General features: G+C 36.4%; 45 protein-coding genes and 2 pseudogenes (2 of these 47 running past the window's edge). 38 read left to right on the top strand and 9 right to left on the bottom strand.

Annotation, left to right across the window (positions count from 1 at the left end; genetic code table 11):
• The 7 genes from C1724_RS08580 to C1724_RS08550 form a co-directional block, all read left to right on the top strand.
• Positions 1-867, top strand: the 3' portion of a protein-coding gene (locus tag C1724_RS08580; protein ID WP_102346262.1) for a CaiB/BaiF CoA transferase family protein. It extends 354 nt beyond the left edge of the window; only the last 867 of its 1,221 coding nucleotides appear in the window; its start codon lies beyond the left edge, outside the window; it ends in the stop codon at positions 865-867.
• 95 nt (positions 868-962) lie between these two features.
• The gene (locus C1724_RS08575) at positions 963-2,585 is read left to right on the top strand and encodes an ABC transporter substrate-binding protein (RefSeq protein WP_102346261.1); all 1,623 of its coding nucleotides are present in this window, start codon (positions 963-965) and stop codon (positions 2,583-2,585) included.
• A gap of 76 nt (positions 2,586-2,661) precedes the next feature.
• On the top strand, positions 2,662-3,771 hold the full coding sequence (locus tag C1724_RS08570; protein WP_102346260.1) for a CapA family protein: 1,110 nt from the start codon (positions 2,662-2,664) through the stop codon (positions 3,769-3,771).
• Positions 3,772-3,783: 12 nt separating this feature from the next.
• On the top strand, positions 3,784-4,890 hold the full coding sequence (locus C1724_RS08565; protein WP_102346259.1) for a CapA family protein: 1,107 nt from the start codon (positions 3,784-3,786) through the stop codon (positions 4,888-4,890).
• Between the two features lie 47 nt (positions 4,891-4,937).
• The gene (locus C1724_RS08560; protein WP_102346258.1) at positions 4,938-6,665 is read left to right on the top strand and encodes a CocE/NonD family hydrolase; all 1,728 of its coding nucleotides are present in this window, start codon (positions 4,938-4,940) and stop codon (positions 6,663-6,665) included.
• A gap of 75 nt (positions 6,666-6,740) precedes the next feature.
• Positions 6,741-7,562 carry an alpha/beta fold hydrolase gene (locus C1724_RS08555; protein ID WP_102346257.1) on the top strand — a complete coding sequence of 274 codons (822 nt, stop codon included), beginning with the start codon at positions 6,741-6,743 and terminating at the stop codon, positions 7,560-7,562.
• A 131-nt stretch (positions 7,563-7,693) separates the two neighbouring features.
• Positions 7,694-9,307: an MDR family MFS transporter gene (locus C1724_RS08550; RefSeq protein ID WP_102346256.1), complete on the top strand. Its 1,614-nt coding sequence runs from the start codon at positions 7,694-7,696 to the stop codon at positions 9,305-9,307.
• A gap of 271 nt (positions 9,308-9,578) precedes the next feature.
• Here the strand turns inward: C1724_RS08550 and C1724_RS08545 are convergent, their stop codons facing one another.
• On the bottom strand, positions 9,579-10,277 hold the full coding sequence (locus C1724_RS08545) for a helix-turn-helix transcriptional regulator (RefSeq protein ID WP_102346255.1): 699 nt from the start codon (positions 10,275-10,277) through the stop codon (positions 9,579-9,581).
• Between the two features lie 128 nt (positions 10,278-10,405).
• Complete coding sequence (locus C1724_RS08540; protein ID WP_102346254.1) at positions 10,406-11,437, bottom strand: LacI family DNA-binding transcriptional regulator; 1,032 nt, start codon at positions 11,435-11,437, stop codon at positions 10,406-10,408.
• Positions 11,438-11,843: 406 nt separating this feature from the next.
• Here C1724_RS08540 and C1724_RS08535 point away from each other — a divergent pair, with 406 nt between their 5' ends.
• The 7 genes from C1724_RS08535 to C1724_RS08505 all read left to right on the top strand — a co-directional run bounded on the left by C1724_RS08535 (position 11,844) and on the right by C1724_RS08505 (position 18,833).
• Positions 11,844-12,290 carry a MarR family winged helix-turn-helix transcriptional regulator gene (locus C1724_RS08535; protein WP_102346253.1) on the top strand — a complete coding sequence of 149 codons (447 nt, stop codon included), beginning with the start codon at positions 11,844-11,846 and terminating at the stop codon, positions 12,288-12,290.
• A gap of 151 nt (positions 12,291-12,441) precedes the next feature.
• Positions 12,442-13,719, top strand: a complete 1,278-nt coding sequence (locus C1724_RS08530; protein WP_102346252.1) for a cytochrome P450 — start codon at positions 12,442-12,444, stop codon at positions 13,717-13,719.
• Positions 13,720-13,838: 119 nt separating this feature from the next.
• Positions 13,839-14,348 (top strand): TRAP transporter small permease, encoded by a 510-nt coding sequence (locus C1724_RS08525; protein ID WP_102346251.1) that lies wholly within the window; start codon positions 13,839-13,841, stop codon positions 14,346-14,348.
• Positions 14,348-15,652, top strand: a complete 1,305-nt coding sequence (locus C1724_RS08520; protein WP_102346250.1) for a TRAP transporter large permease — start codon at positions 14,348-14,350, stop codon at positions 15,650-15,652. The genes C1724_RS08525 and C1724_RS08520 overlap by 1 nt, the downstream gene beginning before the upstream one ends.
• A gap of 153 nt (positions 15,653-15,805) precedes the next feature.
• On the top strand, positions 15,806-16,906 hold the full coding sequence (locus tag C1724_RS08515) for a TRAP transporter substrate-binding protein (protein ID WP_102346249.1): 1,101 nt from the start codon (positions 15,806-15,808) through the stop codon (positions 16,904-16,906).
• Positions 16,907-17,025: 119 nt separating this feature from the next.
• Positions 17,026-18,306, top strand: a complete 1,281-nt coding sequence (locus tag C1724_RS08510; RefSeq protein WP_258000319.1) for a cytochrome P450 — start codon at positions 17,026-17,028, stop codon at positions 18,304-18,306.
• Positions 18,307-18,407: 101 nt separating this feature from the next.
• Entirely contained in the window at positions 18,408-18,833 is a 426-nt protein-coding gene (locus C1724_RS08505; protein WP_102346248.1) for a hypothetical protein, read from the top strand.
• Positions 18,834-18,942: 109 nt separating this feature from the next.
• On the opposite strand, the gene C1724_RS08500 is transcribed toward C1724_RS08505, so the two are convergent.
• Positions 18,943-20,349, bottom strand: coding sequence for a stalk domain-containing protein (locus C1724_RS08500; protein ID WP_102346247.1), 1,407 nt, complete (start codon positions 20,347-20,349; stop codon positions 18,943-18,945).
• A 303-nt stretch (positions 20,350-20,652) separates the two neighbouring features.
• Between C1724_RS08500 and C1724_RS08495 the strand changes: the two genes are divergently transcribed.
• From C1724_RS08495 to C1724_RS08450, 10 genes are all read left to right on the top strand, one after another.
• A complete protein-coding gene (locus C1724_RS08495) occupies positions 20,653-21,414 on the top strand; it encodes a D-alanyl-D-alanine carboxypeptidase family protein (protein ID WP_102346246.1) in 762 nt (253 codons plus the stop codon).
• Positions 21,415-21,496: 82 nt separating this feature from the next.
• Positions 21,497-22,003, top strand: a complete 507-nt coding sequence (locus tag C1724_RS08490) for a peptidoglycan recognition protein family protein (RefSeq protein ID WP_102346245.1) — start codon at positions 21,497-21,499, stop codon at positions 22,001-22,003.
• A gap of 261 nt (positions 22,004-22,264) precedes the next feature.
• Positions 22,265-23,428: a YheC/YheD family endospore coat-associated protein gene (locus C1724_RS08485; RefSeq protein WP_102346244.1), complete on the top strand. Its 1,164-nt coding sequence runs from the start codon at positions 22,265-22,267 to the stop codon at positions 23,426-23,428.
• Positions 23,429-23,576: 148 nt separating this feature from the next.
• Positions 23,577-24,905, top strand: coding sequence for a MurT ligase domain-containing protein (locus C1724_RS08480; RefSeq protein WP_180994185.1), 1,329 nt, complete (start codon positions 23,577-23,579; stop codon positions 24,903-24,905).
• 2 nt (positions 24,906-24,907) lie between these two features.
• Positions 24,908-25,630: a type 1 glutamine amidotransferase gene (locus tag C1724_RS08475; RefSeq protein WP_102346242.1), complete on the top strand. Its 723-nt coding sequence runs from the start codon at positions 24,908-24,910 to the stop codon at positions 25,628-25,630.
• Positions 25,631-25,818: 188 nt separating this feature from the next.
• Entirely contained in the window at positions 25,819-27,120 is a 1,302-nt protein-coding gene (locus C1724_RS08470) for a DEAD/DEAH box helicase (RefSeq protein ID WP_102346241.1), read from the top strand.
• Between the two features lie 323 nt (positions 27,121-27,443).
• Positions 27,444-28,928, top strand: a complete 1,485-nt coding sequence (locus C1724_RS08465; protein ID WP_102346240.1) for an aldehyde dehydrogenase — start codon at positions 27,444-27,446, stop codon at positions 28,926-28,928.
• A 958-nt stretch (positions 28,929-29,886) separates the two neighbouring features.
• Positions 29,887-31,440: a long-chain-fatty-acid--CoA ligase gene (locus C1724_RS08460; RefSeq protein WP_258000318.1), complete on the top strand. Its 1,554-nt coding sequence runs from the start codon at positions 29,887-29,889 to the stop codon at positions 31,438-31,440.
• A gap of 60 nt (positions 31,441-31,500) precedes the next feature.
• Positions 31,501-33,561: a 3-hydroxyacyl-CoA dehydrogenase/enoyl-CoA hydratase family protein gene (locus C1724_RS08455; RefSeq protein WP_102346238.1), complete on the top strand. Its 2,061-nt coding sequence runs from the start codon at positions 31,501-31,503 to the stop codon at positions 33,559-33,561.
• A 5-nt stretch (positions 33,562-33,566) separates the two neighbouring features.
• Positions 33,567-34,766 carry a thiolase family protein gene (locus C1724_RS08450; protein WP_258000317.1) on the top strand — a complete coding sequence of 400 codons (1,200 nt, stop codon included), beginning with the start codon at positions 33,567-33,569 and terminating at the stop codon, positions 34,764-34,766.
• Between the two features lie 110 nt (positions 34,767-34,876).
• Here the strand turns inward: C1724_RS08450 and yppF are convergent, their stop codons facing one another.
• The gene (yppF, locus tag C1724_RS08445; RefSeq protein ID WP_102346237.1) at positions 34,877-35,089 is read right to left on the bottom strand and encodes a YppF family protein; all 213 of its coding nucleotides are present in this window, start codon (positions 35,087-35,089) and stop codon (positions 34,877-34,879) included.
• 334 nt (positions 35,090-35,423) lie between these two features.
• Here yppF and C1724_RS08440 point away from each other — a divergent pair, with 334 nt between their 5' ends.
• Entirely contained in the window at positions 35,424-36,356 is a 933-nt protein-coding gene (locus C1724_RS08440) for a D-2-hydroxyacid dehydrogenase (RefSeq protein WP_102346236.1), read from the top strand.
• Positions 36,357-36,681: 325 nt separating this feature from the next.
• A complete protein-coding gene (locus C1724_RS08435) occupies positions 36,682-37,365 on the top strand; it encodes an NAD(P)-binding domain-containing protein (RefSeq protein ID WP_102346235.1) in 684 nt (227 codons plus the stop codon).
• 81 nt (positions 37,366-37,446) lie between these two features.
• On the opposite strand, the gene C1724_RS08430 is transcribed toward C1724_RS08435, so the two are convergent.
• Positions 37,447-38,580 (bottom strand): histidine kinase N-terminal domain-containing protein, encoded by a 1,134-nt coding sequence (locus C1724_RS08430; RefSeq protein ID WP_258000316.1) that lies wholly within the window; start codon positions 38,578-38,580, stop codon positions 37,447-37,449.
• Positions 38,581-38,994: 414 nt separating this feature from the next.
• On the opposite strand from C1724_RS08430, the gene ppc reads away from it, so the two are divergent.
• The 7 genes and pseudogenes from ppc (at position 38,995) to C1724_RS08395 (ending at position 48,397) form a co-directional block, all read left to right on the top strand.
• Positions 38,995-41,751, top strand: a complete 2,757-nt coding sequence (gene ppc / locus C1724_RS08425; RefSeq protein ID WP_102346233.1) for a phosphoenolpyruvate carboxylase — start codon at positions 38,995-38,997, stop codon at positions 41,749-41,751.
• Between the two features lie 295 nt (positions 41,752-42,046).
• On the top strand, positions 42,047-42,925 hold the full coding sequence (locus tag C1724_RS08420; RefSeq protein WP_102346232.1) for a hypothetical protein: 879 nt from the start codon (positions 42,047-42,049) through the stop codon (positions 42,923-42,925).
• Positions 42,926-43,247: 322 nt separating this feature from the next.
• Positions 43,248-43,814, top strand: a complete 567-nt coding sequence (locus C1724_RS08415; RefSeq protein WP_102346231.1) for a DoxX family membrane protein — start codon at positions 43,248-43,250, stop codon at positions 43,812-43,814.
• A 213-nt stretch (positions 43,815-44,027) separates the two neighbouring features.
• A pseudogene (locus C1724_RS08410) lies at positions 44,028-45,506 on the top strand (IS1182 family transposase); the annotation flags it as partial.
• Between the two features lie 257 nt (positions 45,507-45,763).
• Positions 45,764-46,675: a 1,4-dihydroxy-2-naphthoate polyprenyltransferase gene (locus C1724_RS08405; protein WP_102346229.1), complete on the top strand. Its 912-nt coding sequence runs from the start codon at positions 45,764-45,766 to the stop codon at positions 46,673-46,675.
• 310 nt (positions 46,676-46,985) lie between these two features.
• Positions 46,986-47,741 (top strand): 3-hydroxybutyrate dehydrogenase, encoded by a 756-nt coding sequence (locus C1724_RS08400; RefSeq protein WP_102346228.1) that lies wholly within the window; start codon positions 46,986-46,988, stop codon positions 47,739-47,741.
• Between the two features lie 200 nt (positions 47,742-47,941).
• Positions 47,942-48,397, top strand: a complete 456-nt coding sequence (locus C1724_RS08395; protein WP_102346227.1) for an SRPBCC family protein — start codon at positions 47,942-47,944, stop codon at positions 48,395-48,397.
• A 97-nt stretch (positions 48,398-48,494) separates the two neighbouring features.
• Here C1724_RS08395 and C1724_RS08390 read toward each other — a convergent pair whose 3' ends face one another.
• Positions 48,495-49,403, bottom strand: coding sequence for a DUF2935 domain-containing protein (locus tag C1724_RS08390; RefSeq protein WP_102346226.1), 909 nt, complete (start codon positions 49,401-49,403; stop codon positions 48,495-48,497).
• Positions 49,404-49,688: 285 nt separating this feature from the next.
• Between C1724_RS08390 and yiaA the strand changes: the two genes are divergently transcribed.
• The gene (yiaA, locus tag C1724_RS08385; protein WP_102346225.1) at positions 49,689-50,159 is read left to right on the top strand and encodes an inner membrane protein YiaA; all 471 of its coding nucleotides are present in this window, start codon (positions 49,689-49,691) and stop codon (positions 50,157-50,159) included.
• A 242-nt stretch (positions 50,160-50,401) separates the two neighbouring features.
• Here yiaA and C1724_RS08380 read toward each other — a convergent pair.
• Positions 50,402-50,916: pseudogene (locus C1724_RS08380) on the bottom strand (MBL fold metallo-hydrolase); the annotation flags it as partial.
• 259 nt (positions 50,917-51,175) lie between these two features.
• Here C1724_RS08380 and C1724_RS08375 point away from each other — a divergent pair.
• Positions 51,176-51,898, top strand: coding sequence for an MBL fold metallo-hydrolase (locus tag C1724_RS08375; RefSeq protein WP_102346224.1), 723 nt, complete (start codon positions 51,176-51,178; stop codon positions 51,896-51,898).
• Between the two features lie 177 nt (positions 51,899-52,075).
• On the opposite strand, the gene C1724_RS08370 is transcribed toward C1724_RS08375, so the two are convergent.
• Both C1724_RS08370 and C1724_RS08360 read right to left on the bottom strand, forming a co-directional pair.
• The gene (locus tag C1724_RS08370) at positions 52,076-52,696 is read right to left on the bottom strand and encodes an NAD(P)-dependent oxidoreductase (RefSeq protein WP_102346223.1); all 621 of its coding nucleotides are present in this window, start codon (positions 52,694-52,696) and stop codon (positions 52,076-52,078) included.
• 316 nt (positions 52,697-53,012) lie between these two features.
• The gene (locus C1724_RS08360) at positions 53,013-53,969 is read right to left on the bottom strand and encodes a sugar-binding transcriptional regulator (RefSeq protein ID WP_102346221.1); all 957 of its coding nucleotides are present in this window, start codon (positions 53,967-53,969) and stop codon (positions 53,013-53,015) included.
• A 353-nt stretch (positions 53,970-54,322) separates the two neighbouring features.
• Here C1724_RS08360 and C1724_RS08355 point away from each other — a divergent pair, with 353 nt between their 5' ends.
• From C1724_RS08355 to C1724_RS08345, 3 genes are all read left to right on the top strand, one after another.
• Complete coding sequence (locus C1724_RS08355; protein WP_102346220.1) at positions 54,323-55,435, top strand: sugar ABC transporter substrate-binding protein; 1,113 nt, start codon at positions 54,323-54,325, stop codon at positions 55,433-55,435.
• 96 nt (positions 55,436-55,531) lie between these two features.
• Positions 55,532-57,058, top strand: coding sequence for a sugar ABC transporter ATP-binding protein (locus C1724_RS08350; RefSeq protein ID WP_102346219.1), 1,527 nt, complete (start codon positions 55,532-55,534; stop codon positions 57,056-57,058).
• A protein-coding gene (locus tag C1724_RS08345) for an ABC transporter permease (RefSeq protein WP_102346218.1) crosses the window boundary here: on the top strand, positions 57,033-57,671 show its 5' portion. 342 nt of this gene lie beyond the right edge of the window; only the first 639 of its 981 coding nucleotides appear in the window; the start codon lies at positions 57,033-57,035; the stop codon falls past the right edge of the window. Before C1724_RS08350 ends, C1724_RS08345 begins: the two co-directional genes overlap by 26 nt.

Raw genomic sequence — 57,671 nt, 5'->3', positions numbered from 1 at the left:
CCTAGAGTGATTTACGCCCAAATTAAAGGGTTTGGTACGGATGGACCTTATGCCAATTTTCCAGCTTTTGATGCAATTGGTCAAGCCGCGGGTGGTGTAATGAGTATAACGGGTGAACAGGATGGTCCACCTATGCATGCAGGAGCGAATATTGCTGATAGTGGAGCAGGGTATCATTGTGCAATAGCTGTTCTTGCAGCTCTATTTCAACGTACTGTAACAGGTGAGGGACAAAAAGTTGAAGTTACCATGCAAGATGTGATGATAAATTTCAGCCGTTCTGCCTGGGCGAGACAATTACTAACTGGAAAGGAAGCACCACGTGTAGGAAATGAAATGCCAATGGCAGGAGTAGCTCCATGTAATGTCTATCCTTGTCAGCCAGGTGGTCAGAATGATTATGTCTTTGTCTACACGTCTAGATGGCCAGGTAGCCCCCAATGGAGAAATCTTCTAAAAGTTATTGGTCGTGAAGATTTAATCGAGGACCCACGGTTTGCGACACCAGAAAGTCGTTATGAACACCGACATGAAGTGGATCAATTAATTAGCACATGGACCAGTCAGAGAACGAAATATGAAGCTATGGAAGCTCTTGGTAATGCAAGTGTGCCAGCAAGTGCTGTTTTATCGACAACAGATTTAAGTGTGGATGAATATTTAAGAGAGCGCGGTATGATTATTGAAGTCGATCATCCAATTAGAGGAAAACTAGTAATGCCTGGTAACTCTATAAGATTATCAGATTCTAATGTTCAAATAGAACCATCACCTCTTCTTGGTCAACATAATGAAGAGGTTTATGAGAAATTATTTGAATTTTCAGAAGGTGAATTAAACGAATTAAAGAACAAGGGGGTGATTTAGTTTAATCATCCTTTTGAAAGCATTTTGTAAAAAATATGAGTTTAAGGTGCCGAGATTTGTTTTAAGTAAATTAAGATTTATTAAAGGGGGATATTATGAAGAATAGGAAAATTAACAGCCTACCATTCACGATCTTACTATTGTCATTGATTTTGCTATTAACTGTAACAGCTTGTAGCAATAAAACGAATTCTCCTCAAGAATCAACAGATCCAACAAATAGCCCAGACTCAACTGAACAAACTACTAGTAATAATGGTGGAGATTTAAAACTTGCGATATCAGGTGGAGGGCAAGCTCTAGCACCAGCATCGGAGCTAAGGGCTATTTCGGATGTTATTATTTCAGGTACTGCATTGGAGAAATTGGGAAAGTATGACTCTGAAGGTAAAATGCAACCACTTTTAGCTAAGAGCTGGGAAGAAAATTCAGATGAATTAACGATTACATTTGAGCTTAATCAAGGAATCCAGTTTCATGATGGAACTGATTTTAATGCAGAGACAGTCAAGTGGAATATTGAACAGTTTATGGAAGCTGGACGCGGAGAATTGAATGGTATTAAAGCTGTTGAAGTATTGGGAGATTATACTGTTCAAGTTCAATTAGAAGAATGGAATAGTAGTATGTTAAATAACATTTGTCATTTTATTCCGATATCCTCTCCAACTGCCTATGAAACGAACGGGAAAGATTGGGTGAAGGATAATCCAATCGGTACTGGACCTTTCAAATTTGTAAGTTGGACAAAAGACCAATCAGTTGTTTTTGAGAAGAACCCCAATTATTGGCAGGAAGGGAAACCTTACCTTGATAGTGTCACATTTTATTTTATGGTAGATGATACAACGGCGACTGCAGCATTACAAGCTGGCGAGGTTCAAGGTATTGTTGGCGCAGAGCCGCTTTCAGCTAATACTATGAAAAATGTAGATGGTTTTAACGTGAAAATTTTAACAACAGGTTTAGGTGCCCTTGGGAGAGGAATCATTAGTGATAGTGCCGATCCGCAATCACCATTTGCTGATCCACTAGTTCGAAAAGCGGTTTCATATGCAATCGATCGAGAAGCAATTGTTGAGATGTTGTATTATGGCAATGCGATCGCCTCTAACCAATGGGGGGTACCTGGATCACCAAGCTATAATAATGATGTTGCTATCACCTATGATCCTGAGAAAGCAAAGGAACTGCTTAAAGAAGCAGGATATCCAAATGGATTTAACACAAAATTAACTGTAAGCAATGGACCTTCGGATGTTAACTTAGCAACGGCTATTCAAGGCTTTTTAGGGGAAGTCGGCATAAATGTTGAACTGAACACAGTAGATAATGCTTTCTTCAGAGAATTAACAACATCTGCTAATAACCAACCTTGGGATGGTCTTGTTCAGTACAATCATCGTGGTGATTACGATTTGGGAACATATATGCCAAGAAATTTCTCACCACAAGCTACAACATATGGTCATCACCTAAAGCATGAAGATGAAATCGTATCTCTATTTGCAGAAGCAAGAAAAGCAAAAGATTCGGAACAGTTATCAGAAATCTCAAATAATATTCAAAAGCTAGTCTCTGAAGACTATGCATTGGCTACATTTATTTTAGTAGAAGGTGTACCTTTTATTGTTCATGATTCTGTTAAGGATACTGGAATAAATGTTGGGCATGGTTCAGAGTGGACTCCTGAAAACGCAAAACTAGAAGATAAGTAGATTTATAAAAAATGGGGCAAAGTTCTGGCCCCATTTTAATATCAATTTATGAAAACTATTAAGAGAGGTAATAATCATGGATAAAATCAGCTTATTAAATGTAGCAGATATCATCCTTGCATCTAACTCAGAGCCGTTATTTTCTGATGTTAAACCGACTCTATTAAATGGGGATGTTGTTGTTGGTCAGTTAGAGGTTCCTTACACAACCCGCCACCAAAATGCAATTAAGTTAGATCGTCCTCCAGAAAGTCTTCAACCACTTGTAAGTTGTGGTTTTGACTTGGTAACACTAGCAGGCAATCATTTAATGGACGCTGGTGTTGAAGGTGTTGAGGATACGACTCAATGGCTTCGTGATCATGGCATTCATTATGTTGGTGCGGGAATGAATATAAAAGAAGCAAGACAATCGGTGATCATTGACCATAAGGGTACAAGAATTGGTTATCTTAACTACAATTGTGTTGGGCCAGAGGAAACATGGGCTGGTACGGATAAGCCTGGCTGTGCATATGTGAAAATTATTACCCATTATGAACTTGATCATGCAACCCCGGGTGGCCCTCCTAGTGTTTATACATGGGCGGAGCGGAGTTCACTAGAGACAATGAAAGCAGACATACAAGCCTTAAGAGAACAATGTGATGTACTTGTTGTAGCCTTACATAAAGGGCTAGGCCATACTCCGGTCAAAATAGCAGATTATGAGAAAGAAGTTTCGTACGCAGCAGTCGACGCTGGTGCCGATTTAATTGTGGGGCACCATGCACATATTTTAAGAGGAATAGAGTTTTATAAGGGTAAACCTATTTTCCACGGTTTATGTAATTTTGTAGCATATGCTCCAATTTTAGCAGCAAACTCTGGAGATGCGTGGGCTAAACGACGCAGAGAATTATTTGGATTTGAACCTGACCCAGACTATCCGACTTATCCATTTCACCCAGAAGCCATTTATACGATGATCGCCCAATGCGTGATTGAAGATGGAAAAATAATAGAAACAAGTTATATACCGCTAATCATTGATAAAGAATCCAGACCATTGGTGATGAAAAATGATAGTGATGGTCAACGTGTGTTTAATTATGTCGAAAAGATTACAGCTGAAGCAGGACTAAATGCAGGCTATGCATGGCTTGATGATAGAATTATAGTTTATGAAAAGAATAGGGAAGAATAGGAGGAGGATTTGGTGACAAAAGAAACGATTAATATTTCAATTGTTGGAGATATTATTGTCGGGAAAAATGCAGATTCGTATTTCGAACATGTTCAAGAGGAGCTTAATACGACAGATCTATTAATAGGGCAGTTAGAAGTACCGTACTCCAATAATCATCCAGATTCTATTGAATTAGAAAGAGACCCAGTATATTTGGAATCATTAGTTTCAGCTGGCTTTGATATTCTATCATTGGCAGGCAATCACCTTGCTGATTTTGGAGATCAAGGAATTGCGGATACGATTTCTTGGTTGAAAGAGCATAACATTGCATATGTAGGAGCCGGACAAAACTTAGAAGAAGCGAGACGCCCTGTTATTACTATGCGTCATGGAATAAAAATTGGTGTACTTAAATACAACTGCGTTGGTCCAAAAGAAACATCAGCTGCCGCTAATAAGCCGGGTTGTGCGTACGTAAATATTCTAACTCATTATGAATTAGAACATGCTAATCCTGGAGGACCTCCTAGCATTTACACTCGGGCAGAACCAACTTCATTACAATTGATGAAGGAGGATATAAAGGCTTTACGTCCACATTGTGACATTTTGATTGTCTCTTTTCATAAAGGACTAGTTCATCAACCTGTGAAAATTGCTGATTATGAACAAGAGATATCATATGCAGCCATTGATGCTGGCGCAGATTTAATAGTTGGAGAACATGCTCATTTATTAAAAGGGATTGAAATTTATAAAGGAAAAACAATCTTCCATGGCTTATGTAACTTCGTCGCCTATGTTCCTAGTTTGTTTCCTAAACCCGGTCAGGATGAACAAGCGTGGTCCAATAAAAGAATGGAGTTATTTGGTTTTGTCCCAGACAAAGAGTACCCAACCTATCCATTCCATCCTGAGGCCATTTATACAATTATCGCTAAAGTAAAAGTAGAAGATGGAGAAATTATAAGAACGAGCTTTGTTCCATGTATTGTCAATAAAAAAGGCCAGCCAGTTGTAATGAAACAAGACGATGAAGGTCAAAAAGTTTTTGATTATATGGAACAAATAACTAGTAAAGCTAAGTTAAATGCGAAGTATCAGTGGGATGGAAATGAAATTGTAATTGAATAATTACTCTCTTGGTTTCAACTATAATTTTTGGTTAGGTGGTGTTCTGTTTGGAAAGGTCAATTCGAATGGACCGAAATGTACCGATGAAAATGAGCGATGGGACAATATTAAGGGCTGATATATATCGTCCAGATGATAATGGTCAACACCCAGCAATCTTAATTCGAACACCTTATAGTAAACAACAATTCCGACAAGGATTTTTATATCCTGTTGAGGCTGCCTTTGAAGGATTTAGCGTTGTGATTCAAGATATACGAGGCAGGTATGAATCTGAAGGCGAGTGGAACCGCTTAAAGATGTTCGAAATTGAAGCAATCGATGGGTATGATTCAGTCGAATGGATTGCAGACCAGGAATGGTGTAACGGTAATGTTGGATTAGCGGGTGGCTCTTATCTTGCGGCCATGACTTGGATTGGGGCGATGGCAAACCCACCTCATCTGAAAGCTATATCACCTTGGATTGGGGATATAGCACCTAATATGCAGCCACCGCCACAAACTGGGGTCGTTAATTTTGTAACAGCTGCAAATGCCATTCCAATAACTTCACTTGATTTGATTGACAAACTTGAACAACAAGGCGAGGACGTTTCAGCTTTACGTCAGGATCTAAATCGAATTTTAAAAAATCCAGATGAATTACTGCAATTTTTACCACTTAAAAACATCCCATTAGCTAATAACCAAATTATTCGAGATATGTGGGAAGCTCGTTTGAAACCAGGATCACTAGAAGATCAATATAGTAGAAAAAAGTATGAAAATGTAAAAGTTCCGTGTTTTCATATCGGGGGATGGTTTGATCAATTGGAATGGTCAACATTTGAGAATTTCCAAAACATGCAGGAACGTGGAGGGTCTTCACTTGCTCGTGTTAATCAAATGTTGTTAGTTGGTCCGTGGATGCACGGAGCTCCTAGTAATTTTTTAGGTGAAATATCATTTGGTTTATCAGCTGGTGGTAAAGGTTCGGAAATTCATGAACGTCTACTCAATTTCTTTCGGAAATATTTAATGGAAACGGATGTCGATATTCCGACAGTAAGGTATTTTCGAATGGGGGATAACGAATGGAAGGACGGGGAGTCTTGGCCGCTTCCTGAAACAAGCTGGCAACGATTTTTTCTTCATAGTAATGGGAATGCAAATACGATGTCAGGAGATGGGGAACTAGATCTTCGTGCGCCAGATAATGAAACTCCAGACACTTATATTTATGATCCACATCACCCAGTTCCAACTGTTGGAGGTAAGACGATGGCTACAACGGGTCTACTACCAGGACCTTTCGATCAGGTGCGTATTGCTCAGCGCAATGATGTATTATGTTATACTTCTCACAAACTTGAGGAGGAAGTAGAGGTAACTGGTCCAATCAAGCTACACTTATTTGCATCGACAACAGCAGTTGATACTGATTTTACAGCAAAAATCATTGATGTACACCCAGACGGACGTGCCTTTAATATAGCAGATGGCATACAACGTGCCCGTTTTCGAAATTGGAGCTCTAAACCAGTTTTAGTGGAACCAAGTAAAATCTATGAATATGTGATAGACATGGGTAACACGAGCATTATGTTTAAAAAAGGTCATCGGATTCGTATCGATATATCAAGTAGTAATTTTCCTTGGTATGACCGTAATATGAATACGGGTAATCCAATCGGGGAAGATGAGGTTGGAATAAAGGCAACGCAAACTATTTATCACCAAAAAGATTATGCTTCCTATATTGACTTACCAGTTATACCGAAGTTTATAAGGTAACGCTTCTAAAAAGTAGAGGGTAAAACTAGCAATAATGATGTTTATAAAATTATTTATGTAGAAAGGGGAATAACCATGCCAATCGCAAATGTAAATGGAATCGAGCTTTATTATGAAGAATTTGGGAGTGGAGATAACGTCATTATTTCAGCTCAACAAGATTTTTCTAAAGGTGGCTACCAAGAGATATTAGCTGATAAAGGGTACCATGTTTATACTATTACGTTACGTGGTTATGGAAAGTCTACGCATGTGTTTGAAGATCTTGGTTTTGGGTGGTACCCAACCTGGTCGAATGATATTCGGGAATTTGCTAAATCTCTAGGAATAAGTCAATTTATTTATACAGGTGTTTCTCACGGTGCTGGCGTGGGCTGGCAAATTGCACAAGACGAACCAGAGGTGTTAAAAGCATTTATCTCGGTTGTAGGTGCACCGAATGATCGTGCGGGAGGAGACGTTTCTGAAGCGAGAAGAAAAATGATCGAGGCAGCAGATGCAAATGACCCTACCTACCGACCTCCAGGTATTTACTTGGTGCCGACGAGTGATCCGAAAAGGCTTGCTCGCAGAGAAATTATGAAGAAGGAGAAGGAAGAGCGCTTTATTAGCATGACCAGGGAAGAAAAACTAATCAACCCGCGAAAACCGTTTCCACATGCTAAAACAAATGAAGAACTAGCATTGGAACTAAGTAAGATTCAAGTTCCAACATTATTATTATGTGGATGTCAGGACGATATTTCAAGTGCTGAAATGGGTTTACTCGCGGCTAAGGCAGTTCCAGGAGCAAAAGCAATCTTCTATCAAGACCATAGTCATACTTTATCGAGGGAAATTCCAGAGGAAATCGTCGAAGAAGTCGTACTGTATTTGAACCATCTAGAAAAAAGATAGATTCCCCTTTAAGGTAGCGGGCAAGTGATCAGAAATGAATGATGACATCTAAATATTGATGATGAAATGAATTAAGACTATTTAATGTAAAGGTCATTCGGTTTCTTGGTTTTTCATGAGGAGTGATGTTAATGGAACATTTAAATACGAAACAAAAAGTCATCATTATGCTTTCGATCGTGTCCGCGATGTATTTTGCAGCAGTCAATCAAACCATAGTTGGAACAGCCTTACCTCGAATTGTAGGGGAATTAGGCGGTGTAGAGTACTTCAACTGGGTTTACACCATGTTTATGCTCGCATCAGCAATTTCAGGAATTCTTGTTGGTAAGCTTTCCGATGTATATGGGAGAAAAGTGTTTTTATTAACGGGAATTTCTATATTTTTAGTCGCATCTTTTTTATGTGGATTATCGCAATCTATCATACAATTAATTATTTTTAGAGGGATCCAGGGGTTAGGTGGGGGAATTATTTTATCTACCTCTCATGCAGCTGTAGGAGATCTTTTTCCGCCACGAGAAAGGGGGAAATGGCAGGGATTATTAGTTTCTGGCTTTGGATTGGCTAGTGTTTCCGGACCAACATTAGGAGGTTTTATAGCAGATAGCTTTAATTGGAATTGGATTTTTTGGGCATTTCTTCCGTTCGGAGCTATAGCTTTTATATTAATTTTCTTGTTATTACCAAATACGGGACAAAAGGAAAAAGAACCGGTTGATTACCTTGGTTCGGGAACACTTACAATTTCGTTGATAAGCTTGCTACTTGCTTTTTCTTTGGGAGGAGTTCACTATGCATGGACTTCCTTCCAAACGATAGGTTTGCTAGCAATAGCCTGTATCACCTTTTTTATTTTTATTAAAATAGAATGTAAAGTTAAAAGTCCAGTTGTTCCTCTAAGCTTGTTTAAAAATAAAGTGTTTACATTAGCAAATTTAGCATCATTTTTCACTGCAGCAGGAATGTTTGGAGCGATGATGTATATACCGTTTTTTCTCCAAGGAGTACTAGGAATGTCTGCAACAGTTTCAGGTTTTACAATAATGCCGAAGATGTTGTCGATGGTGATTTCTAGTACTATTTGTGGAATTATCATTAGTAAGTATGGAAAGTATAAATTAATTTCATTGACTGGTATTTTAGCTATTATATTTGGGTTGATATCAATGGCAATAATGGGTCCAGAGACTCCTTACTTCATGATTATCGCCAGTTTAATTATTATGGGCATTGGAATGGGAGCAGCTTTTCCAGTATTTACATTAATAGTCCAAAATGCTGTGGTTCATAAGATGTTAGGTGTGGCAACGTCTACTTCTCAGCTAGCAAGACATTTAGGTTCGACAATCGGTGTTTCGATAATTGGTATTATAATGAATGCCCGTCTTTTGAAAAGTTTTGAACAAGAAAGTAGCACACAACTATTGTTAAATATCCCTAATATGGATGGGCATATTGAACAACAAATAACAAAACTAAAAGACCTCCAAACTTTAGTTGATCCTAAATCGGTAGCCGAAATAAAATCAACAGTACCATCAGAATTTCATGGGTTATTCGCAACAATTGTTGGGGATTTAAGAGGAATGTTAGGATACTCCATTACCGGTGCGCTGTTTGGTTGTGCAGTGCTTGTACTAAGTGGGTTTTTTATTGCCGTTTTTCTTAAAGACGAGCCGCTTCGGACAACTAACGATGAGATAACTGAACAGGAAAAAATTATGATGAAGATGGATCTTTAAGTTAATTCACTTAAAGAAAATGGTATGCGAAATGCCAAGTGTTTCTTTAGAAACACTTGGCAAACCGATGCTTAAAATAAAGGTCTGAAAGCTTAATGTTGATTATAAACCATGTTGATTGGGGCGAAAGCTGCGAGACTCCTGTTTGGAGCAGCGGGATATCCCATGAGACAAATAGGGGCAAAGCGCTGAAGGGACTCACAGCCCGCCGAGCTGATTTTCCGTAAATATCCTAGAGCGGAAATCAACATAGATGTTTAACAGCAACAAATTAAAAAATAATACCTTTCCGCAATAATATGATAGTTGCATGTAATCTATTCATTGCTTTCGTTTTCTTTACAGCAGACTTAATATAATCTTTAACCGTATGTTCACTAATGTTCATTCTTTCTGACATTTCTTTAATACTATTGCCATGGGCGAGTCTTTGCATAACCTCAATCTCACGCTTGCTTAAAGCAACGATAGGGTAATATTGAAACTCACTTTCTAGAACTTTACCAAACATTTTTCCGAATACTGTTAGAGTGGATAGTAAACTCTCGAGTTGTGGTTCAATATCTTTAGTAAATTTAGTAGATACAGTATAACCTACTACATTAGCACTTAAACAAATTGGTATAATCAACATCGAAGAAACTAATGTTGGCACAGCAGAACTGGAGGAATGTGTTAGATAAGTTTCTTTTGAGATGAACTCTGCTTGACGGTTTATAATGGCTGACTGAATGATTGGTAATGTTCTTAAATCATCGCGAACATCTTCTATCGTGTTTAATTCACCATTTTCATCAAGTTGGATGACGCCTTCAGCTGTAAATCCAATTGGAGAAAATCTGAAAAGGAATACATTTTTAATTGGAAACATTTCAATTAAACCACGTATATATAAGATGTGTTTTTCTTCATTAGTGGTGGCTTTATCAATTTTTTTTACGTACTCTTGAAGAGTAATATTATCAATCATTGTTTCCTCACCTTCGTCAAAAAAATTTGAATGTTCAAAAAATAATTATAATAAATTATAAACTAGATTTATAATATAGTGAAGTTTTGAGTGATTTTTATCATGTAACTAATAAAAATAAAGGCTAATCATTCTTTTAGGATTTTACAAGATTCTCTAATAATGAATTCAGTAGAAATAATATTAGAGGGGAGCTGTCCGTAAAGATCAGGTTGTTGAATATACTTTAATAAAGTCTCTGCGGCTTTTTTACCCATATCAAATAGTGGACGTTTAATGACAGTGATAGATGGATCTAAAAGCTTGGTTAATTCATAGTCTTCTACAGCAATTAGTGATACATCATCAGGGTAGCGGATTTTAGCGTCTTTCATCACTTGTAAAAGCTGAGGTAAAAAGGCAGTATGCATACATAGTATCGCGGATATTTCCTTTCTTCTAATTTGTGGCATAAGCAATGAAAGTTCATTTACAATTATTTTATTAGATGATGCATTTGAACGAATAATCAGTTCTTCTTGTAATTCTATATTATGATTAGCAAAGGCTTCACGGAAACCGCCGATAATACCGATATTAGTTGGGATATTTGTTGAACCACATAAAAGAGCGATGTTTCTATGATTAAGTGAAAATAAATAATTCGCTGCTTGCATAACTGCACTATGATAATCAACGGTAATACCTGTAGCGAGACCTGGTATGCTTAATTCGAAAGTTACAACAGGGACGTCTAGAGATTGTAAGTACTCATTTAATTCTTTATCAACTTCAATTGGCGTAGCAAGAATCACGCCATCAAAATGTTGGTAGCTAGTATAGGATTTAATTTTATCTAGAATATTACTTTCACCAATATTACAGAGGCTAAGCATGTACCCATGGTACTCAAATTGGGTGTACATACCATTTAGTATTCTAGAAAATGTAGTAACTTCAAGGTTTACAAAGAATACGATGTTTTTATACTCTTGGGATCTCAAACTTTGTGCAAGCCTATTCGGGATATAACCCAGTTCGTTTATACTGTCCATAATTTTTTGTTTAGTTTTCGGTGAGATGCTACCAGTATTATTAATAGCTCTTGAAACTGTACCTACTCCCACACCAGCATGGTTTGCAACATCAATAATACTAATTTTACTTTTGTTTTTGTGCATTGCATTTCACCACCAAGAAAAATATTGTGTTATCAAGATTTTTAGTATATCAAGGTTGATTTTACTGATAAAAGTAATGACCTTCAAGCAACAATCCATTTTAATTAACAAAATATAGTAAACTGAAAAGTTAACAGAATACTAGTTTTTATAAAAAGAATATAATATTTTAACTAATATGGCAAAGATTCACTTGAAAGTATTCCGAAAATTATGTATTATAAAAATTATTAGAAATAAATTAGGAACCTAAATAACTTGTTAATAGTTCTTATGATTATATGGTTAGGATCCTAAATATATTATTCTATCCATAAGACAATAGTGAAGATGATATAAAAACAATAAAAGAATAAGATAAACTAAGTTTCTTAGATAACTTTTTATTGGCTGTGGAGGAAATTGTATGGAAATTATAAGGGATCGACGTAATTGGTTTGGATCATTATTTAGAAGAATATCACTTAACTTGACAAATATGGCTGATCATAAGATGGCAATTCATGGATTGACTAGTTCTGATTATTGGATTTTGAAACTGCTATGGGAAAAGGATGGCATGACTCAAAAAGAGTTAGTAAATCAGTTAAGTGTGAAACCAGCATCCTTAACAGGTATGATTGACAAACTGGTTGATAAGGGTTGGATTATACGATCTGCAGACTCAAAGGATGCTAGAATTAAAAGGATTTTCCTTACAAAAGAAGGAAAGGAATTAGAATATACAGCTGCTGATATGATTGTGGAATGTGAGGAGACTATTACCATGGGGTTATCTGATTCTGAAAAAAGGATACTGAAAATAGCACTAAAAAAAGTATTGGATAATTTGGAGATGGCACAAAAAAATTAATTATTTCTTTTGCTTTGCTATTATAAGGATTGCTCTATTTTAAATGTAAGCGCTTTGATCGTGGAGCGGAATCAATTATGAAGTATTCAGGATTTTAATCCCTTGGTGTTTATTAATGGTATCTAAAAAAGTGGGAAAGGGAGATTGAAGTATGAGTAATCAAAATGAAATAGGTAAATGTCCTTTTAATTACGGTGATTTAGAAAGTTATGAAAACGAGTTATTTAAAGAAATCACAATGGATAAGCGGGGCGATCATGATTTTGATCCAAAAGCACCTGAAACATTCACAAGTGCTCATGAACTATATAAAGAAATGAGAAGTAAATGTCCAGTTGCACATAGCAATGAATGGGGAGGGTTTTGGGCACTATCCAAATATGAAGATGTTGTGGGGGTGTTAAAAGATTATCATACATATACGACATCTGTTCAAAATGTAGTACCTAAAGTCGCATTTACTGGAAGACGTCCACCTTTGCATTTTGATCCACCAGAGCATACAGTTTACCGCCGTTTGATTAATCAATTTTTTACGAAAGAGAAGATAGCAAAGCTTGAACCCATTATTCAACGAGATACTGAAGAATTGGTCAAACCATTAATTGAACAAGGTGAAGTAGAGATTGCGGCTGATTATTCTCATAAGCTACCATCCTTAGTATTTGCCGAGTTTTTTAATCTGCCAAAATCCCTTTCTGCCAAAATTAAAGAAGTAAGTACTGCATATGTAAAAGCAATTATGGCGTTTGATAACCAAGAAAAGGTAAAAGGGTTAAGTCTTCAACTATATGATATTGCTCGAACCGTTATAGAAACAAGGAAGGAAAATCCGATGGATCCTGAAGAGGATTTTACAAGTGCATTGCTTGAGACAAAATACGAAGGTGAGTACTTGCCGGATGAAATGATATTAGGTTGTGTTCGTGCAATGCTGGTGGCTGGTATGATTGCTCCAAGTGTTCTAATAGCTAGTATATTTGTACATCTTGCTAAACATAAAGATGTTCAAGAGCAACTACGAAATGACTTGAGTTTAGTTCCTGCAGCAACAGAGGAATATCTTAGACTACTGACACCATATCGTGGGATGGCAAGGACAGCGAAACGTGATGTTGTTATTGGAGGACAATTAATAAAGAAAGATGAGCCCATTGCTTTGAATTATGCGTCAGCAAACCGAGATGACGATGTTTTTCCAGAGGGTGATAAATTCATCTTAAATCGTCCTAATATTCATCAACATATCGTATTTGGTGAAGGGCCACATAAATGTCCGGCAGCTCCTTTGGCACGTATGATGATCCGTATTGCAATAGAGGAAGTGTTGAAAAGTACAAAAGACATTGAATTAGTTGGAGACGTTCAGATGACAGTATGGGCTGAGTGGGGTGTACTAACAGCACCAATGAAACTAACACCAGCATAACACAACAACGTTTCTATTTATCTCCCATTCTATCAAGAATGGGAGTATATGAAAGTTCAGCATCCCAAAAACATTGATTCTGGTTGAAAAACAATCGCAGATTGTAGGTAGGTGAACTTATGGAGAAAAGTGGAAATAAAACGAATGATTTTCGTTCATCCTTTTCAAATGTATTGGATAACGTAAGTGAAACACTCGGGAAAATCGGGGGAATAGCCATTTTACTGATGGTCATATTGGTTACATTAAATGTAATCAGTCGGAAACTATTCAATTGGTCATTTCCTGGGTTTTATGAAATTTTAGGCTTAATTGGAGCTATATTCTATTCTTTTGGGATTGTATATGGGGCGACAAAGGGTCAGCATATTGTGATGGATATGGTTGTCAATCGTCTTCCTGAACGATTTAGTAAAGTCTGTGAGATCCTAACACGAGTGATTATTTTGCTTTTTTGTGGCTTATTAGCATATGCAGGAGTAGAAGTCACCATGGGGATGTTAGATGAAACAACTGATGACCTTAAAATTCCGGTCGCTCCATTTCGTTTTATTGTAGTCATTGTGTTTATTTTACTAGCCCTTTTAATAGTAGCAGGGAAGAATATTAGTAAAGGAGGCGAGGAATAGTGGAACCATTTACAGTTGGTATCATATGTATGGTCGCCTTCTTTTTAATGATTATCATTGGTGTACCTGTGGGGATTGGAATGGCTTTGACCGGTTTTGCAGGGTTTGCATATATCGTCTCAACGACTGCGTCAATTGGGAAGATTGCTTTAATTCCATTTACTACCATAACAGATTATAACTTTGCGGTTATACCAGCTTTTATTTTAATGGCGCAGATCTTTGGAGTATCTGGATTTGGTGCTAAGTTGTATGATCTTTGTGAAAAGTTATTAGGATATCACCGTGGAGGATTAGCGTTAGCAACTGTTGTAGCATCAGCTGTGTTTGCAGCGATCAGCTCTTCAACAATTGCTACAGTTGTGACGATTGGGGTTATCGCTATTCCTGAGATGATGAGGCGTAATTACGACCCCGGTTTAGCCGGTGCATCAGTTGCGGCTGCCGGGGGACTTGGTATTTTAATCCCACCAAGTGCAATTCTTATTCTTTACGCACTTATGACAGAACAATCCATTCGTGCATTGTTTGTTGCTGGAATTGTTCCAGGGATGATACTAGCTATTGCATATGTAATTACGATAGCAATCATATGCCGTATAAATCCTGACTTAGCCCCAGGTACAGGAGAACGCTATTCGTTTAAAGAAAAAATGAAAGCGTTAGCAGCTACGTGGGAAGTAATCGCCATCATCATTTTATCAATCGGTGGTTTATCGTGGGGATGGTTCACCCCAACAGAAGCTGGAGCCGTCGGTGCTGCAGGTGCAATCATAATTGCAATGGCTAGAAAAAAACTTACCTGGGAGAAACTAATGACATCACTTAAAGGGACAGCAGCAAATAGTGGTATGGTAGGGCTTATTATGATTGGTGCATTTACATTTAATTATTTTGTTGCCGTCACGACCATCCCACAAAAAATAGTCTCAACAATAAGTGGAATTGATGCATCACCCATATTGGTAATGTTAGTTGTAACTTTTATGTACTTGATTTTGGGAATGTTTATGGATTCATTATCGATGCTTTTATTAACAGTTCCATTTATGTTTCCAGTCGTTATAGCTTTGGGGTTTGATCCGCTTTGGTTTGGTATCTATGTTGTACTAGTTATGGAAATGGCTGTTATTACTCCTCCAGTTGGAATCAACGTATATGCTACAGCCGGGCTATTTAATTGGCTTACTTTGGAAAAAGTATTTAGAAGAGTAACGCCATTTGTAGTAGCTCAAATTGTCGTTATTCTGGTATTGTTGCTATTCCCAGATATAGTTACCTTTTTACCTGAATTACTAGATTAAATTTAAAGGGAAACCGTATTGTATATTAATACTAGTGGTCTTTATTTAAGTCATATAGAGGTATTTTGCGATAATAAATATCGGGATATTTTAGATAATGATTAAATATTCCGATAAGTATTATAAAGAAACCAATTTCAGGGAGGAAAAAAAATGTTTAACATGAAAAAAAGAGCAGTTTCCCTATCAATTGCAGCCTTAATAGGGATTTCAGTACTTCTTACAGGATGCGGAAATTCATCCAATCCAACGACTAGCGAGACGAGTACTTCAGATTCTAACACTGCAGTAGAAGAAAAGGTAGATCCGGTCAATCTTAAATATGCGACATACGTATCTTCTAACCATTATCAAGGTCAAATAGATGAAGAGATGTTTAATCGAATCGAAGAACAATCAAATGGCTCAATTAAAGTTGATAGATTCTATGATGGAACATTAGTTGATGCGAAGGAATGGTACCAGGAAGTTCTGCGAGGATCGGCCGAGATTGCTCAAGCCGCAGTAGGATCAGAAAGAGACCGTTTTACTTTAGAATATTCTGTGGCAATGTTCAATTATGGAATTACTGATATGAAAACATTATTAGATTTTACTAGGGAACTTGCTGCTAATACACCAGAGATGGGAGCTGAGTATGAAGAAGTGGTTCCGCTTACTAGAATGTCTGCAGGTCAATCGTGGATTCATACAGTAAATAAGCCAATTCGTTCTGCTGCTGACTTTAAAGGTTTAAATCTTAAAGTTGCTGATGATGCTTCTGTGGCCTTAGTTAAGGCGTTAGGTGCAAATCCAATTAAATTACCAATCTCCGAAACTTATAGTGCACTAGAAAAAGGTACGATTGACGGCGTTATCACAGGAGCTGATCCGCTTAAAACATTTAAATTTGCAGAAGTAACTAAATATAACACTCGCTTACCTTATGCTACACCATGGATGAATTCAAAAATGATGAATAAAGAAGTGTTTGCTGGTTTAACTCCTGAACAGCAACAGGTCATAACAGAAAATGCCAAATGGTGGGAAGACCAGTTAATGGTTGGTCTTGAAAAAGAAGTACAGGCAGGTGTAGACCTAGCAATTGAAGAGGGAAATGAAATTATTGATTTATCACCCGAGGCAACAGCTGAAATCTTAGCAATTATGGAAGAAAATGCGAAAGCAGTGGCCGAAGAACTGGATGCAAAAGGTTTAAATGGAACTGAATTATTTAACAATGCAAGAAAAATTGCTGAGGAAATGAGTAAATAAATTCTTAATGTCTTAAATAGTAAAATATCTTAACGGTAGTGGGAATATGGAAAAGTCATTTAGAAAGTTTTCCATATTCCCTTATCTACCATATAAGATGAAGAAAGGAAGTTATTCAGTTGGATAATCAAAACGATAAACAGCTTGTAGATGGAACCTCAAGCCAGTCTAAGTGTCCGTTTAATCACGGGGATTTAGATTCATTGCTTGGACATAGGGATAATCGATTAACACATGATTTTGACCCGACGAGACCAGAAACTTTTACAAGTGCACATGAAGAGTATAAAGAACTAAGACAAAAATGTCCCGTTGCACATAGTGAAGCTTACGAAGGCTTTTGGGCACTTTTTAAACATAATGATGTAGTTAATATCTTAAAAAAGCCTGATACCTATGTCACTTCTGTTCAGAATGTTGTACCTAAGGTTTCTACCACAGGAAGAAGACCTCCACTACATTTGGACCCACCTGAACATACTCCATATCGAAGAACGTTAGATCCGTTCTTTACAGAAGAAAAGATGAAGGAGCTTGAACCTTTAGTTAGAAAGACAACAATTGACCTATTACAGCCGTATATCAATTCTGGTGGTGGGGATATTTGCGCTGAGTTTTCCCATCACTTACCGGGGTATGTATTTGCTAAGTTTTTTAATTTATCAACTGAATTGTCAATGAAAATTCGGGAGGTTACAAAGCTATATGTAAAAGCTTTGAACGAAGTAAATAAGCCTATGATTCAGGAAAAAAGCTTAGAGCTCTATGATATCGCACGAACCATTATTCAAAGTAGAAAAGATGAACCGATGGATCCAGCAGAAGATGTGACAAGTGCCTTTCTAGCGAGAAGGTACAAAGGTGAACCACTGCCTGATGAATTAATATTAGGTACGATCCGACAATTGATTGTAGTAGGAATGATTGCACCGGTTGTTTTTATTGGAAGTATGTCGGTTCATCTTGCACAAAATCCTGCTATTCAGGACAAATTACGTAATAATCTTTCACTTATTCCAGCTGCAATTGAAGAATACTTAAGGCTTTTTACACCTTATCGAGGATTTGCTAGAACACCTAATAAAGATGTCGTAATCGGTGGCCGTCTCATAAAAAAAGATGAACCAATTGCCGTTGTATTTGCCTCAGCAAATCGAGATGAAGAGGTCTTTCCAAATGGTGATGAATTTATCTTAAATCGTCCCAACATAAAAGAACATGTAGCATTTGGTATGGGACCACATCAATGTCCAGGCGCACCTCTTGCCCGAATGATGCTAAGTACAACTCTTAGAGAATTGTTAGTTCGAACAAAGAAAATAGAATTAGATGGTGAGGCTGTAATGACTCGTTTTCCGGAGTGGGGACCTGTTTCAGTACCATTAAAAATTGTTACCTGAGTTAAGTAGATTTTTAAAAAAAGTGTGACAAAGAGTAATAAAATAACACTTTGCTAGAGACGGTTAATATAATCGTTTCTAAATAAGAAGGAGGAACTTCGATGGGTAAACTATTAAAAGAATTGTCATTTATAAGTGGTTCATGGTCAGGTGAAGGGTTTGTAGTTGATTTTACTGAACCTGTATATTCTATGGTTTTTGGAAGTATACAAGCAGCAACCCCTCAAGGTGTGGTTGTTCATTGGGAAACTTTCAGATTTGAAGAGAAGGATCAGAATGTATTTTTGTATCCTGCTCAAATGGGAAGAGAAAGTGGTACTTATCTATTAAATAAATCTCCTGAGCTAGAGCGATTTGTATTTGAACCTTTTATAAGTACACAAATCCCAATTAAAGAAATCTACTTTCAAAAAGTAAACGAGGAACTAATCTTCGGTATTAAAGGTGAGATGGATAATCAGTCTTTCGACAAAGAATGGCAATTAAAAAAGCGTGCTACCTTGACAGAAGATGTGAGTATCGGATAAATAAAATAATGGAAAAAAGTATTGATGTCGATTTAATATCGACACCAATACTTTTTTTATTTCACAATAATGAAAGTAATTCAAAAATTTTATGAAGTGTGTTTTTTATCTATTTTAGGATGTTTGTTAAGGTACGGGCGATTCCTCTGCTAAGTTCAGCATAGTGATCGGAAATATAAACCGCTCCGTTATTATAGGAGACATTCTTGTTAAAAAGTGTCTCTGAGATAGGGCGCATAGGTACCATCAGTTGTCCATCCATTAGCACTACCTTTTGTTCTAAAGTTTCGATTCGGTTATTTACCGTTATCGCTGCATTTCCTTGTGAGAATGCAATGTTTGCCCCTTCAGGTGTAGTTACAATAGCTTGTTTCCCTTCACTTCGCAATTCTACTGCAGCTCCAAATGCGTGATTAAGGAATTGAACTGGTACATATATGCTATTATCAATGAGTGTAGGTCCACCATTTTGAAGAGGCACCACTTTATTATCTATAAATGCCTTATCCGCACCTACCACAATAGCTGTAGCATTTTTGTCGCCACTTGGGGAATCAATGGGTTCACTCGGAATAATTTCACCGTTTGGCCCACGTGAATAACCGCTTAATAACTCACTCCACATTGAATCCGCAGCATATACTTCTTGTCCATGTGGTGCATCTTTTACTTCGTTATATAAAAAGAGAGCACTTCCACCACGGTAGATCTCGAGATTATCCTTCCCATCAATGCGTATTTCTGGAATTAAATCATTTCCATTAACGTCCAACCAAAGTTTTTTATTAAAAGCATTCACTTCATCACGGCCGGCGGGGTCAAAAGAAACTTCTCTAGGAGGTGCAAGCACTATAATATCATCTTCACCACGCCATTGATGTACAGGTAATGGATTCGTAGGCTTGTCTATCTCTCCTTTTTCAAAAAATCCCCAGTGAGTAGGACCGATCGAGCTAGCAAGGCCTGCTAACATATCGCCATGCTTAACTGCAAACTGCAATGACATCATATCTCCGTTTGAAACACCATGCATATAAATACGAGAAGTATCAATATTGTACTCGGAAATAGCATAATCAATTAATTCTTTCAAATATTCTATATCTATTCCGTCCTTCTTGTTATCCCAACGATTCACAGAGTCTCTAACGTCAATATTAGATGATGAATTAGGGAAAATTACTATAAATCCATCACGCTCAGCTACAAGATGCCATCCGGTGCTTCTGGCTTGGTCATGCCCTGTACCTGATGCCCCGTGTAGTGAAACAACGAGCGGGACAGCTTGTTCACCTGTATAAGAGCTTGGCAGGTATTCGTACCATGTATGTGTCATACCTTCCAAAAATGTTCCTGTCTTTCTTTCCAAAGATTGTGGAAGTGCAAGATCATTAATGGACTCTCTTTGTTCTGTAGTTGGATCTGGAATAATGATCTGCGCTGAAGCACCAAGGGGGAAGGTTACCAAGCAGGCACCTATTAAAAACCCTTGTACAATACGATTTCGTTTCTTCATTATTTTACCTCCGTTCCTAAGGTTTTATTTTTTTGTATATTCTAAAAAATCATACAATTACTAAGTGAATTGGTACATACCCAAAAAGGGAGGTACACCCCCCTTTATAAGGGGGCGAGGGGAACCTATTGGTTTTAGTTAGGTTTTTAAGAGTGATAAAATAGTCCCGTGTTCCCGTAAAGCCTACACTATTTATCAACTTTTCCATACTTTACATTATAGAAGAAATATAAGAATACCTATTATTGCTAACTGTATTGAGGGGTAATTCAATAACAATCTTGTCGTTGAAGAGGGGTGTATATGAGTATTAATCCGAATGATTTGGTGATGAATGCAAAGTCAGCAATTTTGATCGAATGTAAGTCACGAGAAGTTTTATTTGAAAAAAATGTCCATATAAGATATCCGATGGCCAGTTTAACTAAATTGATGACTTTGTTATTAATTTTAAGGGAAATCGATAACGGAGGATTAAACTGGTCAGAGCCTGTTCGAGTAACAGAAAGGGCAACTCAAACCAGAGGGTCGAGATTATATTTAAAAGCCGGAGATGTACTTTCTGTTGAAGATATGTTTAAGGCGATTTTAATAAGCTCTGCAAATGATGCGGCTGAAGCTATGGCTGAACATATTTGTGGCTCAACTAAAATGTTTGTTCGAAAAATGAATAAATATGCTAAAAAGTATAAATTACGCAACACTCATTATATGAATCCTCATGGGTTACCCCGTAAAAATCACTTTTCCACTGCATTCGATGTCGCTCAACTTGCAATTAGATTAGTAAGTCGACAGGAGATTTTAACATACTCTCATCGAAAACATGATTATATTTATCAAGGAGAAATTAAGAAAATATATAACACCAATCAGTTGTTAACTAGAATGGTAGAAGTTGATGGTTTGAAAACCGGATATACACCTCAGGCCGGCTACTGCTTAGCTGCTAGTGCAAGAAAAAACGGAATCCATCTCGTTGCCGTTATCTTAGGTGAACCAAGTATGGAAAAGCGAGATGAAGAAATGATGGAGTTATTAAACTACGGCTTTGCACTATTTTAGTAATGAAGAAAACAGTATAACGGCTCCAACAGGTAGGATATATGTAAAATAAAAAAATTAATGAAAGAGGGAAAAATTTTAGATGTTTAATTTTCAAAAGCTACCACAGGTGGTTGATGTTCGGCACAAACTTGAAAGAGCCAGGAAATACAATGATTATGGAGTTGAATCAAAAACTGATATTGCCATTCATCACAGTTCAACACCTGGTGGAGACGCCATAAACTTCTCAAAATACCACCTGGAACATAATGGTTGGTATGGAGGTTTGGGCTATCATTTCGTCATCACAAAATCGGGTGAAATTCAGTGGGGCAATGATTTAGGTGCAAGAAGTTATCATGTGGGAAAGGCTAACAAATATTCTCTTGGAATTTGTGTAGTGGGGGATTTCTTAATAGAAGAACCTACGGATGCTCAGAAGAAATCCTTAGTTGAATTACACGCTGCCCTCGTCAAAGATTTGCCAAATTATAAACGAACATTGGGGCATTCAGATTATAAACAATATAACTGGAAAGAATGTCCTGTTTTTGATTGGAGAGCAATTATTTTTGGTGGGAACAATCTGAACATAAAAGATCGATGAAATTCGTGAACAAAGAAGTGGTCAATTTTTACTAAAAGGGGTCACATCTCAATAAAAAAACATATATTAATGTAATTCAACATCTATGCTCATATTTAGTAACGGGAATGATTTCGTATTATACTTTTCTAGGAATAATATGCGCTTAGATATCATATTTGAGACTATGATTTTATATTCAAACAAAAACTTAATCTAAGTTTTATAGAACGATAAAATGTTGCTCATTTGGATAATTAGTAAAATGGAAAGGTGTGTATAATGAGTAACTCAGAACATAACAATCGCTTAATAGATTCAACAATTCATAACGATAATAGGTTGTTCGACGACAAGAAAAAAAAAGAATTGGTGGTAGGAATCTTAATAAATACTCCAATCCCTAATACAGTAGAGAAATTAATGTATTCCTATATGAAAAAGCCGTTAGTGGTGTATGCATTTACCCATAATGATATTGATTGGAACCAAAATACTGTAAACGGTTATTTCATTTCCTATTCTGAAAGCACTTCAAAAAATGAAATGGGGCATACATGGTCTCGTGGGACATTTCCATTACCAGATGTTATTTATAATAGGGTTACATCCAAAAGAATATATCATCGTAAGGACTTCAAATTATTTCTTGAGACAATCATAGAATGTAAAAAACCGCCAATCATTAATCCTTACTTTTTCGATAAAGCAACGATTCATCGTTATTTATTGAAAAATGAATCACTAGAACCGTATATCCCCAAAACATATATTTCTCCACGGCCGAAAGATGTCAAAAGATTGATAACTTCCTACAAAACTGTATTTCTTAAACCATCTCACGGGACTTATGGTATCGGAATCTATAAGATTACCCAACTAGAGAATGGCAGCTATTTATGTGAATCACGTTTTAATAATGAATACAAGTCTATACAATTCGCGTCCATTACTTCATTATTCAAAAGAATACTACCTAAAAGAAAAAGACTAAGATATATTGCTCAGCAGGGTATTCATTTAGCTAACCTTAACAATTCATTTTTCGACTTTCGAATTCACATGAATAAGAACGGAGAGAATCAATGGCATGCTAGCGCAATTGGAGCGAATGTGGTGGACCTATCTAACGTAACTACACATGGAGGGTGGATAAAACCATATAATGAAGTATTAGAACCAGTGTTTGGTCATTTAAGTTCAGATATTACTGAAAAAATAAAACTAGTATCCTTACAGTGTGCTGAAACGATTGAACGAAATTTAACCTATAATTTAGGTGAATTGGGTTTGGATATAGGTGTTGATCATAAAGGTCATATATGGATATTGGAAGTGAATGCAAGGCCAGGTGTCCATATTTTTGAGCACTCTAAATTGAAGGAGAACTTTGATCAAAGTATTCAATCTATGATTGATTATTTTTCATACTTAGCCCAACTTTGAACTTTCGCAGCACAAACAAAGGTTGGTAAGAACCTAAATGCAGCAAAGTACAGTGTAAGGCTGATCCAACAGTAAGTTGGGATACAGCCTTTTCTTTTTTCTATCAATGGTAAAAGGAATTTATAAAAGTAGGAAGGGGGGGAGAGTCATGCAGTTAAATCTCAAAACTATTAGAGCCATTATCACAGGAAAGCTTGAAAGAATGATAAATATATGGAAGGGTAAAGGCGGAACGGCAAAACCTGGAATTGTAGCACGAAGGATAAATAATAACATTTTACGAGAGTTAGCGAAAAAAGTTAATACGATTATTTTTATAACTGGAACAAATGGAAAAACAACCATTTCTAATTTACTAGTTTCAATTTTGAATGAAAGTGGAAAAAAAGTGTTCTCGAACTATGAAGGGGCGAATTTAATATCTGGAATTACAACAACATTTATTAGAGCAGCTAAAATTACAGGAAAGTTAGATTATGAATATGCTGTTATAGAAGTCGATGAAGCGACAATGTCAAAATTGGTCAAGGAAATAAATGACCCATCATTTATCATAGTCAATAATTTTTTTCGTGATCAATTAGATCGGTATGGAGAAATTGACGTATTGGTGCAGAAAGTCGCGGATGCAATAAAGGAAACTAACGCAAGACTTGTTTTAAATGGGGATGATCCCTTAACAGTTAGACTTAATCAGCTTTCTAATCCCAAAGTATTTTTTGGTTTAAGCAAACATGCCCATCAATTTGAGTTGCAGCAAATAACCGAATCAAAATACTGTCCGTCCTGTAAAAGAGAACTTAACTATACGCACATTCATTACGGACAGCTAGGTTATTTTGAATGTAAGTGTGGATTTAAACGTCCGGATATCTTATATGAAGCTGTTTCTATTAATGGACAAAAATTCACGGTTTCTACAGTCGAATATGAGCTTGGTATTAAAGGCATACACAATATTTATAATGCTTTGGCAGTCATTTCGGTGGCAAAGGAGTTAGGAATTAGCGAAGAATGTATTAAAAAAGGACTACGTTCTTATAAAGCAATAAATGGTAGAATGCAAACTATTTCCTTAAATGGAATTGAGCATATATTAAATCTTGTTAAAAACCCTGTTGGTTTGAATATTTCTTTATCTGAGGTTTTGGAAACAAAGGAACCCAAACAAGTCTGTCTCTATCTAAATGATTTAGATTTAGACGGGACGGATATTTCATGGATTTGGGATGCTGATTTGGAGCGATTATGCCGTGAAGATATAGTGGGAGTGTGGTGTTCAGGGACGAGAGCTTACGATATGGCCCTACGAATGAAGTATGCAGGTATTGATGATGTTAAAATAACAATTAGGAGCTCTACAGAAGAAACTGTACGTTTATCTGTGGAGAAAGGTATAAAAACATATCATTTACCTAACTACACAGCACTAGAACCTGTAAGGAAAAGTTTAACGATGATAAGAGGGAGTTATTAAAAATGGAATTAACCTTACTCCACTTTTTTCCGGATAGATTAAATCTTTATGGTGATCGAGGAAATATTCTTGTATTGAAAAAAAGATGTGAATGGAGGAATATTAAGCTTAACATAAAAAAAATAACGGGAGTAGACGGCATTCAAAGTCACTTAAACGGTGCAGACATTCTTTTTATAGGCGGTGGGAGCGATCGCGAGCAAAGTATTGTCACATTACAACTTCATAAAATAAAAAAAGAGTTCCAAGCAATGGTCGAAGATGGAGTCGCAGCATTGACCATTTGTGGTGGCTATCAATTTTTAGGTAGTTATTATGAACTTTCAAATGGATTGAAATTAAAAGGGCTAGAGGTTTTGGATTTCTATACCCTGTCAAAGCCAACTAGATTAATAGGAAATTTACTGATGGAAACAAAGGATATGGGGACTATTGTAGGTTTCGAAAACCATGTTGGACGGACATATCATGAATATGAATCATTTGGCACAGTAATTTCAGGATTCGGAAACAATGGAGAAGATGCTAAAGAAGGTTTACGTTATAAAAATCTGATCGGAACATACTTACATGGACCACTCCTTCCCAAAAATCCGACTGTTGCAGATTGGCTTTTGGAAGTGGCATTAAAACGAAAATACGGTAGTATTGCATTAGAACCGCTCAATGATAATCTGGAAAACTTAGCAAAACAATTTATCTGGGAGCACAGACAAAGAAACTGATATAACCAAATTTAATGGTTTTCATGGGGATGGTCTCCTGATACAGGCTCTGCGTGATTTGTAGCAGGAGAAAAGTCTCCATGAATCTTTCAAATCACTTCGTAAAATACTAACGTATATGCTATAGTTAATAAGCCATTTTAATAACAAACATTGGCATTAATAAATGAAAAGAGACGTGATTAACCTTGCCTGATTTTTTACAACTTGGAATTCGAAAACAAATTAATCATACATTAAAGTCACTAGGACTTTTAACTCCTACCTCAATACAGGAAAGGACGATTCCCTCTGTTCTTGAGGGTAAGGATGTGATTGCCCAAGCGCAAACTGGAACGGGAAAGACGTTGGCGTTTGTGCTGCCAATCCTTGAAAAAATTGATGCAAACAAACCGGTCTTACAAGCCCTTATTTTGACACCCACAAGAGAACTTGCTCAGCAGATTTCAAAAGAAATAAAGAAAATGATAGAGAACTTAGAAGGCGTTAAGGTATTAGCTGTGTACGGTGGTCAGGATGTTGAGCATCAATTGAAAAAATTAAAGGGTGGTCAACATATTATTGTTGCAACTCCTGGTCGGTTATTGGATCATATTCGCCGCGGAACAGTTGACCTTTCAACCATTCAGATGTTTGTACTTGACGAAGCGGATCAAATGTTACATATGGGGTTCCTTCCCGAGGTAGAAGACATTATATATGAAACATACTCGACGCGCCAAACGATGCTGTTTTCAGCAACAATGCCAAACGAAATTAAATCTCTTGCTAAAAAATATTTGGTAGACCCAGAGATCATTGAAGTCAAAGAAAAAAAAGTAACGGTAGCTGAGATTAAACAAGTTGTTATTGAAACAACCGATCGCAGGAAACAAGCAACTTTATTGCATTTAATTCAAGAACATCGCCCTTTTCTAGGAATTATTTTCTGTCGTACAAAAGCTCGTGCCAAAAAGCTTTATGAGGTCCTGATTGCTAATGGATATGAAGTAGACGAGCTGCACGGTGACTTACCTCAGTCAAAACGTGAAAAAGCGATGAAACGATTCCGAGAAGCAAAATCTCAGTTTTTAGTTGCAACAGACGTTGCAGCAAGAGGTCTTGATGTAGAAGGAGTGACACATGTTTTTAACTATGATATACCACAGGATGTTGAAAGCTATGTTCACAGAATTGGACGTACTGGCCGAGCGGGCGGGAATGGTGTTGCCATTACTTTAGTTGCACCTAAGGATATCGAGTTCTTACAAATGATTGAAAAAGGGATTCATCAAACACTAGAAAAACAAGTCATTAAAGGAATTAGTATCCCTGATCGTGAGGATTATGAAAAAGAAAGAAATGAGCAAATAAGAAAAGCTAGACGTTCTGAAGACAGCGGATATGTCAGGAGGAAAGGTGCAGATACACCTTTTAGAAAAAAAATAAATGATAGTCGTCCCAAAAGCAAGTCAAGGTTTTCATCAAAAGGTAGAAGAGGTAGTCGATAAAGGTCTCATTTGAGAAAAATAGTCAGTATAAGCACCAATTGTCTATAATAATGACAATTGGTGCTGTTTTTGATTGTCATTTATTTTTCGAAAAACATAGAGAACGCTATAATTATTATGGATATTAGTTCAGTACTATAGACGGAAGCTGGCGAAAATGTATTTATAGGGCACTTATGATACAATATTTGCAACTTTTAAAAAAAATTACTCACATGTTCCGCATAGAGCAACACGTATGTTGTATACGAAACAATAAACAATTAACATAAAGACATAGATAAACCTAAATAATATTTGTTAGCTTTAAGGAGGAAAAAATTATGGCGGTACAAACACAAACGGTTGTAGAAAAGACTGTAAAACCTTTTAACTGTTTACACTATATTGATGGTAAATTTGTAGAATCTCTTAATAAAAAAACATTTAATAATGTTAATCCAGTAACAGAGGAAATATATGGTACTGTTGCGGAAGGTGGAACAGAAGAAATAAATTTAGCGGTTCAAGCAGCAAAACGTGCTTTTGAAGAAGGACCATGGGGAAAAATGAGCACAAAGGAACGTTCAAAAATTATCCGCAAAGTTGGCGATATTCTTGAAGCGCGACAAGAAGAAATCGCACAATTAGAATCATTAGATACGGGTAAGCACCTTAAGTTCTCTCGTCACGTTGATGCACCACGGGCCGCAGCAAACTTTCATTTCTTTGCTGATTACATGATGTCTGTGGGAACAGAATCTTTCAAGGATGATACACATAATGCGATTAACTACGGACATCGCCGTCCAATCGGAGTAGTTGGATTAATTCAACCATGGAATCTTCCATTATTCTTATTAACATGGAAATTAGCTCCAGCACTTGCAGCAGGATGTACTGTAGTAATTAAGCCATCTGAATTAACGCCAATGACAGCAACAAAATTAATGGAAATTCTAAAAGAAGCGGGCGTTCCGGATGGAGTTGTAAACTTGGTTCACGGCTTTGGACCTGGTGCTGGAAGTGCAATCAATAAACATCCAGACATTGCAGGGATCGGCTTTATCGGTCAAGTAAGCACGGGTGCTAGAATCATGGCTGAGGCTGCTCCTACATTGAAAAAGCTTTCAATGGAATTGGGCGGTAAAAACCCTAATATCATTTTTGCGGATGTGAATATTGATGAAGTTGTGGAAACAACTATCCGATCAAGCTTTACAAATCAAGGGGAAGTTTGTGTATGTGGTTCAAGAATTTATGTTGAACGACCTATTTATGAAAAGTTCGTAGAAAAATTTGCAGCCAAAACACGAGAATTAAAAGTTGGCGACCCATTTGATATGGACAACGACCAAGGTGCATTAGTTGCTAAAGTACATTATGATAAAGTAATGAGCTATTTGAAAATTGCGGAAGAGGAAGGCGGTACTTTCGTTACAGGTGGTAAACGTCCTGAAGGATTGGATAAAGGATATTTCATCGAACCAACGATTATCACAGGTTTAGATGACAGCTCACGTTGTGTTCGTGAAGAAATTTTCGGACCAGTTGTTACAGTGATTCCGTTCGACACAGAAGAAGAAGTGATTGCAGCAGCAAATGATACTCGTATGGGCTTAAGTAATACAATTTGGACGAATGATATCCGTCGCGCACACCGTGTAGCCCAATCAATTCAATCTGGATTATCCTATATTAACTGCTGGTTTGTTCGTGACCTACGAACTCCATTCGGTGGTACGAAAGATAGTGGACTAGGCCGTGTTGGTGGCGTTCATAGTTGGGAATTCTACACTGAACTAACTAATATTTGTGTGAAACTATAATTCTTGTTTAAAATATTGCAACTGTTGAAGTGAAAAGGCCAGGAGTGGGGGCTGTTAGTTTACCTAACAAATATTTCATATATTTATGATACTTTTTATAATACAACCTTACCTGTGAATTATTGGGTAAGGTTGTTTTCCCTTTTCTGAAACTTTATCGTTTTGGAGAACGGCATAGATTTTCATTTTGACGGTTCATTCTCTTGGGTCGATGAAGAGAGGTATGTATGATCTTTTTTCGGTGATTTCCTCTTCATCGGGTGTATGAAGAGGTTTGAATGATGTTTTACACTGTTGTTTCCTCTTCATCGGGTGTATGAAGAGGTTTGAATGATGTTTTATGCCGTTGTTTCCTCTTCATCAGGTGTATGAAGGGGTTTCAATGATCATTTATGCCGTTGTTTCCTCTTCATCGGGTGTATGAAGAGGTTTAAAAGATGTATTATGCCGTTGTTTCCTCTTCATCAGGTGTATGAAAGGGTTTCAATGATCATTTATGCCGTTGTTTCCTCTTCATCGGGTGTATGAAGAGGTTTAAAAGATGTTTTATGCCGTTGTTTCCTCTTCATCGGGTGTATGAAGAGGTTTGAATGATGTTTTATGCCGTTGTTTCCTCTTCATCGGGTGTATGAAGGGGTTAACCCAAGCGTTAATCGCGGAGTATCCTTTTTATTAATTAAATGAAGAATTTTCTCCTATCTATTTTCCGAAACTTTCCCCTTTCTTGTTCTCTTACTTACTTCTAATGTTTAATAGTAGTCGGCAGGAAATGTTATTAATATAGGATTTCGTTACAAGTAAGGATGTTTATAGGTGTTTTTCCTACTTTATGTAGGTAGCTTTTTGATGGAAATAATTTTATCGTTAAGTAAGGGAATAAATGATTTAAATTTTCTAAATTTTTTAAATATGACGTATAAGGAAGTGAAAACTACTTATGTTTAAAGAGCGATATAGTATGTCTTTATCTCAATTACTTGATTCCGCTTTAGCGTTAAAACCGGATCTTGAAGTAATATACGATGGAGTAAGAAGACTCACTTATAAAGAGCTAAATCTAGAGGCTAGTGAGCTAGCTTCAGGTTTACATCAATTAGGTATTACTAAAGGTGATCGTGTAGCAGTGAGCTTGCCAAATTGGCATGAGTTTATCGTCATTCAATTTGCATTAGCAAAATTAGGAGCCATACTTATTCCGTTTAACACACGCTTTAAAAAAGAGGAAGTAACTTATATTTTAAACAATTCAGGTGCTAAAGTTGTTTTCTTCCCAGAGGAATTTGATCATATTAATCACTTTAATCAATACCAAGAAATAAAGGAGAATATACCTACATTAGAGCATCTAGTAGCTGTTCGTTTTCATTCAAATGAAATAGAAAGCTATGAAAACTTGTTACGAGCAGGGAAAGTGAAACAAGCCCCAAAGGTAGAGATCGATCCGATCGAGGATGTTTATGCAATTTTATATACATCTGGAACAACAGGGAAACCAAAGGGAGCGATGTTAACACATAAAAATCTTGTTCATACAGCTGTTGCGGGAGCTGAATGTATGAAATGTTCACCAAATGATGTTTTCTTACTTCCAACACCGGCGTTTCACGTGATGGGACTTATGTTCGTTTTACGTGTTATTGCGTCAGCCAGCAGAATGGTGTTGATGGAAGTATTTAAACCAGAAAAGGCATTAGCTTTGGTTGAACAAGAAAAGGTTACCATCCATCCTGGGGTTCCTACCATGTTTATTCTAGAATTGAACCATCCGAACTTTAGTAAATATGATCTTTCATCGCTGAGAACAGGCGAAATGGGAGGAGCACCTGCACCCGTAGAAATTATAAGACGTATTCGAGAAGAAATGGGAATTAATATTTTAATAGGTTATGGAATGACGGAAACCTCTCCTACTTTATCATTAACTAGCTTTGATGATGATGATCTGGTAAGAGCCGAGACCGTTGGCAGACCATTGCCTGGAGTAGAGGTAAAAGTAGTTGATGGCAATAGAAATGAAGTGGCGATTGGGGAAGTAGGAGAGCTGGCGTGTAAAAGCTTTGGCTTAATGAAGGGTTACTATAACATGCCCGAGAAAACTTATGAGACTATTGATGAACAAGGCTGGTACTATACGGGTGATTTGGCTACCATTGATCAAAAAGGATACATAAGAATTGTAGGCCGTAAGAAAGAAATGATCATTCGCGGGGGCTACAATATCTATCCTCGTGAGGTAGAGGAATATTTTTACACCCACCCATATGTAAATAACGTTGCTATATTGGGGCTGCCAGATACAGTTCTTGGAGAGATTTCTTGTGCTTGCATCCAATTGAAAGCGGGTACAATAAGTTCCGAAGAAGAAATGCTTTCTTTTATTAAAGAGAAAGTAGCAGATTATAAAGTTCCAGACAAAATTGTATTCGTAGAAGACTTTCCAATGACACCATCAGGGAAAATCAAAAAAATAGAATTACAGAGTCAGTTAAAAGAACAGGTTCAATTACGCTAAAAACTTAAATTATATAAATATAACTTACTTAAATTTAATCCAAAGGAGAGAAAAAAAACTATGTCAAAATCACTTAAAGTTGGAGTTGTCGGCGCAGGAAATATGGGGTCAGGAATTGCACAAAAAATGGCTCAAGAAGGTTTGAATGTTACATTGGTTGATCTGACTGAAGAGCAGGTTCAACGAGGAGTCTCCATTATAAGCTCTACCCTGAAAGAAGGTATTGATCGAGGGATTTTCACCGAGCAACAAGTCACTAATACATTAAATCGCATTCATGCGACATCTGACTATGATGCATTAAAGGATGTTGATTTAGTTGTAGAGGCAGTATTTGAAGATAAAGAGATAAAGGGAAGCCTTTTTGCTAAGCTTGATAAAATTTGTGATGAAAAAACTATCTTTGCAACGAACACATCAGGGATTTATATAAGAGACCTTGCTAAATATACAAACCGTCCAGAGAAATTCATTGGTATGCATTACTTCTATCATCCTGCAAAAAATAGATTAGTAGAGGTAATCCCTCATGAAGGAACTTCTAAAGAGACGATTGAGACTACACTTCTAATTGGAAAACTTCATAATAAAACATGTATTGTCGTAAAAGACTCTCCTGGCTTTGCTGTAAATCGTTACTTTACGACGTTCCTTTCAGAATCTATTTATTTATTAGATCAAGGGGTAGCGAATACCGCTACAATTGATGCAGCAGCGAAACAAGGTTTTGAAATTGGAATGGGTCCTTTTGAGTTAATGAATGTGACAGGATTACCAATTGCATTACATGTCACTAACTATATGGGTAAGGAAGTAAGTGAATTTTATTTCGCACCGGATATACTTAGAAAACAAGTGGAGTTGAAACAGGATTGGGATCTTAGTGACGAGGTAGATGAAACAAAATTTGATGAAATTAATCAGCATTTATATGCAACAATTTTTGGTGTTGCTGGTGCACAGGTAGATGAAGGCGTTGCCACAATTGAAGATACAGATCGTGGAGCTAAAATTGGGCTACGATGGACCTTAGGACCATTTGAATTAATTAATAAAGTGGGCGTGGAAAAGGCATACGAAATGGTAAAAGAATTATATGAAGCAAGACCAGGTTTCCATTTGCCACAAGTATTAAAAGCTCAAGCTGACAAGGGCGTGCCTTTTGAATTTAAATATGTTGATTTGGAAGTAAAGAATGAGGTTGCGTACATTACGATCAACCGTCCGGAAGCAATGAACGCGTTAAATCCAGTGGTTGTCGATCAATTAGAAAAGGCGTTTGATCAAGCTGAAAAAGATCCGCAAGTTAAGGGGATTGCTATACAAGGTGCTGGAAAAGCTTTCGTAGCAGGTGCTGATATCAAACACTTTATCGAATGTATAAAAACTAATAATATTGATGTAAATGTAGAGTTCACAAGAAAAGGTCATGAGTTATTTAGAAAATTCGAAACGTCTGAAAAATTAACGATTGCTGTTCTAGATGGTCTTTCACTTGGCGGCGGCAGCGAGCTAGCACTGGCATGTCAAGCGATCGTTGCGACAAGCCAAGGCTCAATGGGCTTCCCTGAAAGCGGTCTAGGTATTTACCCAGGATTAGGCGGAATGTTGCGCACAAACCACCAAATCGGTAAAGAATTAGCTAAATATTTTACGTTTACAGGAAAGCAAATCACAGCTCAAACAGCGAAAGAATTAGGAATTGTGACAGAGCTTGTTGAGATGGAGGAAATCGAAGCTACAATTGAAAAGCTTGTAGCGAATGGTAAAGTTGATAAATATGCTAAGAGAGAAATCCCTACTTCTTACGCTGTATACCAACAAGCGTTTTCTGATGAAAATGTGGAACGCATGCTAAATGGTGAAAAGCCACAAGGAATCGATGAGCAACTTGCTGATAAACTATTAAAAACTCTATCTTATAAGGGATTAATTGCTTTAGAAACAATGAATGACCTGATTAACAAGCAAGCCGAGATGTCTATTGCGGAAGGTATTGAGCTTGAATTAGCTGGCTTAGTTCCAATTTTCGAAACGGAAGATGCATTAATTGGTTTAATTGCTGTTACAGAAGGGAAACGCCCTGTGTTTAAAACGAAGTTAGTAGTAGGAAGGGCATAAAAAAGATGAGCATGTTTACGAAAGCATTTATACCCTATGGCGGTTATTATACGACACCATTTAGTAAATGGCAGGGAACTTTACAAAATGAAAATTCGATTGAATTAGGCGCCAACACTAGTAAAAAGTGGTTTAAATCAAGGCACTTAAACCCAAATGAAGAATTGGATTATCTATATCTCGGGATTACAATCGGGCAAAAAAGTGTGTTTTATGGTGCGTCATGGGCTTCCACAATGATGGGCGCTCCTGATATCCCTGGTCAAACCGTAATGCATGCTTGTGCAACGTCGACGACATCGGTCTACAATGCAGCGGCTGCCGTTGAACTAGGAAATGCCAACGCTGCCTATTGCCTGTTAGTCGATCGATGCTCTAATGGCCCTCATACAATTTGGCCAAATCCAAAAGGACCTGGTGGTGAGGTCCTTTCGGAAAATTGGAATATGGACAATATGGCAGCAGATCCATCCACTGGAATCGGTATGATTTATACGGCAGAAAGAGTTGCTAAAGAAAACGGGTTCACCAAGGAAGAGGCAGATGAACTAACGTTTCGGCGTTATGAGCAATATGCGGATTCACTAAAAGATGATCGCGCCTTTCAAAAGCGTTATATGCTTCCGGTTGAAATAAAGGTTTCAAAACGGCAGACAAAAGTGCTTGAAACAGATGAAGGTGTGAACGAAACATCAATCGAAGCACTGCGTAAGCTCCGACCAACGACTGAAAATGGAATTTTGACATTCGGTTGTCAAACCCATCCAGCTGATGGGAATGCTGGAATCATTGTAACTACACAAGAAAATGCAGCGCGTTTAAGCACTGACTCTAGTATTCCGGTTCAAGTGATTTCATATGGATACGCAAGAGGTGAGAAAGCTACGATGCCAGCAGCTCCGGTACCCGCTGTTAAAATGGCGCTAGATCGAGCTGGAATATCGATCAATGATTTGAAAGCCATTAAAACTCACAATCCATTTATCGTTAATGATATGTACTTAGCGAAGGAGTTTGGAATCGATGCGATGGATATGAACAATTATGGCAGCTCATTGGTGTTTGGTCATCCGCAAGGACCTACTGTAGGGCGTTTACTCATTGAAGCCATTGAAGAAACGGCTCTAAAAGGAGGTGGCTATGCACTAGCAGCAGGCTGTGCTGCAGGTGATAATGGTGCGGCGATTATTGTGAAGGTAGGCTAATTCGCTAATCTGAATAAAACAATATAATCACTTTAAATGTTCAAGTAATTCTATTTGAAATAAAGCAAACCCCTTCCAAGACGGAAGGGGTTTTTGACAATATGTTATAACTAAATGAAAGCTTTTGAGTTAAGATTTTCTACATAATACTCGGGTTTGACTGCACCGCGTTCATGTAGTTCACGAAGTAAACAACGGTATTTGGATAAACATAGTTCACCTTGTATATATCTTAGCTGAACAAAATCTAATAATTGATTGATATTTGGGAGCTTCTGTTTTTTATGAAGTATGTAATCATTCATCAGTTCTTCAAAAGACATTACGACAAAACCCCTTTCTTTTGTTAGCGCTTTCAATTATCATTATAGCATGGATTTATAGTAAACTTATATTTTTGGAATTTTTAAATTTTTAAGTTTAAAAATATTCTCAGTAGAGTTATGGTGAAAAGTGATGACCTAAGTAAAATAAATAACATTATGGAATTTCTAATCTATATACCTATACAATTATTAAAAATAGATTAAATCTTCAAAAAGAGTGAAAAAACTGTTATTTACTTGTAATTTTTTGTATAAAATTTTGCTTAATATTAAAAAATGTATGCAAATTAGAAACAGTTGAAAATCAACTAGTTTTTCGGGAGGAATCTAAATGGAAATTATAAACATCCTTGTAGCGGGTCCCTATGAGGAGGACTTTCAAAAACAATTACCAACATCAATTCATCCAAATTTCCGTTTTGTTGCTATTGAAGAAATTACTGAAGGGGATTTAGCATGGGCGGACGCTTATGTTGGATTTGAACCTGCTCCTCAATTTGACTTATCTCAATTAAAATGGATTCATTCCTTTAATGCCGGAGTCAATAACTATTTAGCCCTGAATGGCTGGGAAGAAAATGATGTACTTTTAACAAGGACTGTTTGTTCATTTGGGGAAAGAATTAGTGAATACTGTTTAAGTTATGTGTTAAAGGACCTTCAGTATCAGAAGTATTTTGAGACTAGACAGCAAGAGAAGAAGTGGATTCAAAGAACACCGAAAATGGTTAAGGATCAGACAATTGTAGTGTTTGGAACGGGGGAAATTGGACAGGTGCTAGCCCGTAGCTTTAGTTTGCTTGGTGCGACCGTTATGGGAGTTTCGAAAAGCGGTACATCAAAAGACTATTTTCATAAGGTAATACCAACCTCTGCGGCGTCTTCAGTTTTACCTATAGCAGATTGGGTGATTAGCACACTACCATTAACAAAGGAAACAAATGGAATTTTTAATAGCAAATTGTTTAGTTATTTTAATAGCGCAGCTTTCATTAATGTTGGTAGAGGAGCAACTGTGGACGAGACGGCTTTAATGGAGGCCTTGAATACTGGAAAGGTACGCCAAGCTGTGTTGGATGTGTTCTCAACGGAACCTCTACTTGAAGATTCACCATTATGGGAACGTGAGGATGTCATTATTACACCCCATATTTCTGCTGTAACAGAACTAGATGAGGCGGTTGCTTGTTTTATCGATACGTTAAAAAAAGTCGAACAAAACGAGGATTTACATAATAGGGTGGATATAGAAAAGGGCTATTGAGGAACTCCGCAAAGCCGCGTAATTTGTGACTATAAGGAACTGAATGTCCGGCAAAAACAGTATGCGGACATATGATTCGTTATCCCTCCAAAAAAGACTGTTTCACAGAGTTTTGCGAACAATGGGTACGCTATTCCATCCAAACAGAGTCCCAAGATGCTGAAAACGACTAAATAAGGTATTGAATGTCCGGAAAACTCCGCAAAGCCGCGTAATTTGTGAGTATAAGGAACTGAAAGTCCGACTAAAACAGAATTCGGACAAATGGTTGAAACCAACATACATTATAGTAGAATTTCTGTTTAGAAAATGAGGTATAGAAATTATGATAAGTACAACAATGGTTGGAATTGGAAGACTAGGAAGGGCACTGATGAGCCAATGGGATAAAATTGATGAAGAAATAGGGATTTTTCATCCATCTGATGATAAAGTCAAAAGCTTTACTGCCCATTTTAATAAAGCAGTTCCCATCTGCGGAAAAAAATTAACCGATATGAAGACCATTATTTTAGCGTTACCTGCAGCACAGGTGTCAAAATTCATCCAACAATCTCATTATTCACATGTGACCTATGTTAATATGGCTACTGCTCTCAATACGGCTCAGCTTCAAAAGGAATTTCCGGACATACAGATCGTGAGTATGAAGTTTGTTGGTCATGCTCAAGACTTGTACGTTAATGGAGATGGCTATTTTATCACAGAAAGCTATGTTCCTGAACATGTAAAGAGCCTATTTTCAACTATCGGATTAGTCAAAAAGGGAGATCCAGAAATTGTCAATCAAATTAACAAGTGGGCTACTTATTATGGAATCAAAGCTGCGGTTGAGTTAGAAACACACCTTAAAGGAAAACATTTTGATGATAAATTAATTAATCGTGCTCTTTCTTCCATTACTCCGGAAGTGATCAAATCCTACCAAAAAGGAGATTTAGGTCATTTTGCACAAACCGTTGCAAAAGAAGTGAAGGAATCACTGGGGAATAATCATAAAATGGGGTGAGGGTATCAAAGGGACGGTTCTCAAGCTGCCGCTGATGAGAGAATTTTAGCATGTGATCGGTCCCAATGAAGCCTATCTTTACTACCTATAAATAGGTAACATGATCTGAAACGTTGTTAAATGATCATCTGGGATGCAAATAATGTTGCCATTATGTTTTTCGACGATATTTTTACAGACAAATAAGCCGATTCCAGTACCTAATTTCTTTGTCGTATAAAATGGTTCGAAAATAAATTTTACTAGATCTGAATTTATTGCTGGACCATTATTGGAGATGCTAATCGTAATTTGTTCACCGTTTACTTCGGTATGAATGTTAATTTTTCTATCTTTTCTTGCTTCGCATACAGCATCTACTGCATTCATTAATAGGTTTAGGAAAACTTGCTTTAATTCATTTCTATCGCCGATTACCTTTGTAGTATCATCTATATGAGAGGTAACGTCCACATTACCATCAACAATACTTGGGTATAAGAAATCAATCACTTCTTCTAATAAAGATTTGATCATAATTTCTTCATTCTTACTTTCAACTATGGTGTTCATCTTTGAAGTGTGAAGGAACTGTGTGATTCTGAATTTCAGCTGTTCGAGCTCTTTGCTAATCACCTCTAAATAAGGTAATGTGGGGTGGTCGTTTTTTAATAATTTAATAAATCCCATTACCGATGTAAGTGGGTTTCGGAATTCATGGACAAAACTAGAAGACATTTGTCCTAATATAGCCAATCTCTCTTTATGCGTTTGTGAAATATATAAATTTTTTTCTTGTAGTTTTATATCTTTTAATTCTGTGTATCTTGATACAGCAAAGTAACAGAATAAATCAAATTGGTTATTAATTAAGTCAACGATGGGTTGTATTTCTTCCAACTTGATTCCGGAATGGTTTACATATTTTACAATGATACTTCTACCTAGATTGACATTGTAAGTAAACTCCCCGATGTTGATATCCGCATCGACACGTTCCTGAGCAACTTTGTATGCCAATAATTTTATATCGTTTTCTGAGTAAGGACAGTTAATTGAATTTAGGATAATTTGATACATTAAGTAACCGTTATTTCTTATTAGTTCTCTATTGTCTTTGTTTCTGTGTACAACTATTTTTTCTTCCCATAAATCCAAAAATTCCTGCTCATTATTTTTTAGATATTGAACTAAATCTTTATAATCATTTTCTGTTTGAACATTTGTTTCCATCATAAGCCTACTTTCTAAATAATTATAAAAATAGTACATCATCATTACCAAAATAGTTCAAAATAATTATCGATATCTTTATTTAGATAAGGAAAATATACCACAGAAACTACAAAGAATATACATTACTTGTAAGAAAAAATGACAAGATATTAAAGTTTTTATAGAAATAATTATACTGGAACAGCTAACAGGAAAAGGTTATCCTGCTCCTGTGCCTAATTGTAGTACGAGAACAGCCCTACGATTCATTTGATTGATATATCAAAAAGATGAAAAATTGATTATTCTCTATTTTTACGATAATATAAAAAATGTCATAGTATAGTAGTCAGATTTTTATTTATCAGGGACATTTTACGTCCTGCATGGACAAAAAACGTCCCTATAGGCCTACATATAAAAGGAGTTGTTGCTATGTTAAAAGTAGAAGAGACAGGTACCCACTTGCGTAATGATGTTAAAAAGCTTGGCAATATGCTAGGAGAAATACTAGTACATCATGGTGGTATTTCACTTTTAAACAAAGTGGAATCGATACGTAAAACGACGATTGAATTAAGAAAAAATTACAATGATCAATCATACCAAGCATTAAAAGACGAAATTCGAAATTTAAAACCTCCGATGCGCCAACAAGTAATTCGCGCGTTCTCAATTTATTTCCACCTTGTTAATATTGCTGAACAAAACCATCGAATCCGCCGCAGACGTCAGTATCAGCTGCAAGTAGGTGGTGTTGTTCAACCATTTTCCCTAGAAAATGCGGTTCTTACTCTTAAAGAAAATAGCATTTCAGAAGAAGTGATTCAACGTATTTTAGGAGATTTGTCACTTGAATTAGTGATTACAGCACATCCTACAGAGGCAACAAAGCGTTCCATTCTTGAAACACAAAAACGAATTTCAAAAATCTTACAGGAATTCGATCGTGCAGTTTTAACTAAGAAAGAACAAGAGAAATTAGATGAAAGCTTGTTCAATGAAATTACTTCACTGTGGCAAACGGATGAATTAAGAGAACGTAAACCAACTGTGCTCGATGAAGTTAAAAATGGTTTATATTATTTTGATCAAACCTTATTTAATGTATTGCCTGAAATTCACCAAGAATTACAATATCAACTAGAAAAGCATTACCCAACAACAAAATGGAATGTTCCAAACTTCCTCAGATTCGGTTCCTGGATTGGCGGAGATCGTGATGGAAATCCATATGTAACACCTGAAGTTACTTGGGAAACACTTGAACTTCATCGACAGCTAGCTATTAAGAAATATGATGAGGGTATAGTTGATTTAATGAGACGTTTTAGTCAGTCATCGTCACGTGTAACGATAAGTGAAGAACTTGTAAGAACCGTAGAAAGAGACGAAACACTATACTTGGCTGAAGAAGAGACATGGCCTGTTGAAACGGAAGTATACCGTCGGAAATTTGCCATCATCCTTAAACGGTTACGTGAAATTGGCGCATCTACAGGGATAGGATATAAATCAGCCCAAGAGCTGTTACATGACTTATTATTAATAAAAGAAAGTGCCGACCGTCACCAACCTGCACAACACAAGCTGAAAACATTGCATAAATTAATTCGACAAGTACAATTATTTGGGTTCCATTTAGCTACTTTAGATATTCGGAATCATAGTGGCGAGCATGAAGCCGCGATTGCAGAAATTTTAAAAGTAGTTAATATTACAGCGAACTATTCAGCTCTACCTGAAGAAGAAAAACTAAAGGTACTGGAAAATGTGTTAAACGACCCAAGACCGCTGCTATTATTCGAACAAGATTATTCGAAAGAAACTCAAAATATCATTAACGTCTTTAAAATGATAAAAAAAGCACATGAAGAATTTGGCAGCCGTGCTATCGAAGTTTACCTAGTAAGTATGACGCAATCAGCAAGTGATTTATTGGAAGTACTTGTGCTAGCAAAAGAGGCAGGTATCTATCGCAAACATGCTGATGGCCGGGTTGAAAGCGGAATAACAGTTGCGCCATTACTTGAAACCATTGATGACTTACTGGCTGGACCAGACATCATGAGGACATTATTTACGATGGATGTGTATCGTGCCCATCTTGCGCAACGGGGCAATCATCAAGAAATTATGTTAGGGTATTCAGATGGAAGTAAGGACGGAGGAACTCTAACTGCGAACTGGAGACTGTATAAGGCACAGCAAGAAATTCACGATATGGCCAAAGAATACAGCATAAGATTAAAATTCTTCCATGGTCGCGGTGGTTCATTAGGACGTGGCGGTGGTCCTTTAAATCGCAGTATTTTATCACAGCCAGCAGAAACATTAGGAGATGGCGTGAAAATTACTGAACAAGGTGAAGTGTTATCTTCACGTTATTTATTAGAAGATATCGCCTATCGAAGTCTAGAGCAGGCTGCTTCAACATTATTAGAAGCCGCAGCACATGTATCGAAAACATCAGAAGAGAATCATTTTAGGGAAGCAGCTTGGGAACAAGCTATGGAAGACGTCTCAATACATGCGCTTAGAAAGTATCAGTCATTCGTGTTTGAAGATCCAGACTTTTTAACATACTTTAATCAGGCCACACCTTTAGGTGAATTAGCTGAGTTAAATATCGGCTCTCGTCCAATGAAACGGAAAAATAGCAATCAATTTGAAAATTTACGTGCCATTCCATGGGTATTTGCATGGACACAGTGTCGCCAAATGATCCCGGCATGGTATGCTGCGGGTTCTGGATTAAAAGCTTTTGTTTCAAAAAGTGAAGAGAATTTGAACCTTTTACAAAGCATGTATAATGAATGGCCATTTTTCCAATCAACCATTAATAATCTACAGATGGCGCTAATGAAAGCAGACCTACAAACTGCGAAGGAATATATAAAACTGGTTGAGGATCAACAAATGGGAGAGCGGATTTTTAAAAATATCACGGATGAATACAATACGACAAAAGAGCTGTTATTGGCGATTTCAGATAACCAAGAGCTGTTAGATCATACACCGAATATTAAAGAATCTGTTCACCTTCGAAATCCATATGTGGATCCCCTCAATTTCCTACAAGTGGAATTGATAAAAGAATTGCGTGAATCGGATGAAAATAAAGATGATTTATTAACTGAAGTACTATTAACTATCAGTGGAGTCGCAGCAGGCCTGCGAAACACTGGTTGATCAATCATGGGGACGGTTCTCCTGCTTGTTTTTTAAGCGGGAGAGCCGTTTTTTTATTTTGAAAGACTAAGAAATTGGGTACAGAGGGATTTGTCTATGTCACAGAGGTCCTGTGACTATAATAAAAGCGGATAATGGCCTGCAATTAATAAAAAAAGGTGATTCTGTTTTCAAAATTTTAAATTTAGGGATAGATAGCAGAACCTTCCTTCTATTTTATTATTAAAAGTAAATGAAACATTTCTAATTTGTGTTTCGTCTTATGAATGTAAAACCTATTAGATAAGGAGACTTTATGAGGGATGTAATCGGAACGATTGAATTTAAAATAAAATGTGCGAATTATCATTTTAATCAAGCGATTGAGCTTGAAAGTCAGCTTAATAAAGAGAATATCCATATATTTATTAGTGAATTTTGTGGGATGATGGAAATGTTACAGAGTAGTATTGATATAGCTAGTTCATGTGCCTATAAACAAAGTGCGGTTGAAATGAGAACCTTTAATAATTTACTTAAAGAATCTCAGATCTCTGAGCTAGAGTACATTGAACAATTTTTAAAAGCAAATCGAACGGGTAATGTATTTAATGTGATAGATCATAAAGAAGTACAAATCATTTCAATAGCTAAAAGGAAACAACAGGGTTTTTACGATCAGCGGAATGTAGCGGTTTATATGCAGCAAGTGAAGAAAATGGCAGAGAATATGGTCAATGAGTTCATGAAGATTTATACGAAAAGTGTTTCTCATTATGATTCATCATGGCGCACGATCGATAGCTATTGCTCGGCTTTTGTGTGTAAGGAGTGTGGATGGCCCGTAACAAAGCTTTTAGGTCATCTCGGAAATTTAAGTGAGCTTTCACTTAAGGAAAAGGAACCATTAATAACTAATCGGAACTATGTGTATGGTCATGAGTTGATTCGAGCGAACCTGTTGCCATGGGGCGGGGATACCGAGATCAGTGAAAATGAAGTAATAATACCGATTGGCAGCCTTTATTTTGATGTAAAGAAAGAGTCAGCGCCTGGATGCTGCGGCCCTGATTCTTCAGAGTTTAATATATACTGTAAGAATGGGCATGCAGTAGGGAAGGAAGCGGCAGATTGCTGGATGCCTCATTTTATCCGATTACCATTTGACAAAGTTAACAGAAATGAATTGATTTAGAAAATCAAAAATACAAGACCGCTAAACTTTTTTTATACTGAAATGGATCTCAAAAATAAGCTTAATGAGCTTGTTAAAATCTAGTGAATTAGTTGATGAAGCGGGGATGTATGTGTTGAATATATAAATCAATCTAATCAAATAAAACAGGCGATTTCAAAGCTTAATGAAAACATGAGCTCATTGAATGCTATCACGCAAAGGATGAATCAAAATTTATTTAACGCTGTAGTTTTTCTTGGTTTCAATCATATAATGACAATTGATCAGGAGAAATTTACCGGAAGTAAATTCCAAAACAACCATAAAAAGGGGTTCTTTGATGAAAAGTAACTCAATTCATATTCCAGAAAATCAATTGTCGTTATTTTTATTTAGTAATACCCGCTCAGCTCTTATCTGGCTTATTATCCGCTTATATGTGGGGTATGCTTGGATTAATGCAGGCTGGCATAAAATTACAGATGCCAATTGGACAGGAGTCAATGCAGGCGGAGCGGTACGGGGCTTCGTAAAAGGAGCTTTGGCAAAAGCTGAGGAAGGAAAAGATGTCACAGGTTGGTACGCTACGTTTCTAGAACAGATTGTACTACCCAATGCAGGCATATTCGGCTATTTAGTAGCTTATGGGGAAGTCCTGGTTGGATTAGGTTTAATATTAGGTTTATTAACAGGGATTGCTGCATTTTTTGGTTCGTTGATGAATGTCAGCTTTTTATTTGCCGGAACCTTAAGTACGAATCCACTTCTATTTATTTTGGCAACATGGTTAGTGTTGGCTTGGAAGGTAGCTGGTTGGTATGGATTAGACCGGTGGGCCCTTCCAATTTTAGGTACACCTTGGAGCAAAAAAGATCACACAATTTCAGATACCTTAATTAATAAGTAAGCTAGCAAATGGACTCTCTCCTGTTTAGAAACGTTTACGAGCAGGAGAACCGTCCCCGTGAAGGAGTCAGAGGACCTGTCCGAGACCACTGAAAAACATATCCTAAATAATGGAAAATTCAAAAATCGAAACAAAATAAAAAGAAAATCCCCCTTTATTTGGTATAATTGAATCACCACAACACAATTCACCAATAAAAAGGAGGATTTTCTCATGCTTAAAGACAAGGATATGCAATTAAGCATCTATTCTGTATTATACAATAAAATTCCAAACAATCATACGCTGAAGTTACTTAAAGACGAGGTAGATTTCAGTTTTATCAATGCAACACTTGAAAAAACTTATTGTAAGTATTATGGTAGACCGGCAAGAGAACCGGAGCTAATGGTTAAACTATTAGTACTACAATATCTCTATAATCTTTCCGACGAACAAGTCATTGAAAATGCTTCATTAAATCTAGCTTACATGTATTTTCTAGACATCAATCCAGAAGATGAACTTCCCCATCCGAGCCTTTTAACCAAATTTCGTAAAAATAAATTAGAAGGAAATTTTACGGTCGATGAAATCATTGCTGAAATCGTAAAACAATGTGTTGAAAGTGGAACCCTGCAGGGTTCTGGAATCAGTATTGATTCAACCCACTCAGAGGCAAATACATTTAAATGTACTGCAGAAAGAGTCATGAAACGTATGGCAAATAAAATCTTTAAGACCGTAGAGAAAGAATGCGGCGAATTGCCAGAGGAAATGAATCAAGAAATTCCAAACTATAAAGAAATAGAAGATCATAAAGAAGCCAAGGCAGTCATGAAATCTTATCTCGAAGAAACGATCACAAAAGTTGAAAAACATATAGAAGTTGAAAATAACCCCCAAATTAAGGGGTTACTTGATAATGCGAAAGAAATACTAGAGGACCCTAAATTTTTGGAACAAAAAGGGGTTCGTTCTATCGTAGACCAGGACGCTAGAGTGGGACATAAAAGCAAAACCTCCCACTTTTTTGGGTACAAAATTGAATTTATGATCACAACGAAAGATCGTATTATCACAGCGCTTAATGTGGATCATGGTGCTTATGTGGATGGAGATAAGTTTGAAGAGTTACTAGAGTTAACAAAGAGATGTGGTGTAACAATAGAAGAATTATATGGTGATAAAGCCTATTTTAGAAAACACATATTAGACAAAATAAGGGAAATAGGAGCTAAGGCATACATACCAGTAAGTGAAATGGCTTACAAAATTAACGAGGATTTATTTAGTTATAACAAAGATTCAGATGAATGGTTCTGTGTTGAGGGAAACCAAACTGTTAAAAGAGCTCTCAGTATACGAAAAAGCGGAAAACAAAAGCTCCGATATTATTTTGAAAAAGAGCAATGTAGAAATTGTCCCCTCAGGGACCAATGTATTAAAGGAACTACAGTTGGAAGAATATTGGAAGTCGGCATTAATACCCCAGAATTTTATGGATACAGCCAGGAACAAAAAACGGATGAGTTCAAAGAGAAATATAAAAACAGGGCATGTCAGGAATGGAAAAACGGGGAAATGAAAAACTTTCACGGGCTAGATCGTGCCAGGGGGTACGGTCAAAAAAGCATGGCCTTACAAGCAAAATTAACTGCGTTAGCGGTTAATTTAAAGAGGATAGCGAAAATACTATCCTCTAAAAATACCTTTCCTAGACAAATAATTTTAATTTATTTCAATAAAATGGATAAAATCCCCACTTTCAAAAATATAGCTTTGATTGGGGATTTTTTAGTCTAAAAAAGGGGCACTTTTTCAGTGGTCTCGACCTGTCCCTCTGGCTTTTATAAAAATTGGAATAGAAATTATGTATATATTTGATATAATATATGTTTGTATAGGAGGAACTAGATAAAAAGAATTCTTCCTATGATTTAATACTAAAAATGTGGGGAAGTTGAGCTATGGAGAATAAAAAGGATATAAGTGCCGCGAAATTAATGTGGAAAATGACGCGCCCGCATACATTAACGGCGACGTTTGCTCCTGTAATCTTAGGGACAGTGGCTGCACTTCATGAGGGCGAGATTAATTGGCTATTATTCATTGCGATGATGCTTGCATGTTTAGCTTTGCAAATTGCAACGAATTTATTTAATGAATATTATGATTTTAAACGTGGACTGGATACTGCTGATTCTGTCGGGATTGGTGGCGGAATCGTCCGTCATGGTTTGAAACCAAAAAATGTTTTGAATGTCGCAATTTTATTATATATTATAGCAGCATTGATCGGTGTGTATATTTGCATGACTAGCAGCTGGTGGTTAGTTGTAATTGGTATTATTGGAATGGCGGTTGGCTATTTGTATACAGGCGGTCCATTACCAATTGCTTATACGCCATTTGGAGAATTATTTTCAGGATTGTTAATGGGAACATGTTTTGTATTGATTGCTTTCTTTATCCAAACGGATACGATTACAGTTGAAAGTATTTTAATTTCGATTCCAATTGGTATTTTAGTAGGGGCCATTAACATGTCAAATAATATCCGTGATATCGATGAAGATATTAAAGGTGGACGAAAAACGTTGGCCATTCTCCTTGGAAGAGAAAAAGCAGTGACAGCTCTAGCAATCGCCTTCGTGGTTTCGTATTTATGGATTGTTGCCATTGTTTTACTAGGGTATATAAGCCCTTGGGCATTGGTGATGTTCTTAGGTTTGAAAAAGCCAATTGCTGCCATTCAAAGTTTCCGAAAGGGTGCAAAGGAACCTCAATATATGCGTGTTGCTATGAAATCAACTGCGATGACCAATACGATTTTTGGTTTCCTATTATCAGTAGGCTTATTAATTAGTTATTTTATATAAATGAGAGAAGCATTCCCGAGCATAGAAGGGAATGCTTTTTCGTGTATGTTAGAAATTGAGTATCTTTAGACAGGCATCATCGTTCATCGTGAAAATTAAAAGCTAGTTGTTTTATGAAGGAACTTGCTCATTAAATTAACCATTATTGATATATCTAATTTTATCAATTAAAATATTTAGATAAGGGATAATTTTCTGATAACAAATTAAGAAGGATAAGACTAAAGAATTGACAGAGTTAACAAATGTTCAATTACAGTATCTTTATATGATAGTTCACAATTTCAAATAAGATTGGAGTAACATTAAAATGAGGAAAGAACGGACAGTTATTGTAACAGGAGGAGCACAAGGAATTGGGTTTGCTATTGCACAAGAGTTTATCCATAATGGTGATTTCGTGGCCGTTTTTGACATAAATGACGAAGGAGCAGTTGCTTCAGCTAAACAATTAGGCAACGCTAAGGCTTACAAAGTAAATGTAGCAGACGAAGCTTCGGTCAAATCAGCGATCGACACTTTAATCGCTGAACGAGGTTCTGTAGACGTAGTAGTAAATAACGCTGGCTTACAGTTTATTTCTAAAGTAGAAGATTTCCCAGTAGAAAAATGGGACTTATTAATGAATGTGATCCTAAAAGGTACATTCTTAATGACTAAGCATTCTTTACCATCGATGAAAGCTCAAAAATATGGCCGGATTATTAATATCGTATCTGCTCATGGACGTATTCCAGATGCTTATAAATCAGCTTACTGTGCAGCTAAAGCAGGTCAAACGGGTTTCACTAAAGTTGTCGCATTAGAAAATGCTACTGAAGGCATCACCTGTAACGCAATTGAACCAGGTCCTGTACGTACGGAATTAATTGAAAAACAATTACCAATATTAGCTGAAAAAGATGGTACAACTATACAAGAAGCATTAGACCACCATATACTAGGTAAACAATGGATCAAACGTTTACTCGAGCCAGCAGAAATCGGTAAAACAGCTGTTTTCTTAGCTTCAGAAGGAGCAGCTGCTATCACTGGAGAATCCATTCCAGTAACAGGCGGTATATAATACTAAGCATACCTAGTTGGGAATACAGTTATCATTGTCAGAAGTATGGGGTAGTAATAGGGATTAATTAAATAGATATAGTACCATAATGAACTCACGGGTGACATGCTGAACAGAAGGTTGTCAAAGTGGCAACTCCTATTGGTTAAAGCATCTATAAGAATGCGCTGAATATACGTTCTACTAGAGGAGAATGCAAAATGCCTATTATTAACCACAGCCAATTTATTAAAGCGCCTGTTGAAATATGCTTTGATCTTGCAAGAAACGTAGATATTCATACTAAAACTACAGCCAAAACTAAGGAAAGAGCAGTGGATGGGGTTACGCAGGGGTTATTAAAGGAGGGGGATACTGTTACTTGGGAAGCTATTCATTTTGGTATTAAACAAAGGTTAACGGCCAAAGTTATTCATATGGAAAAGCCCACTGTATTTGTAGATATTATGCTAAAAGGAGCTTTTAGTTCTTTTACACATACACATCGGTTTTTACAAGAAAAAGATGGGACCTTAATGATCGATACATTTGAGTATACATCACCTTTTGGTCCCTTTGGTTTAATTGCTGACAAGTTATTTTTGGAGAAATATATGACGAGGTTTATCATGAACCGAGCAAAAGAGCTAAAAAGTATTGCTGAAAAAATGACATAGCAGGCTTATTCAACAAACTTGGCAAAAATACAAAACACTACATATCCAATATCTTATAATTTGAACATGCTGCATTGGACACATTTATCCTATTAATTTACAATGGATTTTCTTTTTGTTTCTTCTCTAACCGATTCTCTAAAACATGAATCATATACAAGAAATGTTCCGCTTCTCTAACAACATGGTCTGCCAATAATGGATTAACAACGCTTTTTATTTGGCATGATTTAATTAATTCTAACCCAGCCTTTTTAAAATCTCTTAATTCTGAAGCAGCATTTTCACTATCTTTATTCATTTTACCGATAATTGGATATACTGGTTCCTTATTATAAAGCATGGATTCAACATCTCTAGCTTGATTTAGCAAGACTTCAAAATCATCGCCAAATTGTCTCGCGGTAATAACGAGATTTCGTTCAGAACTGTCAATGAGTTGAGAAATAAAGCGCGAATGTTCCATCATGATTCGTAGCCAAAAAACATTCTCACTAATTATGGCATCTTGAATGGGGTCCAAGATTCCTTGGTTGAACTTTTGTAAACTTCTTATAAAATATTCAGCTTCACGAGCTATGTGGTCCACAAGTAATGGGAAATTAAAACCAGTCACTTTGCAGTTGATAATAAGAATTAAAAGATTTCTCTTAAAGTTTCTAAATCCATATACTAATTGAATGCTGTCTTCATTTAATCTTCGGACATCATGAACTGTTTTGGGTGTTTGATGGGATCTTTTTTCTAGCTGTTCAAAATGATAAAAAAAGCTATCTGATTGTTGAATTAAATTCTTATCTTTACGATTAAATCCTTCACCTAGAAACAAAGCATGCTCCTTCATTATTCTTAACCAGAACTTGTTTTCTGTTAGTGACCGTTCAATAAATTTTTGTTCAGTTAAAGACTCAGGTTTTGCAGCTTTTGACTCAGGTGCAATAAGCATATTGGTTTCATAATCATCGGGAAACTGTCTAGTTGTTGATGGATTCCACAATGTTGTCATCCCCTTTAGTATGATAGTTCTACATTATATTCTCAAATCCATTTTCTTATGTTATGATGCAAGTTAAATAGGTGTTTCCCATTTTTGTGGGGAGGATTTATCTGCGATTGTAAAGGATGAAAGTCCTTTTTACCAAGGAATGGTGTGGTTCTGAAATATTAATTTGAAATTAAGAATATAGTCATCTATTCTTTGTAATGAATTTCTATATAATAGATAGGTAAGAGTATTGCAATATATCTGCGGTCATCCAATTTAGATAAAATGATGGAGGTGAAACATTCAATGTCGAATGATAATGAGGTTTTATTAGATAAAGGAAAGCCAAATGATACAAAGATGAAGGTAGAAAGAAAAGATGGAGAACCGACTTCTGCTTTCAAAGGCGCTTCTTGGGCAGCGCTGTTAGTAGGTGTTGCGGGTTACCTGATCGGTTTGTTTAATGCGACGATGCAACTGAACGAAAAAGGATATTACTTTGCTATTTTAGTATTTGGACTGTATTCGGCGGTATCTTTACAAAAAGCTGTAAGGGACAAAGAAGAGGGAATACCAGTTACAGGCATTTATTATGGGATTAGTTGGTTAGCACTTATTGTATCCATATCATTAATGGCAATCGGTTTGTACAATGCAGGGAGTATTGTGTTAAGTGAAAAAGGATTTTATGGCATGGCCTTTGTTCTTAGTTTATTTGCAGCTATAACGGTTCAAAAAAATATTAGGGATACACAGAAAGCAAGAGACAGAGATTAAGCATTCAAAGGGACGGTTCTCCTGTTTGTTTTTTTAGCAAACAGCAGAACCGTTTTCTGATTTTAGATAGGATTGAGTTTAGAATTGGAAGGCAAGTGTAGGTAGGCCCTTTCGTTGGAATACATGCTAACAAAACGAAGTTCAACACTTTTAAGTTAGCGGCGTATTCTTATGGGAATTCCAGTTCCAGACCTCAATGAAGAGGAAGATTTGAAAGCTGATCAATGAATGAAAGTTTCCCATTATAATGTTGATTTTCCACCATGATAATTTTTAGCTTTAAGACGTTTTATTTTTTTCAAAGACTGATTTGCTTTCGCAATATCTAAACAAAAATGAGGATTTACGACCACTAATTCATTACCATCTCGAACTGCTGCATCACAAGTAATGACACTGCTTAACTCAGGAGAATATAAAGAGATATTGCCTGAAGTAGGCCCTGGTGTTGCAATTATTTTACAACTATCATGTAGTATACATTGACCATCCTTGACTTTTATATCAACGGAAACATGTTTTTAAACTTTTCAATTGTTGTATAAACCATTTTCCAAACTCTTTTTTTCCTCTGGTAGTTGATCTTGCATTCCACAGCTTGAACTAATTTCTCTGATTTCACTTCACCACTAATAAACTTCGCTTCCATTTCATTCGATATGATCGTAACTGAAGGGTACTTTTCCTTGAAATCGTATAAAGAACCAATGTGGTCATCATTATAGTGTGTAATCATGATATTCTTTAAATTCTTCATGTAGGCGAGAAAATCATGAGAGATCTTTGAAGTATGTTCATAATCCAATGTAAATAAATCAAAAAAAGGATATAAACTATATTTATCCTTGGTTAATCTGCCTATTGTATCAACGGGCAGTTTTGTTGAAAAGTAGAAATAAACCGTGCTTTTAACGGATTAATTATTTGTCCTAATATTCTTAATATTAAATCACCCCATATATTGTATAAACATCAAGTTTTGCTTGGTGATTAATAATGGAAGGGGACGATATTGAATGGCACGAATAGATGAAATTGCTCCTGATATTTACAGAATTTCTATTTTTGTACCTCAGATTGATATGCAATTTAATCAGTTTTTAATAAAAGATGATGAACCTCTTTTGTTTACAACTGGATTAAAAGGCTTTTTTCCTGAAATGCGAGATGCTGTTTCACGTTTAATTGACCCAACCCAACTAAGATGGATTGGCTTTAGTCATTTCGAATCTGACGAATGCGGTTCTCTTAATCAGTGGTTGGAATTAGCACCCAAATCAGAAGCTGTCACGGGGTTTGTGGGAGGGATGGTCAATATCAATGATTTTGCACTTCGTCCTGCTCGTATGCTCCAAAATAATGAATCTTTCAGCATCGGTAAAAAACGATTGCGTTATATAAGTACACCGCACGTTCCACATGGATGGGATGCGGGTTTGTTCTATGAGGAAAGTGACCAGACTTTATTAACGTCTGATCTCTTCCATCATAATGGTGATGTTCAACCTTTGGCTAAAGAAAGTTTAATAGACCGTTGCCGTGAAACCCTAAAAGGTTTTGAACAAGGACCACTTGCTGGATATATTCCATATAATTCTAAGACAGATAGAATCTTACGTGACCTTGCTCAATTATGTCCAAAAACTCTTGCAACAATGCATGGTTCCTCCTACTCTGGCAATGGAAAGAAAGCTATTGAAGAGTTGGCTGAGGTCTGGCGAGAAGTATTGGGTGAGTAATATTAGTAACCTGTAATGTCCTCTCTTTCCAGTGGTGAAAAGGCATATTTTATACTGTGGAGGGTCGGGAATTTAATTGAAAGAGGGGTTCCCGCATAGTTTGTTTTTTTCTAATATGTGGTAAGCCTTCTTTTTCATCAAACGGTTAATCCAATATGAAAATAGTATAAAAATATTTTAGTAGGCGATACCTACACGAAATTTTATATAATCTTTTGCTACTATCTGTTTAAATGTAAATTCTGCTGTATCCGGTACGGATATTTCGACTCCACCCGCGGGCAAAAAATTCCGGTCAATACGATATTTGCCTACTCTTTCTCCATCCGGTAAATACGTAGGACAGACAATCGTCCATTCAAGAGTTGATTGTTTGAGCATATCGTAAACTTTATGATGTTCTTTCGCTGCACGTGTAGACTTCTGCTTTGATTCACTTGATTGATAACGCAGAGAATTTGGCGTAGTTCTACTTTGAAGAATACCCGCAGTTCCTATAGTTATGATTCGTTTTATACCTTCGTTTTCCATTGCTTCGATAATTATTGGCATACTGTCTGATAGAGTGGTTGTTCCATCAGTATTTAGTGCACTAATAACTACATCAATCCCATGCATTGCACGTTCTATATCAGCTTTATTTAAAACATTCCCTTGAATAATGGCTAAATTTTCATTATTTATTTGCATCTTCCCAGGAGTGCGAACTAATACAGTAACATGATGCCTGTTATGAAGGGCATAAGTAACTATTTGACTTCCAACTCGTCCTGTTGCACCTAAAATTAAAATATTCATAAGAATGAGTCTCCTTTTGAAAATACTAATATTTTACTATAAAATGTTATTTTATTGTCTTGTTAATTTTCGGCTTTAGGGCAACAAGAATTAATTTAACTTTAAAGAGCCAAAAATATGCATTCCTGTATATTTTGGCTCTTTTGCTATCATAAAACATATTGACATAAACAGCATGTTTTGATTTTACAATGCTCAACGGACACGATTCCATCAAAAACACTAAACCAAACATGTCTGCGTCTCTAAATGGAAGGAAGTGTTTCAACAGATTTAGCAAAAATGTATCATCCTATGTAGCGGTTACTGGAGGTTATTATTCTGCATCTGAAAGTAATAAGTTAGCAGTTTCATCGTTTGTAAGTAAGACATTTATAAATCTACCACGAAGTGCTCCTAAAATTGCATTTATTTTTTTTTCTCCGTATGCAATACCTACACGAGTTGGAATCCTCATTAAATCTAATGGCGAGGCACCTGTGACTCTCTCTGAAATCCATTGCATGGATAGCTCCCCGTTTCGATCAAAAAAGTGCAAGTTAACATCTCCAACACTGTTTTTTTGAAGTTCTTCTACAGTAAGTCCACTTACTAATTCAGAGCTTATAATCGCGGAGTCTTCTCCTACATGGCCAATTCCTATTATTGCAATATCAATGTTAAGAATTTCTTGTTTTACTTTTCTAATATTTTCATCTTTTAAAAAGAGATCTCTTGTTTCCTTATTATCTAGAATGGCTGGTGCAGGCAAAAAGAAAGGCCTTGCATCGATCGACTGCGCCCATGATTGTATGACAGATGTAGAGGGGATGTTATTTTCTCTCATTCCCACGCTTCCAGACATTTGAATGATATTAAGATTTGGACGCGATTCGCACAGATGAAGAAATTGTCCAACGCTATTCATGGTATGACCTAATCCTAAACCTAAAGATCCTTGAAAAGGTAGGATACTATTTAAATAATTGACGACGGTTGTTTCAAAAGAATATCCTTGATCCTTTTTTACAACCAATGCATCTTTTAATTTAAATTTATTAATTAAAAGATTCTCCAAATCACTTCTTCTAGATTTTTCAGATTTTGACTGGATGTGAAATTGTATAATTCCCTCTTCTCTTGCTTCGTTTAGAAATCGAGCGACGGATGATCTTCCTATATTCATTTGTTCAGCAACTTCTTTTTGAGTTAATCCAAGTATGTAGTACATTCTAGCTATTCTTTCAAGAAAAACTCTTTTAGACATTTGTTCATGATTATTATTTTTGCTCATCGTGTTTTTTCCCCCGTTTAATATTTTTCGGATCTCAAATAACAAGTAAATGCTTTTAATTTTAATAGTGTAAAAGAATGTACTAATAAAAGAATACCATATTTCCGGTAAAAATAAACCAATTAATCAAAGTCAACCTTAAAAATATTTTAAATTTTCTAAATTATTATTGCCATAATATATCAATTTTGGTAATATTACCATAGTGAGCAAAATATCATGTATTGAACAAATGTTTAAAATCATTTTTTGTTGGTTCACTATTTTTACAAATATAAAGCATATTTAGAGGAGGGGCTATTTTTAGAATATTTCATGAGTTTAATAGTTCATTAATAAAAGGAGGAAAAGAAATGTTAAAAAACAACGCGTTAAGGATGTTACTTTTGCTTTCATTATTATTAAGTTTAGTGTTTACAACAGCTTGTACTATTTCAACAACGGATAGCGCTGTTGAAGACACTGCAGCTGAAAATACTGCAACGACTGAAACTAATACTCAAGAAACAGCAACAAATACAGCCGCCTCTGAAAATGTAAGCGATTCCGGACTGAAAGGTGTAGTTGATGGTGAGCCGGTTCCTTCTTTAGCTGGAAAAACAATTGGGGTTGCGGTTATTGGGACTGATCATAATTTCGATCGTCAGGCATATCAAGGTCAACTTGACCGTATAGAAGAACTTGGAGGAAAAGCGATCGCCGTGGATGGTGAACGAAATGATCAAAAACATATTTCGGATATTGAAAACCTTATAACACAAAAGCCAGATGCCATCATTAAAATGTTAGGTGATACAGAAGTATATAAACCTGTACTTAAAAAAGTCCATGATTCTGGTATTCCTTTATTTACTGTTGACCATGTAAGTGAATACAGTATTACGAATTCGACTTCAGATAACTATCTTGTAGGTGAAGCTTTAGCTAGAAAGATATTTGAAGACATGGGTGGCGAAGGTAAAATTGCTGTATTTAACGGATTTTATGGAGTTAGAGCTTGCGCAATTCGTTATGATATGTTGAAGTATGTTGCTAAAGATTATCCGAATATTGAATTCATTGAGCCTGAGTTACAAGATGTTATTCCTGGAACAATTGAGGATGCTAGAAAGAAAGTACAAGACCTATTAGTAAAATATCCAAACCCAGGTGAACTAAAAGCGATATGGGCAGCGTGGGACATTCCAAGTATTGGAGCTGCTCAAGCCGTTGATGCAGCAGGTCGTACAGATGTTAAAGTTTACGGTGTAGATGGAGACCCAGCAGCGATTGAAATGGTTGCAAGTCCAGATAGTTCCTTTGTTGCCGATATGGCACAAAATCCATATGATATTGGCCAAGCAGTTGTTGATGCTGCTGCAAGACACTTAGCAGGTCAAAAGGTACCAAGTTCAGTATATGTAGAACCTATTCTTGTAACAAAAAATAATGCTGAAGAAGCAAAGAAAGTATTATTTAAAGAGTAATAGAATGAAAGAATTCGAGAGACAGAGACAGATCTATCTCTCGAATTTTCAATTTGAATAATTTTTGTCACATCATATAAGAAGGGAGAGGGAAGGATGGATAGGGATTATGTTTTAGAGATGTTGAATGTTGGAAAAGAGTTCCCGGGAGTTAAAGCGTTACAAGATGTTAATTTCCAACTAAGTGATGGTGAGGTTCATGGGCTTGTTGGAGAAAATGGTGCTGGAAAATCTACTTTAATGAAAGTACTCGCTGGAATATATCAGCATGATTCTGGTGAGGTTATTTTTAATGGGAAGGTGCAAAAAAGTTTAACTCCTAAATCGGTTGAGCGATTAGGAATTCATTTTATTCATCAAGAAAGGTATATTGTACCTTATCTAACAGTAGCGGAAACTTTATTTTTAGGAATTGAACCAACGCATACCCCTTTGAAATTACTCAGAAGAAAGTCACTAGAAAAGGAAGCAAATCAAATGCTTAGAGAAAAAGTAGGGGTAAATATACCAGGTAACAAATTAGTAGGGGAGTTAACTGTGGGGGAGCAGCAGTTGCTGCAGGTTTGTCGCGCGTTGCTACATGAGCCAAGAGTTATTGTATTTGATGAGCCAACTGCAGTATTAGCACAACGAGAAGCCGATCAACTATTTAAAATTATTAGAGAATTACGAAACAAAAATATCGGAATTATTTATATATCTCATTACTTTGGTGAAATTTTAGATATTTGCGATAGAATAACAGTTTTAAGAAATGGTACAAATGTAACTACAACGAAAACAAATGGGTTAACTATTGAAGATATTGTATTTATGATGTCTGGAAAACATATTGGTGAACAGTTTCCTGAAAAGAATTGGAAACGTGGAGAAAAATTATTAGAAGTAAAGGGATTAACACATAAAAAGCATTTTCAGGATGTTACCTTTAATGTCCATAAAAACGAAATTGTTGGAATAACAGGATTAATGGGGTCTGGTCATTCGGATATAGGGGTATCTATCTATGATAATGCTGACATTATAAAAGGTTCGATCACCTTTAAAGAAAAGGTCTTAGATCATATTAACCCTGAACATGCAGTAGGTATCGGAATGGGGTATGTTCCTGATGATCGTAGACATCTTGGGATTATTCAAAGTATGTCTGTTCGAGAAAACATAACATTAGCCAGTTTAAAAACTGTAAGCAAAGGTGTTGTGATAAAACGCTCGAATGAGATAGAGAAAGTAGATCGTTTAATTGAAAGCTTGAATATTAAAACTCCTGACCGTGAAACTGAATTAGGAAATTTAAGTGGTGGAAATCAGCAAAAAGTTGTAATGGCCAAATGGCTCAATAGCGAAGCGGAGCTATATATATTAAATCAGCCGACAGCTGCAGTAGATGTAAGTGCAAAAGCAGAGATTTATAAATTAATAGGTCAACTAGCTGAACAAGGTGCAGGAATTTTAATCATATCTCAAGATATACAAGAGTTAGTTGGCTTATGCGATCGGATTCTAGTGATGTATCGTGGGAAAGTAATTGAAGAGATTGATGGGAAGAATACAACAACAGATGAAGTAATGGTAAGTATAATGGGGGGGAATATTAATGACGCAGTTAGCGAGTACGCTTAAGTCCTTTAATTATAATACGTTACTTAAATATATAGGGATAATATTATTCATATTTGTCATTTTAGTCTTTAGCATTAGTTCCCCCGTTTTTTTAACAGGTCAAAATATAGTTAATATTCTAGTTCAATCAAGTGTTTTAGGAATTGTCGCTTTAGGTATAACGGTTGTGTTAATAGGTGGTGGAACGCATGTTATTCGCGGGGGAATGGATCTGTCACTTGCTAACAACTTAGCGATTAACGTAGCCATTATATCTGTATTACTTACAAAAGGACATTCATTTCTAATAGCTTTTGGTATCGCATTTCTATGTAGCATTATTATTGGAGTCATTAATGCCTTTACAATAGTAAATCTAAAGGTTATTCCATTATTAGGTACTTTAGCTATTATGTATTTATTAAAAGGAATTGAGTTGTTAATCACTGACAATAAGGTTGTAGGTGTTTCACATCCTGTACTAGATTTTATAAAAAGTAGTTTTTTAGGTTTACCTATTCAAGTTTGGTTTTTTGCGGTTGTAAGTATTATATTTTATGTCCTTTTTAATAAATCCGTATTTGGTAATTGGGTGTATGCTGTTGGAGGTAATCCGCAAGCAGCACAAAATGCC

Source organism: Bacillus sp. Marseille-P3661 (assembly GCF_900240995.1).
GTDB lineage: Bacteria > Bacillota > Bacilli > Bacillales > Bacillaceae_J > OESV01.
Note: the sequence above shows the minus strand (reverse complement) of the source record. Positions and strands in the feature narration are given on the sequence as shown.

Bases quoted from the DNA above. Each gene is read 5' to 3' on its own strand.
- C1724_RS08575 (WP_102346261.1), top strand. From the start codon at position 963: ATGAAGAATAGGAAAATTAACAGCCTACCATTCACGATCTTACTATTG.
- C1724_RS08570 (WP_102346260.1), top strand. From the start codon at position 2,662: ATGGATAAAATCAGCTTATTAAATGTAGCAGATATCATCCTTGCATCT.
- C1724_RS08555 (WP_102346257.1), top strand. From the start codon at position 6,741: ATGCCAATCGCAAATGTAAATGGAATCGAGCTTTATTATGAAGAATTT.
- C1724_RS08550 (WP_102346256.1), top strand. From the start codon at position 7,694: ATGGAACATTTAAATACGAAACAAAAAGTCATCATTATGCTTTCGATC.
- C1724_RS08545 (WP_102346255.1), bottom strand. From the start codon at position 10,277: ATGATTGATAATATTACTCTTCAAGAGTACGTAAAAAAAATTGATAAA.
- C1724_RS08540 (WP_102346254.1), bottom strand. From the start codon at position 11,437: ATGCACAAAAACAAAAGTAAAATTAGTATTATTGATGTTGCAAACCAT.
- C1724_RS08535 (WP_102346253.1), top strand. From the start codon at position 11,844: ATGGAAATTATAAGGGATCGACGTAATTGGTTTGGATCATTATTTAGA.
- C1724_RS08530 (WP_102346252.1), top strand. From the start codon at position 12,442: ATGAGTAATCAAAATGAAATAGGTAAATGTCCTTTTAATTACGGTGAT.
- C1724_RS08525 (WP_102346251.1), top strand. From the start codon at position 13,839: ATGGAGAAAAGTGGAAATAAAACGAATGATTTTCGTTCATCCTTTTCA.
- C1724_RS08515 (WP_102346249.1), top strand. From the start codon at position 15,806: ATGTTTAACATGAAAAAAAGAGCAGTTTCCCTATCAATTGCAGCCTTA.
- C1724_RS08505 (WP_102346248.1), top strand. From the start codon at position 18,408: ATGGGTAAACTATTAAAAGAATTGTCATTTATAAGTGGTTCATGGTCA.
- C1724_RS08500 (WP_102346247.1), bottom strand. From the start codon at position 20,349: ATGAAGAAACGAAATCGTATTGTACAAGGGTTTTTAATAGGTGCCTGC.
- C1724_RS08495 (WP_102346246.1), top strand. From the start codon at position 20,653: ATGAGTATTAATCCGAATGATTTGGTGATGAATGCAAAGTCAGCAATT.
- C1724_RS08490 (WP_102346245.1), top strand. From the start codon at position 21,497: ATGTTTAATTTTCAAAAGCTACCACAGGTGGTTGATGTTCGGCACAAA.
- C1724_RS08485 (WP_102346244.1), top strand. From the start codon at position 22,265: ATGAGTAACTCAGAACATAACAATCGCTTAATAGATTCAACAATTCAT.
- C1724_RS08480 (WP_180994185.1), top strand. From the start codon at position 23,577: ATGCAGTTAAATCTCAAAACTATTAGAGCCATTATCACAGGAAAGCTT.
- C1724_RS08475 (WP_102346242.1), top strand. From the start codon at position 24,908: ATGGAATTAACCTTACTCCACTTTTTTCCGGATAGATTAAATCTTTAT.
- C1724_RS08465 (WP_102346240.1), top strand. From the start codon at position 27,444: ATGGCGGTACAAACACAAACGGTTGTAGAAAAGACTGTAAAACCTTTT.
- C1724_RS08460 (WP_258000318.1), top strand. From the start codon at position 29,887: ATGTCTTTATCTCAATTACTTGATTCCGCTTTAGCGTTAAAACCGGAT.
- C1724_RS08455 (WP_102346238.1), top strand. From the start codon at position 31,501: ATGTCAAAATCACTTAAAGTTGGAGTTGTCGGCGCAGGAAATATGGGG.
- C1724_RS08450 (WP_258000317.1), top strand. From the start codon at position 33,567: ATGAGCATGTTTACGAAAGCATTTATACCCTATGGCGGTTATTATACG.
- yppF (WP_102346237.1), bottom strand. From the start codon at position 35,089: ATGTCTTTTGAAGAACTGATGAATGATTACATACTTCATAAAAAACAG.
- C1724_RS08440 (WP_102346236.1), top strand. From the start codon at position 35,424: ATGGAAATTATAAACATCCTTGTAGCGGGTCCCTATGAGGAGGACTTT.
- C1724_RS08435 (WP_102346235.1), top strand. From the start codon at position 36,682: ATGATAAGTACAACAATGGTTGGAATTGGAAGACTAGGAAGGGCACTG.
- C1724_RS08430 (WP_258000316.1), bottom strand. From the start codon at position 38,580: ATGATGGAAACAAATGTTCAAACAGAAAATGATTATAAAGATTTAGTT.
- ppc (WP_102346233.1), top strand. From the start codon at position 38,995: ATGTTAAAAGTAGAAGAGACAGGTACCCACTTGCGTAATGATGTTAAA.
- C1724_RS08420 (WP_102346232.1), top strand. From the start codon at position 42,047: ATGAGGGATGTAATCGGAACGATTGAATTTAAAATAAAATGTGCGAAT.
- C1724_RS08415 (WP_102346231.1), top strand. From the start codon at position 43,248: ATGAAAAGTAACTCAATTCATATTCCAGAAAATCAATTGTCGTTATTT.
- C1724_RS08405 (WP_102346229.1), top strand. From the start codon at position 45,764: ATGGAGAATAAAAAGGATATAAGTGCCGCGAAATTAATGTGGAAAATG.
- C1724_RS08400 (WP_102346228.1), top strand. From the start codon at position 46,986: ATGAGGAAAGAACGGACAGTTATTGTAACAGGAGGAGCACAAGGAATT.
- C1724_RS08395 (WP_102346227.1), top strand. From the start codon at position 47,942: ATGCCTATTATTAACCACAGCCAATTTATTAAAGCGCCTGTTGAAATA.
- C1724_RS08390 (WP_102346226.1), bottom strand. From the start codon at position 49,403: ATGACAACATTGTGGAATCCATCAACAACTAGACAGTTTCCCGATGAT.
- yiaA (WP_102346225.1), top strand. From the start codon at position 49,689: ATGTCGAATGATAATGAGGTTTTATTAGATAAAGGAAAGCCAAATGAT.
- C1724_RS08375 (WP_102346224.1), top strand. From the start codon at position 51,176: ATGGCACGAATAGATGAAATTGCTCCTGATATTTACAGAATTTCTATT.
- C1724_RS08370 (WP_102346223.1), bottom strand. From the start codon at position 52,696: ATGAATATTTTAATTTTAGGTGCAACAGGACGAGTTGGAAGTCAAATA.
- C1724_RS08360 (WP_102346221.1), bottom strand. From the start codon at position 53,969: ATGAGCAAAAATAATAATCATGAACAAATGTCTAAAAGAGTTTTTCTT.
- C1724_RS08355 (WP_102346220.1), top strand. From the start codon at position 54,323: ATGTTAAAAAACAACGCGTTAAGGATGTTACTTTTGCTTTCATTATTA.
- C1724_RS08350 (WP_102346219.1), top strand. From the start codon at position 55,532: ATGGATAGGGATTATGTTTTAGAGATGTTGAATGTTGGAAAAGAGTTC.